This is a genomic window from Mixta hanseatica, assembly GCF_023517775.1.
Taxonomy (GTDB): domain Bacteria; phylum Pseudomonadota; class Gammaproteobacteria; order Enterobacterales; family Enterobacteriaceae; genus Mixta; species Mixta hanseatica.
The window spans coordinates 628,114-685,140 of record NZ_CP082904.1; the positions used below are offsets into that span (position 1 = coordinate 628,114).

54 protein-coding genes and 1 pseudogene (2 of these 55 cut by a window edge) are annotated in these 57,027 nt (G+C 56.3%); 31 read left to right on the forward strand and 24 right to left on the reverse strand.

Going from position 1 to position 57,027, the window contains the following annotated elements; translation table 11 throughout:
• The 4 genes from K6958_RS02955 to K6958_RS02970 all read right to left on the reverse strand — a co-directional run.
• Positions 1 to 1,867 carry the 5' portion of an AAA domain-containing protein gene (locus tag K6958_RS02955; RefSeq protein ID WP_249893260.1) on the reverse strand. 1,673 nt of this gene lie to the left of the window's left edge, so 1,867 of the gene's 3,540 nt are visible here — the first part of the coding sequence; its start codon is at positions 1,865 to 1,867; its stop codon lies off the left edge, out of view.
• 177 nt (positions 1,868 to 2,044) lie between these two features.
• A complete protein-coding gene (locus K6958_RS02960; RefSeq protein WP_249893261.1) occupies positions 2,045 to 2,686 on the reverse strand; it encodes a response regulator in 642 nt (213 codons plus the stop codon).
• Between the two features lie 7 nt (positions 2,687 to 2,693).
• Positions 2,694 to 4,193: a PAS domain-containing sensor histidine kinase gene (locus K6958_RS02965; protein ID WP_249893262.1), complete on the reverse strand. Its 1,500-nt coding sequence runs from the start codon at positions 4,191 to 4,193 to the stop codon at positions 2,694 to 2,696.
• Positions 4,194 to 4,293: 100 nt separating this feature from the next.
• Positions 4,294 to 4,833, reverse strand: coding sequence for an RNA polymerase sigma factor (locus tag K6958_RS02970; RefSeq protein ID WP_249893263.1), 540 nt, complete (start codon positions 4,831 to 4,833; stop codon positions 4,294 to 4,296).
• 286 nt (positions 4,834 to 5,119) lie between these two features.
• Between K6958_RS02970 and sctW the strand changes: the two genes are divergently transcribed.
• From sctW to K6958_RS03045, 15 genes are all read left to right on the forward strand, one after another.
• Entirely contained in the window at positions 5,120 to 6,241 is a 1,122-nt protein-coding gene (gene sctW / locus K6958_RS02975) for a type III secretion system gatekeeper subunit SctW (protein ID WP_249893264.1), read from the forward strand.
• A gap of 23 nt (positions 6,242 to 6,264) precedes the next feature.
• On the forward strand, positions 6,265 to 8,475 hold the full coding sequence (locus K6958_RS02980) for an FHIPEP family type III secretion protein (RefSeq protein ID WP_249893265.1): 2,211 nt from the start codon (positions 6,265 to 6,267) through the stop codon (positions 8,473 to 8,475).
• Positions 8,475 to 9,332 carry an FHA domain-containing protein gene (locus K6958_RS02985; RefSeq protein WP_249893266.1) on the forward strand — a complete coding sequence of 286 codons (858 nt, stop codon included), beginning with the start codon at positions 8,475 to 8,477 and terminating at the stop codon, positions 9,330 to 9,332. Before K6958_RS02980 ends, K6958_RS02985 begins: the two co-directional genes overlap by 1 nt.
• Positions 9,326 to 10,684, forward strand: a complete 1,359-nt coding sequence (gene sctN / locus K6958_RS02990; RefSeq protein WP_249893267.1) for a type III secretion system ATPase SctN — start codon at positions 9,326 to 9,328, stop codon at positions 10,682 to 10,684. Before K6958_RS02985 ends, sctN begins: the two co-directional genes overlap by 7 nt.
• Complete coding sequence (locus K6958_RS02995) at positions 10,668 to 11,129, forward strand: hypothetical protein (protein ID WP_249893268.1); 462 nt, start codon at positions 10,668 to 10,670, stop codon at positions 11,127 to 11,129. Before sctN ends, K6958_RS02995 begins: the two co-directional genes overlap by 17 nt.
• Positions 11,126 to 11,794, forward strand: a complete 669-nt coding sequence (locus tag K6958_RS03000; protein ID WP_249893269.1) for a type III secretion system HrpP C-terminal domain-containing protein — start codon at positions 11,126 to 11,128, stop codon at positions 11,792 to 11,794. Before K6958_RS02995 ends, K6958_RS03000 begins: the two co-directional genes overlap by 4 nt.
• Positions 11,791 to 12,819 (forward strand): FliM/FliN family flagellar motor switch protein, encoded by a 1,029-nt coding sequence (locus K6958_RS03005; RefSeq protein WP_249893270.1) that lies wholly within the window; start codon positions 11,791 to 11,793, stop codon positions 12,817 to 12,819. Before K6958_RS03000 ends, K6958_RS03005 begins: the two co-directional genes overlap by 4 nt.
• A gap of 7 nt (positions 12,820 to 12,826) precedes the next feature.
• Positions 12,827 to 13,480: a type III secretion system export apparatus subunit SctR gene (gene sctR, locus K6958_RS03010; protein WP_249894581.1), complete on the forward strand. Its 654-nt coding sequence runs from the start codon at positions 12,827 to 12,829 to the stop codon at positions 13,478 to 13,480.
• Between the two features lie 7 nt (positions 13,481 to 13,487).
• Positions 13,488 to 13,748, forward strand: a complete 261-nt coding sequence (gene sctS / locus K6958_RS03015; protein WP_249893271.1) for a type III secretion system export apparatus subunit SctS — start codon at positions 13,488 to 13,490, stop codon at positions 13,746 to 13,748.
• A complete protein-coding gene (gene sctT / locus K6958_RS03020) occupies positions 13,748 to 14,563 on the forward strand; it encodes a type III secretion system export apparatus subunit SctT (RefSeq protein ID WP_249893272.1) in 816 nt (271 codons plus the stop codon). The genes sctS and sctT overlap by 1 nt, the downstream gene beginning before the upstream one ends.
• Positions 14,556 to 15,641 carry a type III secretion system export apparatus subunit SctU gene (gene sctU / locus K6958_RS03025; protein ID WP_249893273.1) on the forward strand — a complete coding sequence of 362 codons (1,086 nt, stop codon included), beginning with the start codon at positions 14,556 to 14,558 and terminating at the stop codon, positions 15,639 to 15,641. Before sctT ends, sctU begins: the two co-directional genes overlap by 8 nt.
• A gap of 542 nt (positions 15,642 to 16,183) precedes the next feature.
• A complete protein-coding gene (locus K6958_RS03030; protein WP_249893274.1) occupies positions 16,184 to 16,438 on the forward strand; it encodes a hypothetical protein in 255 nt (84 codons plus the stop codon).
• Positions 16,438 to 16,971, forward strand: a complete 534-nt coding sequence (locus K6958_RS03035) for a hypothetical protein (RefSeq protein WP_249893275.1) — start codon at positions 16,438 to 16,440, stop codon at positions 16,969 to 16,971. The genes K6958_RS03030 and K6958_RS03035 overlap by 1 nt, the downstream gene beginning before the upstream one ends.
• A 523-nt stretch (positions 16,972 to 17,494) precedes the next feature.
• Positions 17,495 to 18,202 (forward strand): hypothetical protein, encoded by a 708-nt coding sequence (locus tag K6958_RS03040; RefSeq protein WP_249893276.1) that lies wholly within the window; start codon positions 17,495 to 17,497, stop codon positions 18,200 to 18,202.
• Entirely contained in the window at positions 18,202 to 18,735 is a 534-nt protein-coding gene (locus K6958_RS03045) for a hypothetical protein (protein ID WP_249893278.1), read from the forward strand. Before K6958_RS03040 ends, K6958_RS03045 begins: the two co-directional genes overlap by 1 nt.
• Positions 18,736 to 18,756: 21 nt before the next feature.
• Here K6958_RS03045 and K6958_RS03050 read toward each other — a convergent pair whose 3' ends face one another.
• From K6958_RS03050 to K6958_RS03100, 11 genes are all read right to left on the reverse strand, one after another.
• Positions 18,757 to 19,182, reverse strand: coding sequence for a type III secretion system chaperone (locus K6958_RS03050; protein WP_249893279.1), 426 nt, complete (start codon positions 19,180 to 19,182; stop codon positions 18,757 to 18,759).
• Positions 19,183 to 19,193: 11 nt separating this feature from the next.
• Entirely contained in the window at positions 19,194 to 24,611 is a 5,418-nt protein-coding gene (locus K6958_RS03055; protein ID WP_249893280.1) for an AvrE-family type 3 secretion system effector, read from the reverse strand.
• A 21-nt stretch (positions 24,612 to 24,632) separates the two neighbouring features.
• Entirely contained in the window at positions 24,633 to 24,830 is a 198-nt protein-coding gene (hrpT, locus tag K6958_RS03060; RefSeq protein WP_249894582.1) for an HrpT family type III secretion system protein, read from the reverse strand.
• Positions 24,831 to 24,859: 29 nt separating this feature from the next.
• Entirely contained in the window at positions 24,860 to 26,914 is a 2,055-nt protein-coding gene (gene sctC / locus K6958_RS03065; protein WP_249893281.1) for a type III secretion system outer membrane ring subunit SctC, read from the reverse strand.
• Positions 26,915 to 26,994: 80 nt separating this feature from the next.
• Positions 26,995 to 27,222 (reverse strand): type III secretion protein HrpF, encoded by a 228-nt coding sequence (locus K6958_RS03070; protein ID WP_249893282.1) that lies wholly within the window; start codon positions 27,220 to 27,222, stop codon positions 26,995 to 26,997.
• A gap of 74 nt (positions 27,223 to 27,296) precedes the next feature.
• Complete coding sequence (gene sctL, locus K6958_RS03075; RefSeq protein WP_249893283.1) at positions 27,297 to 27,899, reverse strand: type III secretion system stator protein SctL; 603 nt, start codon at positions 27,897 to 27,899, stop codon at positions 27,297 to 27,299.
• On the reverse strand, positions 27,883 to 28,425 hold the full coding sequence (locus tag K6958_RS03080; RefSeq protein WP_249893284.1) for a serine kinase: 543 nt from the start codon (positions 28,423 to 28,425) through the stop codon (positions 27,883 to 27,885). The genes sctL and K6958_RS03080 overlap by 17 nt, the downstream gene beginning before the upstream one ends.
• Entirely contained in the window at positions 28,422 to 29,198 is a 777-nt protein-coding gene (gene sctJ, locus K6958_RS03085) for a type III secretion system inner membrane ring lipoprotein SctJ (protein WP_249893285.1), read from the reverse strand. The genes K6958_RS03080 and sctJ overlap by 4 nt, the downstream gene beginning before the upstream one ends.
• 5 nt (positions 29,199 to 29,203) lie before the next feature.
• Positions 29,204 to 29,569 (reverse strand): EscI/YscI/HrpB family type III secretion system inner rod protein, encoded by a 366-nt coding sequence (locus K6958_RS03090; RefSeq protein ID WP_249893286.1) that lies wholly within the window; start codon positions 29,567 to 29,569, stop codon positions 29,204 to 29,206.
• Positions 29,570 to 29,636: 67 nt separating this feature from the next.
• Positions 29,637 to 29,876, reverse strand: coding sequence for a hypothetical protein (locus K6958_RS03095; RefSeq protein ID WP_249893287.1), 240 nt, complete (start codon positions 29,874 to 29,876; stop codon positions 29,637 to 29,639).
• A 138-nt stretch (positions 29,877 to 30,014) separates the two neighbouring features.
• Positions 30,015 to 31,007, reverse strand: coding sequence for a sigma 54-interacting transcriptional regulator (locus tag K6958_RS03100; protein WP_249893288.1), 993 nt, complete (start codon positions 31,005 to 31,007; stop codon positions 30,015 to 30,017).
• Positions 31,008 to 31,475: 468 nt separating this feature from the next.
• Between K6958_RS03100 and K6958_RS03105 the strand changes: the two genes are divergently transcribed.
• Complete coding sequence (locus K6958_RS03105) at positions 31,476 to 32,285, forward strand: hypothetical protein (protein ID WP_249893289.1); 810 nt, start codon at positions 31,476 to 31,478, stop codon at positions 32,283 to 32,285.
• Positions 32,286 to 32,407: 122 nt separating this feature from the next.
• Here K6958_RS03105 and K6958_RS03110 read toward each other — a convergent pair whose 3' ends face one another.
• Both K6958_RS03110 and K6958_RS03115 read right to left on the reverse strand, forming a co-directional pair.
• The gene (locus K6958_RS03110) at positions 32,408 to 33,424 is read right to left on the reverse strand and encodes a lytic transglycosylase domain-containing protein (RefSeq protein ID WP_249893291.1); all 1,017 of its coding nucleotides are present in this window, start codon (positions 33,422 to 33,424) and stop codon (positions 32,408 to 32,410) included.
• Positions 33,425 to 33,486: 62 nt separating this feature from the next.
• A complete protein-coding gene (locus tag K6958_RS03115; RefSeq protein ID WP_249893292.1) occupies positions 33,487 to 34,377 on the reverse strand; it encodes a LysR family transcriptional regulator in 891 nt (296 codons plus the stop codon).
• Positions 34,378 to 34,507: 130 nt separating this feature from the next.
• On the opposite strand from K6958_RS03115, the gene K6958_RS03120 reads away from it, so the two are divergent.
• The 14 genes and pseudogenes from K6958_RS03120 to K6958_RS21165 all read left to right on the forward strand — a co-directional run bounded on the left by K6958_RS03120 (position 34,508) and on the right by K6958_RS21165 (position 47,425).
• Positions 34,508 to 34,723, forward strand: a complete 216-nt coding sequence (locus K6958_RS03120) for a hypothetical protein (protein ID WP_249893293.1) — start codon at positions 34,508 to 34,510, stop codon at positions 34,721 to 34,723.
• Positions 34,717 to 36,420: a carbamoyltransferase C-terminal domain-containing protein gene (locus K6958_RS03125; RefSeq protein ID WP_249893294.1), complete on the forward strand. Its 1,704-nt coding sequence runs from the start codon at positions 34,717 to 34,719 to the stop codon at positions 36,418 to 36,420. The genes K6958_RS03120 and K6958_RS03125 overlap by 7 nt, the downstream gene beginning before the upstream one ends.
• A complete protein-coding gene (locus tag K6958_RS03130) occupies positions 36,398 to 37,087 on the forward strand; it encodes an HAD family hydrolase (protein ID WP_249893295.1) in 690 nt (229 codons plus the stop codon). The genes K6958_RS03125 and K6958_RS03130 overlap by 23 nt, the downstream gene beginning before the upstream one ends.
• Before the next feature lie 142 nt (positions 37,088 to 37,229).
• Positions 37,230 to 39,986 (forward strand): sigma-54-dependent transcriptional regulator, encoded by a 2,757-nt coding sequence (locus K6958_RS03135; RefSeq protein ID WP_249894583.1) that lies wholly within the window; start codon positions 37,230 to 37,232, stop codon positions 39,984 to 39,986.
• Positions 39,987 to 40,076: 90 nt separating this feature from the next.
• Positions 40,077 to 40,499 (forward strand): PTS sugar transporter subunit IIA, encoded by a 423-nt coding sequence (locus K6958_RS03140; RefSeq protein WP_249893296.1) that lies wholly within the window; start codon positions 40,077 to 40,079, stop codon positions 40,497 to 40,499.
• 15 nt (positions 40,500 to 40,514) lie between these two features.
• Positions 40,515 to 40,985 (forward strand): PTS sugar transporter subunit IIB, encoded by a 471-nt coding sequence (locus K6958_RS03145; RefSeq protein WP_249893297.1) that lies wholly within the window; start codon positions 40,515 to 40,517, stop codon positions 40,983 to 40,985.
• A gap of 14 nt (positions 40,986 to 40,999) precedes the next feature.
• Positions 41,000 to 41,776, forward strand: a complete 777-nt coding sequence (locus K6958_RS03150; protein ID WP_249894584.1) for a PTS mannose/fructose/sorbose/N-acetylgalactosamine transporter subunit IIC — start codon at positions 41,000 to 41,002, stop codon at positions 41,774 to 41,776.
• The gene (locus K6958_RS03155) at positions 41,766 to 42,593 is read left to right on the forward strand and encodes a PTS system mannose/fructose/sorbose family transporter subunit IID (protein ID WP_434085209.1); all 828 of its coding nucleotides are present in this window, start codon (positions 41,766 to 41,768) and stop codon (positions 42,591 to 42,593) included. Before K6958_RS03150 ends, K6958_RS03155 begins: the two co-directional genes overlap by 11 nt.
• Before the next feature lie 10 nt (positions 42,594 to 42,603).
• Positions 42,604 to 43,665 (forward strand): SIS domain-containing protein, encoded by a 1,062-nt coding sequence (locus tag K6958_RS03160; protein WP_249893299.1) that lies wholly within the window; start codon positions 42,604 to 42,606, stop codon positions 43,663 to 43,665.
• 18 nt (positions 43,666 to 43,683) lie between these two features.
• The gene (locus tag K6958_RS03165) at positions 43,684 to 44,694 is read left to right on the forward strand and encodes an SIS domain-containing protein (protein WP_249893300.1); all 1,011 of its coding nucleotides are present in this window, start codon (positions 43,684 to 43,686) and stop codon (positions 44,692 to 44,694) included.
• Between the two features lie 102 nt (positions 44,695 to 44,796).
• The gene (locus K6958_RS03170; RefSeq protein WP_249893301.1) at positions 44,797 to 45,564 is read left to right on the forward strand and encodes a class I SAM-dependent methyltransferase; all 768 of its coding nucleotides are present in this window, start codon (positions 44,797 to 44,799) and stop codon (positions 45,562 to 45,564) included.
• Positions 45,565 to 45,768: 204 nt separating this feature from the next.
• A pseudogene (locus tag K6958_RS21200) lies at positions 45,769 to 46,223 on the forward strand (STM2901 family protein).
• Complete coding sequence (locus K6958_RS03180; protein ID WP_249893303.1) at positions 46,217 to 46,537, forward strand: DUF1493 family protein; 321 nt, start codon at positions 46,217 to 46,219, stop codon at positions 46,535 to 46,537. The pseudogene K6958_RS21200 and the gene K6958_RS03180 overlap by 7 nt, the downstream one beginning before the upstream one ends.
• A gap of 366 nt (positions 46,538 to 46,903) precedes the next feature.
• On the forward strand, positions 46,904 to 47,425 hold the full coding sequence (locus K6958_RS21165; RefSeq protein ID WP_277614715.1) for an RcnB family protein: 522 nt from the start codon (positions 46,904 to 46,906) through the stop codon (positions 47,423 to 47,425).
• 95 nt (positions 47,426 to 47,520) lie between these two features.
• Here the strand turns inward: K6958_RS21165 and K6958_RS03190 are convergent, their stop codons facing one another.
• The 5 genes from K6958_RS03190 to K6958_RS03210 all read right to left on the reverse strand — a co-directional run bounded on the left by K6958_RS03190 (position 47,521) and on the right by K6958_RS03210 (position 52,250).
• The gene (locus K6958_RS03190) at positions 47,521 to 48,648 is read right to left on the reverse strand and encodes an NAD(P)/FAD-dependent oxidoreductase (RefSeq protein ID WP_249893304.1); all 1,128 of its coding nucleotides are present in this window, start codon (positions 48,646 to 48,648) and stop codon (positions 47,521 to 47,523) included.
• 41 nt (positions 48,649 to 48,689) lie between these two features.
• Positions 48,690 to 49,760, reverse strand: a complete 1,071-nt coding sequence (locus K6958_RS03195) for a Gfo/Idh/MocA family protein (protein WP_249893305.1) — start codon at positions 49,758 to 49,760, stop codon at positions 48,690 to 48,692.
• The gene (locus K6958_RS03200; protein ID WP_249893306.1) at positions 49,760 to 50,533 is read right to left on the reverse strand and encodes an amino acid ABC transporter ATP-binding protein; all 774 of its coding nucleotides are present in this window, start codon (positions 50,531 to 50,533) and stop codon (positions 49,760 to 49,762) included. Before K6958_RS03200 ends, K6958_RS03195 begins: the two co-directional genes overlap by 1 nt.
• Positions 50,523 to 51,353 (reverse strand): amino acid ABC transporter permease, encoded by an 831-nt coding sequence (locus tag K6958_RS03205; protein ID WP_249893307.1) that lies wholly within the window; start codon positions 51,351 to 51,353, stop codon positions 50,523 to 50,525. Before K6958_RS03205 ends, K6958_RS03200 begins: the two co-directional genes overlap by 11 nt.
• Positions 51,354 to 51,431: 78 nt before the next feature.
• Complete coding sequence (locus tag K6958_RS03210; protein WP_434085188.1) at positions 51,432 to 52,250, reverse strand: ABC transporter substrate-binding protein; 819 nt, start codon at positions 52,248 to 52,250, stop codon at positions 51,432 to 51,434.
• 201 nt (positions 52,251 to 52,451) lie between these two features.
• On the opposite strand from K6958_RS03210, the gene K6958_RS03215 reads away from it, so the two are divergent.
• Positions 52,452 to 53,519 carry a LacI family DNA-binding transcriptional regulator gene (locus tag K6958_RS03215; protein WP_249893308.1) on the forward strand — a complete coding sequence of 356 codons (1,068 nt, stop codon included), beginning with the start codon at positions 52,452 to 52,454 and terminating at the stop codon, positions 53,517 to 53,519.
• Here K6958_RS03215 and opgB read toward each other — a convergent pair.
• On the reverse strand, positions 53,497 to 55,785 hold the full coding sequence (opgB, locus tag K6958_RS03220) for a phosphatidylglycerol--membrane-oligosaccharide glycerophosphotransferase (protein WP_249893309.1): 2,289 nt from the start codon (positions 55,783 to 55,785) through the stop codon (positions 53,497 to 53,499). The genes K6958_RS03215 and opgB overlap by 23 nt on opposite strands.
• 147 nt (positions 55,786 to 55,932) lie before the next feature.
• Positions 55,933 to 57,027 carry the 3' portion of an FGGY-family carbohydrate kinase gene (locus K6958_RS03225; RefSeq protein ID WP_249893310.1) on the reverse strand. 405 nt of this gene lie beyond the right edge of the window, so only the last 1,095 of its 1,500 coding nucleotides appear in the window; its start codon lies off the right edge, out of view; its stop codon occupies positions 55,933 to 55,935.

Genomic DNA, 57,027 nt, shown 5'->3' on the forward strand with positions numbered 1-57,027 from the left:
AGCGCGCCTCCCAATAATGTACCGCCAGTTGAAACAGGCGAAAGCGTAAAGAAATATCCAGCGCGCGGTCAATTTCATCCAAAGAAGCCGTTGCTGTTTTCTTATTTCTAAAAGGCGCGCTTAGCTGTAGCCACTCCTCTTCCGCCAGCTGATACTGCTTCTGTAAAGTCGCTATTTGACCCAGCTGTTGCTCCAAATATTCGATATTCTTCCGTTGCTTTTTAAGCCAATCTTCCAGTCTGGATTCCAGCCTTTCAGCGGAGCAATCATCAGCCAGCGTACAGGCCAGAGAGGAAAAGTTATTTTTGATAAATTGCTTACGCTTAGCCCTGCGTTTGTTCGCTACGGCAGGGACGACATCCAGTAAGCTCAACAGCAGTGATTCATCTGCACAGAATTTCAGCCAGCCAGTAAGGCTATCTTCAACGCCGGTAAGATCTTGCTTAAGAGTTAATAGCTCAGCTTGTAAAGCGGCCCGCCTCTTTTCAGGTTCCATCTGCTGACGCTTGAGTTGCAGCGTATCAAAATTTTGCCAGCTCACTTCAAGCTCGGCCATCAATTGATAGCAGGCATTAATTTCCTTCCAAATCCGTTGTTTAACTTGTTTTACCGTTGTCAGGCCCGTGTCTTGCAAAACCGCTTGCGCACGGGTCAAAAAGGCACTTTCCGCGCGGTCTACGTAGTCTTCATTTTCCAGCAGCTTATAAAAGGAGGGAGTGTGATAATGCTTTGCTGCTTCGCCTTCCAGGCTGGGGGCAGGGAAATATCCCCCGTAGCTTTTCATTTCTGGCAGCCAACGGCCGCTTAACGGATCATTATTCTCTTCAAAGTCTTTGCCAAAGGCCTCGATAATATTGGTTACGGCCTGATTATTAGTTGAGGCGGCGATAATCAATGGCGGTTGGGTTTCTTTCCATGCGGCCTCTACCCATAGCGAGGCAACAACAGAGAGGACAAAGGTAGTTTTACCCGTGCCGGGTGGGCCGTTAACGGCCAGCAGCTCGCCGGGCTGCATGGTCATAACCTGGGCCAACGCATCGCGCTGGGCAGCGGCAAGAGGAAAACGTGAATTGGAATGCCCTGCGCGGGTCACCAGCTGCGTCAGCGCATTGACGCAAGGAGAATGCTGCGTGTTGTTTTCAAGCGCGTAGCTTTCCGCCAGCGGCAGCGACGCTTTGCACTCAGCCAGCCAGTCGTAAAGTTTTAAAATCTGGTAGCTTCCGCTGATAGCATCCTCGATTTTTTTAAGATAGCCACCGTTCTGGTTGGTATAGCGCGCTTTAAGCCGTTCTCTGTCGCAGAGCTTGAACAGCTCACGGGCCGAAGCAAGATAAAGACCCCAGGGAGACGTTTCTTTATCGAAGTCGGGTTGCTTGCTGAAGAGCGCACTGGCTTCCTGCTCGCTATAAATTTGTATCGTTTGCTGATCCAGAAAACGGTCAAGATCCTGAACGGAGGCCAACGTAAACTTATCGTCATACTGAGGAGAGAGAAGATCACGCGGGATTTGTGGCTTGCCGGCAGGCAGAAAATGTCCCTCGCGGCTAAGCCAGACAGGGCAGATGACTGGCGTTATTGTCTCAGGGAAACCGGAAGAACTACTTTTGCTGTGCTCATGTTCCTGCTTAACCCGATAAGCCGCAGGGCGCAGCGTGAGCTTGATAAATTGTTTCTCATCAGGAACGTCTTTAAACAGCAGGTTCAGGACGTCACTTTCTTTGTCCAGGTAGCCTTGCCCGATTATTTCTGCCGGTACTTTTTGGTATTCGCTCAGCGCCTTATGGGTCATTGCGCCACTGCCGCTTTCAGCGTCTGCCAGTGAATTGCGCCAGTAGCGTAGCCATTGTCCGGCTTTTGCTGCACTCATACTTTTCATCCTTGCCTTATGCTTTTCTGACCCTGGCAGGTCTTTAATCAGTTTCGCTTATCATAACGCTAAAGTTTTAGCCCGTCGCTGGCAAGGTGCTTTCTCTTTGCAACGGGTATACCACCAGCTATCAGTAGCATGGTGGGCGCGTACGCTCGTTGATATCTATGCCCCATGCTACTGCACCAGATGATGGCTAATCGCGTATTTCACGATATCGGCGTTGGTGGTGAATTTCATTTTTTTCATCAGCCGTGACTTATAGGTGCTGACGGTTTTATTACTGATCACCAGCGCGTCGGCAATGGCGTTTATCGATTCGCCGTGCGCCAGCATAATCATGATCTGCCGTTCGCGCATCGTCAGGTTTTCATGCGGCGGACGATCGCCGCTCTGATACTGGGAAAAAATAATCTCCTGCGCCAGCTCGTGATCGATATAGCGCGCGCCACGCGCCACCTGGCGAATCGCGCTCAGCAGCGCCTCCGGGTTTTTATCCTTGGTGATATAGCCCAGCGCGCCGCAGTAGAGCACCCGGCGGGCGATTTGCGGCTCGTTATACATGCTCAGCACCAGAATGCGCAGCGCCGGATATTGTAGGGTAATGCGGTTAATCAGATCCTCGCCGCTGATGCCGGGCATGGAAATATCCAGCAGCAGCAGATCGATGCCGCCTTCGCGCAGCCGTTCCAGCACCTGGCCGCCGTCTGCCGCCTCGCCGACCACGTTAATGCCGTCATCCAGCAGGAAAATCTGCTTCAGCCCCTCACGCATAATGGCGTGGTCGTCAGCAATCATCAGGCGTATGGCTTGCGTCATGGGTCGCTCACTTATCAATCTTGTTAAACAGGGCGCGGGAAAGGCCGCGCGCGCGGTGCGGAAAACTCAACTGTACGCGCGTGCCTTCGCCGGGACGGCTGTCGATACACACCTCGCCGTTCAGCATCGCCGCCCGTTCCACCATGCCCGGCAGCCCCCAGGCGTTAGGCCGCACATGCTGCATATCAAAGCCCTTGCCGTTATCCACTACATCAATCCGCAGTTTATCGCCATCCTGCTTCACAAAGATATAAACGCTGCTGGCTTTGGCATGGCGCTGCACGTTGGTCAGCGACTCCTGCACCACACGAAAGGCGGCGGTCACGCACTCATCGCTCAGGCGCAGCGCTTTCTGCTGTGGCGGGATAAAAATACAGCGGGTGGTGTTGTGCTTGTTAAACTCATCGCGCAGCCACTCCAGCGCCGGCACCAGGCCAAGGTTGAGCATATTCGGGCGTAGGCGGGTAGAGACATCGCGCACGACCTGGATGGTGCTGTCGACCAGCTGCATCAGGTTATCTACCTGCTGATGCACCGCTTCGCCCGCCTGCGGCGACTGCATGCGGATCAGCGACAGGCCGACGCGCAGCGAGGTCAAATGCTGCCCCAGTTCATCATGGATCTCATGGGCGAGGTGTTTGCGCTCCGCCTCGCGCTGCGCCTCCTGATTACGCGCCAGCAGGCGCAACTGCTGATGCGCTTCACGCAGCTCCTCTTCCGCCAGGCGGATGCCGGTAATATCGCGTCCAACCGTCAACACGCTTTCCAGCTCGCCGTGCAGATCAAATTCCGGCACGCTGCGTACGTGCAGAATACGTCGGCGGCTGCCCTGGGTCAGCGTTAGCTCGCCTTCCGCCTCGCTGCCGCTCGCCATGCTTTGCGATACCAGTCGCAGCAGCGCCATGCCGGTCTCGTTATGCGGCACCGCTTCGGTTAGCTGCCGACGATAGATCTCCTGCTCGTGCCCTTCAAACCATTTCAGCACCGGCGGATTGACGTAAACGCAGCGCAGTGTCAGATCGAAGCGGGCGATCATATCCGGCGAGTTTTCTACCAGCGCGCGGAACTGCTTCTCGCGCAGCAGCTGCACCGCCTCTTTCTGTTTTAGCTCGCGCACGTCGCGCACCACGCACAGCGCATGCGCTTCGCCGCCATGCAGATAATGGCTGGAGCTCACCTGAACGGAAATCGGTTCTCCCCGGCTCGGCGTATGCTGTGAGGTAAAGGTGATGCCCTCCGGGCGCATGGTCAATTTCCACCATAGCGCGGTGACGTCATCATCCTGCAATTCATGATCGATAACGGCGAAACTAAGCCGCATTAAGGCGTGCGGGGAATATCCCATTAATTTACACGCCTTCTCGTTGACATATTTTATGCGCAGATTGCGATCCACTAAATAAATCGCATCATGAATACGATCCAGCGCGATAGATGAAAGACTATCAGGCGGCGTCAGCGCGGGATTAAGGCAATGAGAATAATTCTGCAATAATGCGATCTCCATTTTCTGACATCATTTATCAGCGTTCTAAAATTATAGCGCCGTGCCAACAGAATAAACTTTCCCACCAGATTGACCTTATCCGCGCGATGTCAGAATAATCTCAGGCATAAACGCGGTTTTTTAACGCTTCTCTGGCGCGGGAAAGTCGCGAGCGTACGGTCCCTACCGGAATATTAAGCTGTTGCGCGACATCCTGATAGCTGCCGTCATGGCCGACCAGAATGGATAGCATCGTTTTCAGATCCTCCGGCAACGTTTCGATCGAGGCCAGCGTAGCGCCTAAAACGCGTTCATTTTCCGTGATATCGCTCGGATCGCTGTCGTAATGCATATCGGTAAGAATATCATCGTTCAGCGTATCAAATAAAAAGCGTCCCTGCTGGCTTTTATAATAATTACGAATCAGATTAATCGCGATACCAAACATCCAGGTTTCCGGCCGCGAAGCGCCGATAAATTTATGACCGTTGCGCAGTACCTCAAGGCAGGTCATCTGCGCAATATCTTCTACGTCTTCATGATTCGCCACGCGCTTACGGATGAAATTCAGTAATTTCTTATTATTTTTTTTAAAAACGTCCGTCCAGTCGATAGCAACGGCAGGAACGGTAATTGGCTGGTTAGCTGTGACCTTGATCATATTATTTTCTCCAGGGGAATTGGCTACGGGAACGCATTGGCTATAGCAAGCGCTGTGCCAGGAGAAATAAATCAACTAACAGCTTGTTTTTATTATTTGTGGATTAACCAACCAGGATATTTCTGAGAAAAAAACGGCAAAAAGGGTTTTATTTACTGTGCCATTTTTTACACAAGTTTCCTGACTTAATTATTTCGGCGCGGTGAGAATTTTTTATTTCCTTTTTCAGGGAACCCGACACGCAGAAGCGCCACATAACCGGGGTCAACCTGATGAGGAACGGGCGATGCTGAAGACCCCAACGCTGCCGCTGATGCCACACCCTTTTAAAGCCCTGATGAAAGCGGCCGACAGCGGCCCGGAGAAAAACGCCAGCCGGGCGGCGGAAAACACGGCTGCCGCCAGCGCCAACGATATGAAAGAAGAAGTGGGGCTGATGTTCTCCGAGCGTGCTGAAAGCCAGAAAAAGGCCGAGCAGCGCCGCACGCAGCAGCAGCATCTGCGCCACCGGCAAAACCTGGGCAAGGTCCAACTGCATAAACTTTACGCGATGCTTGATTCCGGTGACCAGGCGCGGCGGGATGCGCATCTCAGCCAGCTGCGCGATGCGCTCAAGCGTAAGCCGCCGGCGGATACCGATGAGCTGCTGGCACAGCTGGATAACGATCCGGCTCGTTGCGATCTGCTGCTGCGCGTAATGGAGCGCGAAGCGCGCGAGCAGGGCGACGATGAACTTTGCCACACTATCAACAACCATTTGCAGACGCTGCAAACTCAACACGGCGAGCGCCTGCGGGCCGGTCTGAACACCGCCGCCGCTTTCGCGGAATTTAGCGCGCATCCGCAGCAGCGCCAGACGCTGCGCAATCTCTATTACGACAGCATCGTTCATCAGCAGTCAGCAATCGCCATGGTTGATCTGCTGCTGGCGCATACCGAACCGCAGCAGTTTACCTCTGGCCTGCGCACCTTACAGCGGGCGTTGGCGGATGACATCGCCGCGCTGGCTTCCTCCATCAGCACCGGCGCGCTGCGCCATATTCAGATCGGCCTGGCGGAAGCGCGTCAGGTGAGGCATACGCTGGAAGAGAGCCAGAAACTGCTGAATCGCATGGCGGGCAAAATGACGCTGCATGCCGTCAGCGCGGTAGATCTGACGCGTCGCCTGCTGCATCTCAGCCAACACGGCGCCTGGCAACAGGATTTACAGCAGTTAGGCGACGAGATAGTGGCGCACGCCAACACCCGCCAGCTGTCGATGTTTTTTAATGCGCTACTGCCGCTGGTACGCAGCCTGCCGCTGGCGCTGTGGAAAGTCAAAGATGGACGCAAAACTACCCTGGCGCTGCTGGCAAGCCACAGTAGCACGCTGTTGAATAATGAACGTAAACAGGCGCGCGGCGCCTGAGCGCCAGGCCAGAGAGACGTAAGATGAACGGCTTATTTTTAATCCTGAATAAAATCGCCATCAGCGCCATGCAGCGCTCAGAGATTGTCGGCGCCGCCTTCGCCATGGCGCTGGTATTTATACTGATTATTCCGCTGCCGCTGGCGCTGATCGATACGCTGATTGCGCTGAATATCTGCCTTTCCTCGCTGCTGATCGTACTGGCGATGTATCTGCCGAAGCCGCTGGCGTTTTCCACCTTCCCGGCGGTGCTGCTGTTAACCACCATGTTTCGTCTGGCGCTGTCGATTTCCGTAACGCGCCAGATCCTGATCCAGCAGGATGCAGGCCATATCGTGGAGGCGTTCGGCAGCTTCGTGGTCGGCGGCAACCTGGCGGTGGGCATGGTGATGTTTTTGATCCTGACGGTAGTGAACTTTCTGGTGATCACCAAAGGATCGGAGCGCGTGGCGGAGGTGGCGGCGCGCTTTACCCTCGACGCGATGCCCGGCAAACAGATGTCGATCGACAGCGATCTACGCGCCGGGTTGATCGATGTGCATCAGGCCAAAGCGCGCCGTAGCGATCTGGCGAAAGAGAGCCAGCTGTTCGGGGCGATGGACGGCGCGATGAAATTCGTGAAGGGCGACGCCATCGCCGCGCTGGTGATCCTGTTTATCAATCTGATCGGTGGCATCAGCATTGGGGTGTTGCAGGTGGGGATGTCGGCGGGCGAGGCGATGCACGTTTTCTCGATCCTGACGATTGGCGACGGACTGATTGCTCAGATCCCGGCGCTGCTGATCTCGTTGACCGCCGGGATGATCATTACCCGCGTTTCCTCAGACAACGACAACATTGAGGCGCCCAATATCGGCCGCGAAATCGCCGAACAGCTTACCAGTCAGCCGAAAGCGTGGATCCTCGCCTCAATGGGAATGCTGGGCTTTGCGCTGGTGCCGGGGATGCCGGGCATGGTGTTTACCCTGTTGGCGCTGATTACCCTGAGCAGCGGCGGCTTTCAGGTGTGGCGCGCGCGACATACGCTGCGGCTGGCGCAGCCGCAGATCGAAAACGAAGTGATCCCGCCAGAGCTGAATGGCCGGGAGGATCTGCGCCAGTTCAACCCGACGCGGCCTTATTTAATCCAGTTCCCCACCGACTGTCGCGGCAAGGCGGAAACCCTCGATCTGGTACAGGAGATCCGTCGTCTGCGCAACCGCATCGTCTACAACTTTGGCTTTACCCTGCCAGCGTTTGATATTGAATTCAGCGACAAACTGAGCGCGGATGAGTTCCGCTTTTCAGTCTATGAGATCCCCAAAGTGGTGGGCACCTTTAATACCGCCTGCCTCGCCGTAGAGGCGCGCTGGCTGCAGAGCCTGAGCGAAGAAGAGCAGCGCCAGCTGGCGCAAAGCGATGAACCGCCGGCGCTGCCGGAAACGGCCGGGGATGAGGCCGCGCAGGCGGCAGCGCTGCCCGCGCCACAACCCGCGTTGGGCCAGGCTACGCGTCAGGAAAGCGATTATCTCTGGCTGCCGCCCGATCATCCGCTATTGGAAAATGAAGAGGTAACGCGCTGGAGCGCCGCCGAACTGCTGCTGAAACGGATGGAAAACGCCATTCACGCCAGCAGCCCGCACTTTATCGGCCTGCAGGAAACCCGCGCGCTGATGGGCTGGCTGGAGAGCGAACAGCCGGAGCTGGCACAGGAGCTACAGCGCGTGATGCCATTGGCGCGCTTCTCCAGCGTGCTGCAAAAGCTGGTGGCAGAGCGTATCCCGCTACGTTCAGTGCGCGCCATCGCCGAAGCGTTAATCGAGCATGGCCAGCATGAGCGCGATGTGTTTCTGCTAACCGAGCAGGTGCGCATTACGCTGAAAACCCACCTTTGCTATCAATACAGCCAGGCGGACGGCATCCACGCCTGGCTGCTGGCGCCGGAACTGGAAGAGGGACTGCGCGACAGCCTGCGTCAGACGCAAAACGATCTTTTCTTCGCTCTGAGCCAGGAACAGATCCAGGCAGTGCATCAGCAAATGCGGCACGCCTTCACCACCGGCAACGAACAACGGGCGGTGCTGCTGGCGGCGCAGGACCTGCGCGGCCCGCTGCGCGCGCTGATCGCCGAATCCTTCCATCAGGTTCCGGTGCTTTCGTTTGCTGAGCTGGAACCGGCGCTGGCGGTGCATGTGCTGGGGCGTCTGGAAGCGGATGCTCTCTTTTATTCACTCACCACCTGGGAGGGAGAATAATGTTTGAACTGCGCGTACTGTCGGGGCTGCACTGCGGAGCCGCGCTGCCGCTCAGCGGCGAATGCTGGCAGATTGGCGCATCGACGCAGGCCGATCTGCTGCTCAGTGATGAGAGCCTGGCCGGCAGCGAGCGCTGGCTGCATCGCCGCGAGGATAGCTGGTGGCTGGCGGAAACGGAGCAGGCCAGCGACGGCCAGCCGGTGACGCTGGAAGAACCCTTTGCGCTGGCGGGCGTTTGGCTGTGCGTGGCGCAGGCCAGCACGCCGTGGCATGAAGCGGCCGCGCTGCCTGCCAGCGCCTTTACGCCTGCCGCCGCCGTGGCGGAAGAGGCAGTGGCGAGCGGTACGCCGCGCTGGATGCGTGGCGTGATGTTCGCTCTACTGTTGCTGTTCAGCTTTACCGTGGTGAGCTGGATATTACAGCCGACGGTCGCCCAGCCGACCGCCGGCGAAAGCACGCGTCCCGCCTGGGGAACGGTGGAGGATCTGCGCGCGCCGCTGCAAATCATGCTGCGCGAGCGCGATCTCGCCAACAGCGTAAAAATCACCCGTCAGGGCGATCGTCTGCTGCTGAGCGGCACCCTGACCAAACCGCAAATCACCGTTTTTAACCGCATGATGACCCGCTTCTACGCACGCTACAGCGCCGCTGCGCCGGTAACCAGCGCGGTGCGGCCGCTGGAGAAAAAGCTGCCGTTTCGTATTGTGCAGATCGCCACCGGGTCACGCGCCAATATCGTGACCGATGAAGGCGATCGTTTATTTATTGGCGATCAGATTGGCGATCTGCGGCTGGTGTCGATCACTGACGATCGAATCGAATTTAGCGGGCACGATCCTATTACGGTGAAATGGTAATGAGTCAGGATCTTGATAGCTGGTTTAGCCAGCAGCAGCAGCGGCTGCGTCAGCCCAATGCGGTCAGCATATATGGTCGCATTACCGGCATCAGCGGCATTCTGCTGGAATGCAGCCTGCCGCGCGCGCGCATCGGCGATCTCTGCCGTATTGAGCGCGATGCGGAAGAGAGCGTAATGGCGGAAGTGGTGGGCTTTAACCCGCAGCATACGCTGCTGTCGGCGCTGGGCCCGCTGGACGGCATCGCCCAGGGCGCACGGGTAACGCCGCTCTATTTGCCGCACAGTATTTGCGTTTCCGATGCGCTGCTGGGCTGCGTGCTGGACGGCTTTGGCCGGCCGATAGACGGGCAGGGCGTTGGCGCGTTTGCGCTGCCGGGCGAAGCGGAACAGACCATTCCGGTGCTGGGCGACGCGCCGCCGCCCACCGCCCGCCCGCGCATCTCTGATCCCTTGCCGACCGGCGTGCGCGCTATCGACGGCATGCTGACCATCGGCGTCGGCCAGCGCGTGGGCGTGTTTGCCGGCGCGGGCTGCGGCAAAACCACGCTGCTGGCGGAGCTGGCGCGTAACGCCCCCTGCGATGCGATTGTTTTTGGGCTGATCGGCGAGCGTGGACGTGAGCTGCGAGAGTTCCTCGATCATGAGCTGGATGAGGAGTTGCGCAGCCGTACGGTGCTGATCTGCTCCACCTCAGATCGCAGCAGCATGGAGCGCGCCCGCGCTGCCTTTACCGCCACCGCCATTGCCGAAGCTTTTCGCGAGCAGGGTAAAAGCGTGCTGCTGATCCTCGATTCCCTGACCCGCTTTGCCCGCGCCCAGCGTGAAATCGGTCTGGCGCTGGGCGAGCCGCCGGGACGCGGCGGCCTGCCGCCGTCGGTCTATACCCTACTGCCAGGTCTGCTGGAGCGCGCCGGACAGACGGAGAAAGGGGCGATTACCGCGCTCTATTCGGTGCTGATAGAAGCTGACTCGATGAACGATCCGGTGGCCGACGAAGTGCGATCGCTGATCGACGGTCATATCGTGCTGTCGCGCCGCCTGGCGGAACGTGGCCATTATCCGGCGATCGATGTGCTGACCAGTCTCAGTCGCACCATGAGCAACGTGGTAACCCGCGAGCAGATGCGCGATGCGACGCAGCTGCGCCGCATGATGGCGGCCTGGCAGCAGGTGGAAATGTTGATCCGCCTTGGGGAATACCAGCCCGGCCACGACGCGATGACCGATGCGGCGGTAGAAGCGCAGCCGGTGATTAACGGCTATCTGCGTCAGGCCACGCGCGAGCCCAGCGGCTGGGAGACGACGCTGCACCATCTTTCAGAGGTAAGCCAACATGCGCCAGAGAATTAATCCCATTGAAGAACCGGCAACGGAAGATCCCGCCGCCGGCCTGCGCGACGCATTTGCTCTGCTGCTGCCGATTCGCCGTCAGCGCCTGCGCCGCAGCGAGCGCCAGCAGCGTCAGCATGAACAACAGCTGGAGCGTCTGCGGGCGGAGGAAAAGGCCGCCAGCCAGCAGCTGACGCAGCGGCAAAGCGATTATCAGACGCTGCGCGCCGGCTTCGACGCCGCTTATTTGGGACATCAGCCACTCTCGCAGCTGCAGCGCGGTCTGCAAAAAGAGGGTAAAGCCGCCGAGGCGGTGCAGCATCAACGCCTGGCGGTGCGTGACAGCGCCGCGCAGTGCGCCATGCAAAGCGAGCAGCTGGCGGCGGCGCGTATGGAAACTCAGCAGCGTCAGCGGGAACTGGAAAAGCTGGAGATGCTGATGCAGGAAAATGAGGTGCCATCATGAATCCTTTTGCCGATCGCGCCATGACCACCAGGCCGCGCCCTGAACCGAAGCCGCGCCCGGAGCCGCAACAGCGCGAGCCACGCCCGCAGGCGCGTGAAGCTGCGCGCAACGCGCCCGCCCGCCCGAAGCCGCAGCCGGAACAGACACCGCAGACGAAGCCGCTGTCGCGCGGCGCGGATAAATCTCGCAGCGAGCGCAGCCAGGGCCATACACAAAGCAGCGCGGCGAAACGCAGCGATGAGTCGCCATCCGCCAGCCCGGACAGCATGTTATTCAGCGCGCTGCTGGATAATGCTCCGACGACGCCTCTGTTTAGCAGCGGTGGCGTGGAGTTGCATACGCAGCCGCGTCATGCGCCGCCGCCTACGCACAGCGCGCCGGTCGCTACGCCGATGGCGCTCTGGCAGCCGCTGGAGGCAGAACTGGGACGCATAACCGATCGTCAGCCGGATGGGCCGGTGGCGATGACGCTACTGCTGCCGCGTCTTGGCGAAGTGGATGCGCGCTTGCAGCACCTGCCCGCAGGCGGTTGGGATATTGCGCTGCGCTTTTCCCCGGCGGCGCTGAACACGCTGGAAGCGCATCAGGAACGCTGTCGCCAGGCGCTGCGCCGTCGGCTGGCTAGCCGGGTGCGTCTGCGCTTTGAGCAGCGGGGGGCGGCATGAAACTCTCTCTGCCGCGTCGGGAAATGGATGAGGCGCAGCTGCGTCGGCGTATCGGGAGCGGGCTGCGCTTTCACTATCGTGTAGCGGGCGAGGCGGGCCAGCTGGCGCTTTTTCTCACGGCCGATCCGCAGCCGCAGGGAGAATGGCTGGCGCTGCGCTGTAGCAGCGGGATTTTGCAGTTAAGCGATGCGGAGGCGGCGCTGGCGCTGATCGCTGATTGCCCGGCGTTACCGCACGCCGAGGTGGCCGTCACGCCCTGGTACTGGCCGCTATTTAATCAGGGGCTGAGCGCGGAATTGCAGGCGCTATTGGGCGATCTGGCGCCGGCCGGTGAGGAAAACGATGCACCATTTACGCTGCGCCTGGAACTCAGGCTTGGCGAATTCCACTCAGAAAGCATGTTGATGGCATCGATTGCCACGCTGAACCGCCTGCTGGATAAGGTGGGCTGGCTGCCGCAGGCGGCGGCGCTGCCGCCTCAGCTGCCGCTGAGCTTTCCGCTGACCCTTGGCGCGCTGACGTTGAGCGCTGCGCAGCTGCGTCAGCTACAGCCGGAAGATGTGCTGCTGCCGACGCGCGCCGCATTTTCTCCGTATGGAGAAGGGGCGCTGCAACTGGCTGGCGTACGCCTGACCGGCGCGCTGAACGGCGAGGCGGATCGTGCCTTTTTTACTCTTTCTGATTTGGAGATCGCGCCTGTGACTTTTCCCTACGATAACGATGATATGGCCCCGGCTACGCCGCCCGACGAGGCGTGGCAGAGCGAGCCTGCGCCCGCGCTGGATGGATTGTCGCTGGCGTTAACGGTGCGCTGCGGCCAGCTGCGTTTGACGCTGGGAGAGCTACAGCACCTGAGCGCCGGCAGCACGGTGATGGTGGATAACGTGCAGCCGGGCGAAGCGCTGCTGTGTCACGGCGATTTTCCGCTGGCGAAGGGCGAGCTGGTGGATGTGGAGGGGCGGCTGGGCTTGCAGATCACCCATATGCTACCAGGCAGTATTAATCCCCTCGGTCACGGCGGATAACGCCGTGATGGAGATGCAGTCGCTTAACCCGATGATGCTGGCGCTGTTCCTTGGCGTGCTGTCGCTGGTGCCGATGTTGATGATCATCTGTACCTGTTTCCTGAAGATTTCCATGGTGCTGATGCTGACGCGTAACGCCATGGGCGTGCAGCAGGTGCCGCCCAATATGGCGCTGTACGGTATCGCGCTGGCCGCCACGCTGTTTGTTATGGCCCCGGTATTTAATGATTCCAGTCAGCGTATCAAGGCGATGCCGCTCGACTTCAGCAGTATGGAGCGGCTGGAGTATACCTTCGGCAACGGCGCCGAGCCGCTAAGAACCTTTATGTCACGCAATACCGATCCGGACATTTTGGTGCATCTGCAGGAGAACGGCGCGCGCATGTGGCCGAAAGAGATGGCGCAGAGCATTACGCCGCAAAGTCCGCTGCTGATTATCCCCGCCTTTGTGCTGTCAGAGCTGCAAAACGGCTTCAAAATCGGCTTTTTGATATTTATCCCTTTTCTGGTAGTGGACCTGATCGTCTCGAACGTATTGCTGGCGTTAGGAATGCAGATGGTATCGCCGATGACGGTCTCGCTGCCGCTAAAAATCCTGTTGTTTGTGCTGGTCAGCGGCTGGACGCGGCTGCTGGACGGCCTGTTCTACAGCTATCTGTGAGGCGGCGATGGAGATACTGACTTTTTTCCGCCAGGCGATGCTGTTGGTGGTCCTGCTTTCCGCGCCGCCGCTGATTGTGGCGGTACTGGTGGGCATGGTGATTTCGCTAGTGCAGGCGGCGATGCAACTGCAGGACCAGACGCTGCCGTTTTGCCTGAAGCTGGTGGCGGTGGGCATTACGCTGGCGATGACCGGGCGCTGGGTGGGCGTTGAGCTGATCCAGCTAACGCAGAATGCCTTCGCCATGATGTCACGGGTGGGCAGCTGATGCTGTGGAGCGATGCGCTGGATCAGCTGTTTAACGCGCTGCTGGCGCTGTTGCTGGGCATGACGCGCATTTTTCCCTGTCTGTTGCTGACGCCGATTTTCTCTTTTTCCGTGATTAAAGGCACGCTGCGTACCGCCATTGTGGTGGCGCTGGCGCTGTTTATCGCGCCGGTGCTGTACCAGGATATGCTCAGCGCCTCCCTGTCGCTGCCGGCTCTGGCGGCCATCGCCATCAAAGAACTGATCCTCGGCACGCTGATTGGCCTGATTCTGGGGCTGCCGTTCTGGATGTATGAATCGGTCGGCGCGCTGTTCGATAACCAGCGCGGCGCGCTGATGGGCGGACAGATCAACCCGCAGCTGGGGCCGGATGCCACGCCGTTAGGCTATCTGATGAAGCAGACCATTATTTTGCTGCTGATGGTCGGGCCAGGGCTGGGCGCGATTACGCAGCTGCTGTGGGACAGTTACCGCATCTGGCCGCCGCTGACGTGGCTGCCGCCGCTAAGCGCGCAGGGCTGGGAAGTCTGGCTGGGCCTGTTAAAAGAGACCTTTGTCACGATGGTACTGTATGCCGGGCCGCTGGTGGGACTGTTGCTGTTGCTGGATTTCGCGGTGGGCATTATCAGTATTTACAGCCCGCAGATTCAGGCCACGGTGCTGGCGATCCCGCTGAAATGTTTGCTGGGGCTGCTGTTTTTTGTTTTATACCTGCCGCTGCTTAATCATCTGGCCGGCGAGCGCCTGTTTGAGCTGCGCGATCTGAGCGCGGTTTTCCCCCATCTGTTTGCTGCTAAGGGAGCGGGGCATGAGTGAAAAAACCGAAGATGCTACCCCGCAAAAACTTCAGGAGTCGCGCAAGAAAGGGCAGGTTAGCCAGAGCCAGGATATTCCCAAATTGCTGATTTCGATTGGTATCCTCGAGGCGATTTTCGCGCTGGTGGAGAGCGGCATGCAGCGGATGGAGGCGATGATTATGCTGCCGCTGACGCGTATCGGCCAGCCCTTTGGTCATGCGATGGAAGAAGTGGTAACTGACTCGCTGCTGGTGCTGCTGCTGTTTTCCGCCATTATCGGCGCGATTGCGATCGTGCTGCGTATCGTGGGCGGCTGGCTACAGTTCGGCCCGCTGTTTGCCGTTGAGGCGATGATGCCCAAGCTGGACAGCCTTAACCCGGTTAATCACTTCAAAAATATGTTTTCTGCGCGTCAGTTTACTCAGCTACTGACCAGCATTATCAAAGCGGGCGTTATCGGCGTAGTGCTGTGGCTGGCGCTGGAACCGGAAATCGGCAATCTGGCGCGGCTGGCGCAGACCGATCTCAACACCTTCTGGCACGGCGTGCTAATGCTATTTATCAAGGCGGCGCGCCAGGTACTGTTGGTCCTGCTGGCGCTGAGCGCGCTGGACTTTGGCCTGCAGAAGTATTTTTACCTGAAGCAGCAGCGCATGAGCCATGAAGATATCCGCAACGAATTTAAGCAGAGCGAAGGCGATCCGCATATGAAAGGGCATCGCCGCCAGGTGGCGCATGAGATCCTGAACGAAGAACCGAAAGCGCCGCGTCAGATAGCGGTGGAAGAGGCGGACGTGCTGTTGGTTAACCCGACCCACTTCGCCGTAGGGCTTTACTATCGACCCGGTGAAACCCCGCTGCCGCGCCTGCTGTTTAAGGCCAGCGATGACGATGCCCACCATTTAATCGAGCAGGCGCAGCGCGCGAAAATTCCGGTGATCCGTTACATCTGGCTGGCGCGCACGCTTTATCGCACCACGGCGGAAGGCGAATGGATCCCACGCGAAACTTTAAAAGCGGTCGCGCAGGTTTATCGTCTGCTGCGCGAGCTGGAGGATCATTATCTGGATGAAGTGATTGAACTAGAAGAAGAGTAACGGCTTACTTTTTGTCACTATTATGAAATAACCAGAAATATCCAAAATCCCTTGGGTTGCACCTGTAGATTATCCTGATGTTAAAAACAGGCTCGAAATTTCCCGCCAGAAACTCCGCCGAAGAGCGCAAAGGCCAAGAGCGCTAATCCACGATCAATTGGTATTGGTTACGTCGCCTCAGGGACAGGATGCTCTGAGGCACGGCCTGGCGAAATAGATAGAGCATAATTTAAATAATTCTATTTCTGTGTTTGACAGTTATTTAAATAGACAGCTATTAATCTTATTTTTTACTTTATTGTGTAATAAATAAAGCTTATTCGTAATCTTTCAACTCATCTCTATTTGTTGATGAAATTTAATCCATGTCAAAATAAGGCTAATTTCTGTCGAAGAATTGCACTCCTTACTTTTTTTTGCAATGCCGCCCTGCTAGCGTAGATGCGTCATGGAGGGAAAACAGCGCGGAAGATCTGGTTTCCGACCTGTTGGGGTTTTATCGCGTCGTCAGGCCGATGAACTATTTTCCCTGGCTACAGCTGGTGAGCAAACAGGAAGCGCTAAGGCGTTGGGATCATTATGGGCCGGGCGGACAGTATAAAAACAAACTGTTTAAGCCGCTGCTGTTTCCTGACCCGGCAAAAAATCCGCATGCAATGCCGGTTTATGGGGCGCTGCCTAAGTTTATGATGGAAATAGAACCTTTTTCCGATTTTCACAATGGTATTGTGAAAGTTATTACGAATAACGGTGCGCATGCTAACATTATTATTAAACAAAGCCCTGAATTTGAATAATGGATAATAAACTTAAAAATATCGGGTGTGTGGTGGGGTTGCTGCTGCTTTTATTACCGGGTTTGTTCTGTTTTATAACAATAAAACTCATGGCGCTCGAAACCTGCTACACAGAAAATGAATGGTTTAAGTATCAATTTCTGACGCCCGATGAACTTAAGCAGGCACCAAGAGTCACTAACGATTATAGAATTACAATTACTGCGCGGGATGGCAGTGCGGCAAGGGTAGAAACGATTGAGTTTTATGGCTCGCAGGATACGCAAATGCTGGAGCGCTATCTTGTTTCTCTTGGCTACTATCCAGCAAGGGATCATTTCTCCAGGAAAACCTGGTACTCCCCGGATAATGAGCGTTCCGCACGGGTTATCGCCAGAGAAGATAATAGTGTAATCCTGATGATATTTGATGAGGGTGCGCCTTTATTTGTCCGGGAAGAGCGGGAAAAAGCGCTGGGACAGTCGGTGGAGCAACGTCAAAAGGAGAAAAGCAGCCCGGTGGGACCAGAACCGGGCAGCGTAAGACATAGGTGAGGCTGGCTTCTGGTATCGTACTTAAACTTCCGCCGTTTCGGCCAGTCGTGCCAGCAGCGAACGCCACAGCGCGGGATCGTCGCTCATTTCTGCGGTGGCATAATCTGGCAGTGCAGCAGCAGATTTTCGCCCGGCGGCGATTCAAGGGTGACCAGCTCCTGCTGTTGCGCATCAAGCAAGACATACACGCCGTTATCCAGCGTCAGTTCACTATTCGTTACGGCGCCTCAGGGACAGGATGCTCTGAGGCACGGCCTGGCGAAATAGATAGAGCATAATTTAAATAATTCTATTTCTGTGTTTGACAGTTATTTAAATAGACAGCTATTAATCTTATTTTTTACTTTATTGTGTAATAAATAAAGCTTATTCGTAATCTTTCAATTCCTCTCTATTTGTTGATGAAATTTAATCCATGTCAAAATAATGCTAATTTCTGTCGGAGAATTGCACTCCTCACTTTTTTTTGCAATGCCGCCCTGCTAGCGTAGACGCGTCTTTATTATTTTCATGGAGGAAAAATATGAGCGATCGCTGGAGTATTCTTGATGGGAAAGAGGCTTTCTATTCCGACAGAGGGCTGGTTTACTCAGAAGTCTTGGGCTGGATAGATCTGGGGCATGCACAGGGAACAGATATTAAAAATCTACTTAATAATATGCATAAAGGGGAATGTAGTTCAAAAGGAAATTATACGCTAACCTACGCTCAAAGTATGTATTTAGATAGCCAAAAACGCCTTGGCGCAGGGATGCATGTCCGCTGGCAGATAAAAAGAGGCAGAACCCTGGAGCAGCAGCATAGTATTGCTCTGGCAATGATAATGACAACCGCCGTTAAGTTTGAGGATATGCAAGCTTCACCGCCGTTTGGCTGGTTTATCGACAGCGGCTTCAGCGCGGAAGATCTGGTTTCCGACCTGTTGGGGTTTTATCGCGTCGTCAGGCCGATGAACTATTTTCCCTGGCTACAGCTGGTGAGCAAACAGGAAGCGCTAAGGCGTTGGGATCATTATGGGCCGGTCGGACAGTATAAAAACAAACTGTTTAAGCCGCTGCTGTTTCCTGACCCGGCAAAAAATCCGCATGCAATGCCGGTTTATGGGGCGCTGCCTAAGTTTATGATGGAAATAGAACCTTTTTCCGATTTTCACAATGGTATTGTGAAAGTTATTACGAATAACGGTGCGCATGCTAACATTATTATTAAACAAAGCCCTGAATTTGAATAATGGATAATAAACTTAAAAATATCGGGTGTGTGGTGGGGTTGCTGCTGCTTTTATTACCGGTGGTCTTCTTTTTTATAGCGATAAAGCTAATGACGCTGGAGACTAATTATAAGGAAAAAGAGTGGCTTAAATATCAGTTTCTGACGCCCAATGAAATTAAGCAGGCGCCAAGACTTACTAACGATTATATAATTGGAATTCGTGCGCATGATGGTAGCTCACCCGGCGTCGCCACCATTGAGTTTTATGGCTCGCAGGATACGCAAATGCTGGAGCGCTATCTTGTTTCTCTTGGCTACTATCCAGCAAGGGATCATTTCTCCAGGAAAATCTGGTACTCCCCGGATAATGAGCGTTCCGCACGGGTTATCGCCAGAGAAGATAATAGTGTAATCCTGATGATATTTGATGAGGGTGCGCCTTTATTTATCCGGGAGGAGCGGGAAAAAATGCTGGGACAGTCGGTGGAGCAACGTCAAAAGGAGAAAAGCAGCCCGGTGGGACCAGAACCGGGCAGCGTAAGACATAGGTGAGGATGGCTTCTGGTATCGTACTTAAACTTCCGCCGTTTCGGCCAGTCGTGCCAGCAGCCCAGGCATAAACTCGCGCACCTGACGTCCCTGATCGATAAAGTTATTAACCAGCTGAGTGAAATGCGGCGCATCCAGATGCTTCAACGGGTGCTGGCTGCACAGCCGCAGCGCGACCTCGGTATCCAGCGCCAACCAGCAGCCGCGCATCGCATCCATTTCAAAATTCATGGCCAGCAGCGAACGCCACAGCGCGGGATCGTCGCTCATTTCCTGCGGTGGCATAATCTGACAGTGCAGCAGCAGATTTTCACCCGGCGGCGATTCAAGGGTGACCAGCTCCTGCTGTTGCGCATCAAGCAAGACACACACGCCGTTATCCAGCGTCAGTTCGGTATTCAACGTACGGCCATACTGTTCCAGCAGGCGCTGTAAATAGAGGCTATCCATTATCGACTCCGTTAACTTTTCACTACCCGACCGTCCTGCTGCGCGGCCTGTAGCGACGGCGCCAGCTGTTCGGTACTGCGTTTAGCCAGCTCGCCTTCCAGCGTCCAGGCCAGCGGACTTTGCTGATCGCGTCCATAGCTGAAGCTGATTTTGCCGAGATTGCGGCTTTTCGCGACGGAGACGTTGCTGCCGCCGCCCAGCAAAAACTGCGGCGTGGAAACGCCATCGCTCTTGCTCTTGCTTTCGGTAAAGGCGACCGATTTGATGCGCATATTGCTGCGCGTTTTCAGGCGCGCCTCAAGCTCGCCACGGCTGATACGCCCGGCAAGCCAGTCCGTATTCAGCTGCTCTTTCACCTCATCTTTCGGCTCCAGCGTCACCACCGCCTGCGTATCAGGAGAAAGCTGCATCTGTTGAATCAGCCCGCTCAGATGCGCATCCTGTTGCATCATGCTGCGAATACGGTTGGCGTTGCTAAGTTCATGGTTTGATTCGGTCTCATGGTTCAGCATGTCGCCAATCCAGTGCAGCAGCCCGTTGCTGTCTATTTTGGCGAGATTGTTATAGGTGGATTGTGTTTCCGCGCCGCCCGGCAGCGGAACGTGAAGGTTTAGCGCTTCCCGCTGCTGGCGCAGTTTCACCAGTTCGCGGATGGCGCCGTACTGAGCATTGTTGATCACCTTGCCCTGCGCCTCATGCTGTGCAAAATGATTCAGCAGCGCATCAAGCTTCTCATCATGGGTTTTCGCCGTTTTTCCGCTGTCGGCGGCGGGATCTTTAAGCGAGTCGATTAACTGCGCCGTAGCGCGATCGGTAAAGGCTTTGTTCAGGCTTTCCGTCAGTTTATCAAGATGCGTTCCGGCCAGGCGGTGCGGCTGCGTCAGCTCCAGGCTTAACGCCTGTTTGGTGCGGTTATCAAAGCTGAAGCGCACGCCCGCGCCAGTGACTGCCATAATCGGCTGTCGCGCCTGGTCAGTGCGGTTCACCACTCCGCTCGGCGACATAAAGCGTGCTTCCGCCGCGCCCTGGTTAAAGAAACGTACGCGGTTGGTACTGCTGGTCTGTTTGTTGCTGCTGGCGTTACCGTTATTGTTGCGCTCGCGCGAGGCGGACGCCACGTTAAGGTTAGCCGCCACGCCGCCGCCAAAGCGCGCCGAAGTTGGGTGATTTTTTTCATTATTATTGGTCATCGGCAGCCCGATGCTGGCCTGCGCGACGGCGCTGGTATCCAGGCTGACGGTCCAGGTGGAACCGTTTTTTACTTTGTGTTCATTGCCTTTATCCAGCAGTTCCAGCGGATCGAGCTGGTCGCTGGCCAGGCGGTTGAGAAAGGCGTTCAGTTCGTTGTCGGCCAGGCTAAAGGTGACGCTGTTTTGCGACTGGCGCTGCAGATTCAGCGAGGCGGCTGCGCCCAGCCTGACGACGGGTGAGGCGGTATGACTGCCGTCTTTACCGAATTTCACATCATTAGGATCTACATGGCCGGTAAGCATATTATGGCCGACGGCCGTAAAGGGCGTAATGCCGCCAGCGCCGTTACGTCCGACGGTAACCGTTAGTCCCTCTTCGCCGCGGTTAAACGCCAGGCTGTAGCCGCGATCGGTATTAGCGCGTCCGCCCGCTACGTGCATAATCTGAGAACCCGGCAGAACGACGCTGGAGGCAAAGGCGCCGTAGTTGCTGTTAAAGGTCAGGCTCTCGCCGTTATTCAATGATTTCAGCTCTTTCTCCAGGCTCTCTATCAGCTGTGTTTGGCTCTGGGCGTTAAATACCGTGCGCGCGGTTAAGTTAAGGCCATGATGCGGTTTGGCAAACGCATTGGTCATTTTCTTGATGGCGTCATAGTTCGCCTCTACCTGATGAATACTGGCAAAGCCCTGGTCAGTCAGTTTTTTCACCGGATCGCCGGCCCACTCTTGATCGCGCAGTTTGCGGATGCGCGTCTGCAGGGCCGCGCGCGCCGTGGCCGGATCGTCGCGCATGTGCAGGCTACGCTGGTAAATATTCAGCGCGCTGTGTAAATGCTGCTGGGTCATCGCATCCAGAAACAGACGCGATTTCACCAGGCCCAGCTCGTCGCTGCTATCGCGTACCGGCTTGTCGCTATTGTGTTTTAAATGATCGAGGGTTAGGCGGTTGGCGCGCATGCCGTTAATCACCTGCAGCGCTGGTGTCGTGTGCGCGGAAGGGTTGTTATTAATCAACTGATGCAGCGTATTGACCATTTGAGGATCGCGGTGGCGCGCTGTATTAAAATGGCCGTTATGGGTGTTCTTTAACTTTTTCGGATTGGTATTCAACTGGTTTTTATCATCCAGCACGCCGTAGTGTTGTCCTACCGCCCGGCTTTGCAGCATCAGGCTGTGGCCCAGCTCTTCCGCAAAATCAGTAATCTCCTGGTAGAGTTCGGGATCGCTGCTTTTCATATTCATCCGGGCCAGGCGCTGCTCCAGCGGTGCTTCAGGCTGAGTGCGCGCGTTGTGCTGAGCAGTGATCTTCATCGCGATATCATTTTGCGCCTGATATAGCGGGCTAAGCCCTTCGCGCCCGTGCAGGCCGTGCTTAATTTCATTGCCGAGGTTTTTCAACGGACGCGGCCAGCCGCCGCCGGAGGTGCGCAGTACAAAGGCCTCCATACGTTTTTTAAACGGGCTGTTTACCTTAAAGGTATCGTTGCCGCTGCTGCCGAACAGGTCGATTTCGCGTTTATAAGTGACGTTAGTGCCAGGAATACGGCCCGATTTACCCGCGTTGTCCAGGCGGCCAAAGGTTTCGGCAGAGCGATTATTTTGCTGTTCGCTTAGCGCCTGCTGACGATCCATCGGCTGCCAGGCGCCAGCCTCCAGCCGCGCGGCGTTGCCTTGCGCGTCCGCCGCCATCAGACGTCCCTGACCATCGGTATGCAGGCTGGTCAGCGTGCCGAGGTTTGCGGGCAGGTGCGTCACCGGCTGCCATCCGCCACCGTTATTGCCCTGCCAGTCTTTGATATCCAGCATAAACAGCGCGCCGCCGCCGGTCAGGCCAAACAGCTTATTGTGTTCGTTCACCGCCATATCTTTGAGCTGCGCCTGTTTGGCTGCCTCGCCCGTTAACCCCTGGGTAGGAGGCAGGCCCGCTTTAGTGATGCTTTGCGGCGGCTGACGATCGCGTCGTAAACCGGAGGTAATTTGGTGCAGGCGCATCTCGCCGCTTTCATCCAGCGCCAGCAGCCGACCATTCCCCAGCGAGGCGATGGTTTGCGTTTTGCTCTCTTTACCGAGACCGTGCAGCGCCAGATCCGCTTTGATACTGTTTTTCACCTGAGTGAGCTGAAACAGGTTGTTATGATAAGAAGTTTTGTTGCCTGCCTGGTTGATTTTCAGCGGCTTGACCTCACCGTTTTCCACTTTTAACGGCAGACCCTCGTTACCGCGGATAAGACGATCGGCCTTTTCAGAGGTGGGTTCCCAACGGCGTGAAACCGCATCGTAAAAATGGACTTTGCCATCTATCAGCGCCAGCTTGCCCAGGCGCCCGGCATCGACAATAGCGTGCGGCAGCGGTTCGCTGCGGCGCAGCCCCTTTTGATAATCCATCACCATGCTTTCACTGAGGTTCCAGCCCGGCGTGACGCCGCCGTGGCTATCCAACTGACAGCTGTGTTCATTATCCAGACGGTCTTTTACCACCGCCTGTAGCTGCCCCTGGCCGTTGCTGTGCAGCGCGGTGATCTGCGCGCCTTCGCCAAAGGCATCCACCATCGCCTGGTGACGATTATCCTGCGTAAAATTTACTTCGCTGGCGCCTTTGGCGGGACGAGGGGCGCTGAACAGCTTACCGTTGGTATCGATAGCCAGGATCTGATTGTTGTGTAGCGCGATGCTGCTGAGCTGAAAGTCGCTCGGCTGGCCGTTCACGCTCTGCTTCATCTTCAGCGTCGGGCTTTGCCAGTCGGGCGCGTTGATACCCCGCATCAGTTGCAGCTGTTGCTCATGCGTCTCTTTATCTTTCAGCACGACCGCCAGCGCGCCCTGCGCGTCAGCGCTAAAGGCGGCGATCTTATCGTTAAACATCAGGCTTTTTTGCTGCTGGCTCAGGTTATGCAGGCGCTTGTCGCCCTGAATGGCATACAGCTGATTGTTGCCCTGGCGGCTGAGCTTATCGAAGGTTTTTTCATCAACGCCATGCATCGGTTCCCAGCGTTGACGGGCTTCATCAAAGCGATGCAGGCGATTTTCATGCAGCCGCAAATGCTCGCTTTGCGCGCCGTCGGCGCCTTGATGGCTGTAAATACCGGTAAGCATTGAATGTACGGCCCGATCGGGCAAAGGACGGCTCTGAGCGGCGCCATTACGATGCAGAACAATGCGCTGACCGGCGTTATCCAGCCGCGGCTGTTGCCCGGGCTCTGCGGGCTTGCTGTGCGCCACGGCGGTAAAGGCCAGCGGCGAATCCTGCAGGTTAAGCAGGCGGCCGCGCTGATCGAGCAGCACATGATGATGTTCGCCGCCGCTGGCGTGCCAGCGATAACGCTGATCGGCTTTCCCCAGCGTTTGCTCCAGTAGCGGCTGTAGCGCTTCTGAGGCGTTAATATTCAGGCGGCCAGCGTTTAACGAGAGGCTGTTTAGCTGCGTTCCCGGCGCGGCGGGCAGCGGAGCGGATGCGCTGGCAGACGGTGCTCCCGACCCGCCTGGCGGCGGAGATGGTGGCGAAGCTGAGGCGGGCTGGCGGACTTCGGCCGAATCCTGTTCCAGGCGTTGGCGCTGGGCCTGTTTCGTCTCCAGTTTGGTTTTTTCACCTGCGCTGAGCGCATTGGCATGGCGCTCCGCCACCAGATCGATCAGCTGCAGCATATTGCTGCTCCAGTCGGTCAACGAGTCTGACGAGATAGCGTTATGGCGTGGCGGTTTGACCGCTGACTGCGGCGTAGCGTCAAGCGAATGGCGGCGGGCAGGCGCGGCAGATTTATCAGCAGCGGTGGGTGCGCCATCGACAGAATGTCGGCGTTCAGGAAGGGTTGGTTTTTGCGTACCGGCGTCCGCGCCGTCAAGGGTATGGCGGCGGGCCGGCGCGGCGGGGCGCGGCGTTGCCGTCGGTACGCCATGAGTGGAATGGCGACGCGCAGGCGGTTTGTTCAGCGGCCAGTTATCGACCGGCAGTGCCTCTTTCTCGCCGGTAGAATGACGACGACGCAGCGCCGGGTTATTTTCTGCATTCTGACCGGCGCGCCTCGTCTCGGGCTGCGAATGGCGGCGCCGCAGAGAGACTGCGCCCGCCTGCTGTTGAACGGAGGTGGGCGCACGGGCGCTACCCTGTAACAGGTTACCGCTGCTACGCTGGGTGGCGCGCGCCGCACCCTGGGTGACGGCGGGCTGGGCGGCGCGCGCTCCGACATGACTGGCCGCGCGCGCGACGGTCGCGACACCGGCAATAACGGGAGGGAAAGCCATGCATTACTCCTGTTAGCGTTTTCAGGGATGAACCTGTACCTGGGTGTAATCGTAAGGGCCGTTGCGCAGTTCCGGCTGCCACCAGATGGTCAGGTGTTGCAGATCCGACTGCGGACGGCAGCTCATCTCCTGACAGCCGGGCGGCGCTTTCGGTGCGCAGGCGTTCAGCAGCAGGCCAAACAGGCCGGTAACAAACAGTTTGCGCAGAGCGATAATCATGACTTTCACTTTCGGTAACATAGCGATCCTTAAGGTAGCAGGCGGCTGCCGGTGGCGGTGGTAGAGAGCAATGAAACACGGCTTGGGCGGGTAACGGCGCCCGGTTCAAACGCCACATAGACTTCGGCCGATTCGCCAGGACGCAACTGCGATCGCGGCCAGACGGCTACCGCCAGCGTGCGATCGTTGCGGCATGCCGCTTCGTCAAAGCGCTGGGTTACGTTGCTGTTATTGGTGATCACGCCCACGGTGAGCTGCACCGAGCTGCTGCGATACCACTGATGACGGCGGTAATCATTAAACAGGCCGGTCGGCAGACGACAGAGCGCGCTCAGCGTCTGGCCGCTGCCGCCGGTCGAAAAGCCGGTGGGCAGGCGGTTTTCAGCCAGATCGCGCAGCGCCGTTTCCACCAGATTTTTCATATCGGTATATTTGTGGCGGCGGTTCACGTCGCCCATCGCATCATTCAACTGGCTACGGTTTTCCTCGGCGATATAGCGGGAAGGATCTACCTGATCGCCTACCAGATGGGGAGTGATAATAAATAGCCGTTCGCGCTGCGAAGTTTCATGTTGGGTTGAGGTGAACAGCTTGCCGATCAGCGGGATGCTGCCAAGGATCGGAATGCGCCGTTCGCGATCGCCGCTCTGCTTGGTATGAAAGCCGCCCATTACCAATGAACGCCGCTCCTGTACCAGCGCCTGGGTGCTGATCACGCCGTTGCTGGTGCCTTCGGCTTCGCCATCATCGTTTTTATCCAGCTTGCCATCCTCTACGTCCACAATCAGCTGCACCGACGATTTAGCGCTACCGATGGCGCGCGGCGTTACGCGCAGGCTGGTGCCGGCGGTTACCGCCTGAATATCCGCCACCCGCTCGCCAATGGCGCGGATAAAGGCGGTATCGCTGAAATCGATCACCGCCGGCTGGTTTTCCAGCGTCATGATGGAAGGATTGGCGATAATCGAGGCGGTACCTTCGCCTTCCAGCGCCTGAATATCGGCGAAGAAGCGCCGGAAGTCAGTGACAAACAGCGTGCTGGGACCGGAAAGCAGCGTGGAACCGCCGCTGACGTTGCCGAACTGGCCGGCCCAGCTGGTAGAAAGACGCGCCAGCTCGTTGCGGTCGATATCCACAATCAGCGCATCGATCTCGATCAGCTTTTGCGGCACGTCGATGGTAGCGATCAGCGACTGATAGGCGCTGCGATATTTCGGATCGTCGCGCACCAGCAGGGCGTTGTTGCGCACGTCGGCGGAAACGCGTCCGGCCATCACGCTCGCCGGGCCGCCGCTGGAATCGTGATCCTGATGCGTACTGCGCCCTACCAGCTGGCTAAGAATGTTCTGCGATTGCATGCGCATCTCTTCTATGCTGTTATCGCCGCCCTGACCGCTGCTCATGCCTTTAGCGCTGTCGCCGCCGCTTTGGCCCAGCAGCTCGTTGAGCATAGTCGCCACGCCGGGTACCAACAGCGTCTGGTCGCGATAGCGAATATTACGATCGGCGACGGAGGCATATTTCAGCGGAAACGCCATCATCTCTTTGGGTTCTTTATCTTCTTTCGGCGTATCGGACTTTTTCGCGAAGTCGGCGATCAGATTGACATATTCCGGCGGGCCGGTGACCAGTACCACACCCTCGTCGGGCAGCTCGCCCCAGCCAAAACGCGGCTCCAGCAGGCCGACGCCTTTCAGCGCCTGCTTGATATCGGGCGCGGCATCAGGCGAAATTTCCAGACGACGCGAGGTCTGCGCCGCCAGCGGGCTAACGTAAAGGGTATTGTTGTAAACAAACCACTGAAAGCGGTATTCCAGCGCCAGCCGGTTAAGAAAGGCCTCCGGGCTGACGGCACGCAGGCGGCCGGTAACATTGCTGTCAGGCAGCGAACCAAGATTGATATCTACGCCGAAGCTGTTGGTGAAGTCTTCAAGGATAATGCTGAGCGGCGTGTTATCGGCGGAATAGGCGTAGGCGCCATTTTTCCAGGCTTCCGGGGTGCTGGCGTGCAGGGCGCCGGTGCATAGCAATAGCAGGGCGGCTGTCCAGCGCAGCAGCGGTTTAACAGCGGGCAGGGTGATCACACCTTACTCCTTTATTCTGACAATCATTCAAACGGAAAAGCCTGTTAGCGGCAGCCGCAGCTGCCGTCAGTTAACGCGCATCAGTTAATGGCATCGATAATCGCTTTACGGATGCCGAACTTAAACTGGGTATATTGCGAGCTGGCCCAGCTGGCATTGGACATATCCAACAGCTGGTTTTGAAAGGCGTACATATCGCTGAGATTGAATGGTTGACCAGACATCTCTTTGGCAAACTGAAAGGTCTCGTTATGGGTACGACTGGACTGGGTGGATAAGCGGCGCTGCAGCAAATCTCCGGAAGGCATGGTCAGACTCCTCTGGTTTAAGGTTCCCTCTTGAGTGGCGCCAGTTTCCGTTGGGTTCCGTACGTCATAAAAAATTATCCGCCGCTCAGCGACTCACAGAGCGCCTGCCAGCTGATATGCAGCTCGCCCTGCGCGGTCACCAGCCGCAGCGCGTCCCTCTCCAACTGCTCATCGGGCGTAAGCTGCCAGCGCAGCGCGGGGCGCGCGCTTAGCCAGGCGGCCAGCGGCGATTGCTGGCAAGGGGCGCAGTAAAGCGTCGCCTGCGTCTCTGACGGCGAGCGGTTCATTAACTGGGTCAGCAGCGCCTGCAGACGTTCCGTCGGCGGCACCTCCGCCAGACAGTGCGCCAGCGCCTGCGCCAGTAGCTGGCTGGCCAACGTCACCACCTGCTGCTGCTGCGTTTCACGCTGTTGGTGCCAGTCATCGAACAGCGTTTGCGCCTGCTGCCAGAACTGCGTCTGTTCTTGCTCTAATAATGCAGCGGATTCCGCCTGCGCCTGCTGAAGGATCTGCTGCGCCTGCTGATGGGCGTCGTCCAGCAGCATTTGCGCCTGCTGCTCTGCTGCCATGATGATCTGCTGCGCCTGCTGCTGCTGCGCTAGCGCCTCACGGCTAAGCAGCGCCTGCTGCGGCTCCGGCGGCGTGAAACAGGTAAGCTGTCTAAGCTGCCACATCATCTTTCTCCCCGCACTGGCAACGCCACAGCGCGGCCTCCCAGAGCGGCTGCAATCGGCGGGGGGGCAAATCGAGCGGCACGGTCGGACAGGCAAGTGCGGCATCGCGTGGAAATGTCATACGCAGGCGCGTCCAGCATGCTGGCCAGAGCGCCTGCAATAGCGCCAGCGAGTGTGCATGGAATGCTTCCGGCAGCCAGCTTTCCGGGCGAATGCCTTTGGCCAGCCGCCGACACCAGATCTTCTCTTCGCCGGATAGCCCGGTCTCTGCGCCGCAAATCGCGCCGGTTAGCGCCAGCAGCCGCATTTTTTGTGATGGGGAGAGCGCTAACAGGTTCAGTAATAGCGGCTGGGGCGGCGCAAGTGGCGAGGGTTCTACACCCCACTGGCGACCGATGGCGGCCGCGCGCATACGCGCCAGCGCCAGACGCTGCGCTTCCGGCAGCGCAAACCAGCTATCCTGACGCCAGCTCTCATGCGCTGTTTGCCAGTAGCCGCTGTGCCACCATGCCAGCCATTGCTCATTCATGACGGTTTCCCTGGGTTGGCGACCGCCGTACGCGCGCCTTTTTTACCGGAGCGCAGCACCATCACACCCACAATCAGCAGCAGCAGGATCCCCGCCACGCTCAGCACGCCTTTTACCAGTGAAAACTGGCCGGGGGAGAGGGTAAACGGCCCCATTTTCACCGTCTCAACCCGATCCTCATACACTTTGGCTGGGACAAACACGATCGCCAGATCGCGGTCGTCGCGCCCGACCAGGCCGGGGATACTGGTGGCAACCAGGCGGCGAATACGTGGCTCAATACTGTCAGGATCGAGGGAGTCATGATATTTGATAAACACCGAGGCGGAGGCGGGCTGGACCGGCTCGCCGGGGGCAATACGCTCCGGTAACACCACATGAACGCGCGCCACCACCACCCCGTCGATCTGCGCCAGCGTGGACTCCACCTCTTGCGACAGCGCATAGATATAGCGTGCCCGCTCCTCCATCGGGCTGGAGATGACGCCGCTTTTCTGGAATACCTCGCCCAGATTGGTACGCGCCTTGCGCGGCAGCCCGGCGGCCTCAAGGATATTGACCGAGCGCTCAATATTTTCCGGCGCCACCAGCACCGAGACGCCGGCCTTATCCACACGCTTGCTGGCGGGAATATGGTAGCGGTTGAGTTCGGCAACAATATCGTTGGCATCGTTTTCAGCCAGATTGCTGTTTAGCACGGTGTCGTCGCCGCAGCCGCTCAGCAGCAGGGCCAGACAGCCGACCAGCAGGGCTTTTACCAGAAAAGGTCGCATAGGGTTTACTGTAGGTTGGTTAATTTATCCAGGCTCTGCACGCCCTTGGCGATGATTTTGGCGTTCATCAGGCTCTGCACATAATAGTCCGACAGCGCGGCGTTGGCGGCGCTAAAGTCCAGTGAGTTGGTGGAACGCGAAGCCACTTCCAGATCGCGAAACGCGCTCTGCTGCGCCTGCTGATTGCGGCTGATGGCGCCGGTCAGGCTGCTGATAATATCGGGCGTGCCGCCCGCCTCCGTGGAAGACTCCGGCGCATTCAGCGCCGCGCTGAACCATTGCGCATCCGACTTATTCACCTCTGGAGAGGCGTCGTCCGCTTCTAACGTCACGGAGGTGGTCAGGGAAGGGGAGGTATTATTGACTTTCATCGGTTCGGCTCTTCTGCTAAAGGAAAGAGAGGGAGGAGCGTGACGTTCTCCTCCCCGCCCGCGCTGCTTAGTAGGAGATCTTCACCTGAGCGGCGGCTGACCCGGCCTGGGCCTGGCTGTCAGCGATACCGTTGATGCGCTGGTACTCTGCATCCATCTTGGCCTTTGCAACCTGGTTTTGCTGCATCTCATTTTTCACGCCCTGCATTTCCATCATAAAATCAGCACCGCCCATCGCGCCTGAAAGCTGGCTCAGTGAACCTGCGCCGCCGGTGATCATGTTAGACAGACCTGATGTTACGCCCATGATTATTTCCTCATTAAGGTTGAAGGTGTACTGCAATGGTTTCGCTCATTAAGTGGCGAGCGCGTCGGGCGGGTTCCATAAAAAGCAGAATTTTTTTTGCCAGGAAGAAAACCGCCGTCAGCTGACGGCGGGCAGGGATCAGGCGCTGAGCTTCAGCTGTTTCAGTCGGTGGTAAAGGGTGCGGCGCGGGATGCCCAACTCATGAACCACATCATCAATGCGGTTGCCGTGGCGATGCAAACACTCATCAATCAGGCTGCGCTCAATGCGGCGCAGGCGCTCTTTTAACATGATCGATTCCGCCTGCGGGATCGTCTGCTGGCACAGCACCGGCAGCCCCAGCACAAAACGCTCCGCCGCCGCTTTTAACTCGCGGATATTACCCGGCCAGCTGTGCAGCAGCAGCGCTTCGTCCAGGCCTGGCTGGCGCGGCGGCAGCGGCTGATTCAGGCGCTGCGCAGCATCCTGAATGAACTGACGAAACAGCGGGATAATCAGTTCAGGGCGCGAACGCACGGTGGGCGTAGAGAGCGTAATGGTATTTAAACGGAAATAGAGGTCGCGGCGAAAACGTCCCTCGGCCACCAGCTGTTCCAGCGGCGTCTGGGCGGCAGCGATCACGCGCAGCGTCAGCGGGATGCAGCGGGTGCTGCCGAGCCGCTCAATGGCGCGCGACTCCAGCATACGCAGCAGCTTGGCCTGTACGGTAAGCGGCATGCTGTCGATCTCATCCAAAAACAGGATGCCGTTGTTGGCGGCCTCAATATAGCCGGGGCGTGAATGGCTGGCGCCGGTATAGGCGCCGGAGACCACGCCAAACAGCTCGCTTTCCGCCAGGGTTTCCGGAATTGCGCCACAGTTGACCGGCACCAGCGGGCCGCGGCAGCCGGAGCGCTCATAAATCCGCCGCGCCAGCGTATCTTTGCCGGTACCGGTTTCGCCTTCCAGCAGCACATCCACATGCAGCGGAGCAATGGTCTCAATCAGTTTGTGCAAATGAGCATGGATATCCGCTGCCGGAAAGCTGCAGGACGTTAGCGTTGCGGGATGCAGAGAGGAGATCTCAGCATGGCCGGTGCGCCGGCTCTCATGCGCGGTGCAGCGCGTGCTGGTAGTAATTGCTTTAACCATAATGTCTCCAGTGACTCGACATAAAATGTTGCTGCGTGTAGTGGTACGTCGATAACCTACCGTAAATTGTGAAGTTTTTTTTATGGCATTCGGTTCATAAAAAATTACAAAAGCATTCGGTTTCCTTACTTTCCGCTATAACGATCGCCGACAGCTATCAGTCTGCGCTGATAAACACGTAGGGATTTACAACAGCGCTGTAGGGATTTCCTGACAGCGCGCCGGCTCATCCCTTTAGCCGTGCCGCTTGCAGCTATCCCTTTTCCATCAAGGCTGTCAGATGAAATTTTTATGTCTGTGGTCTGGTGCACATCTCTTATGGCATTCGATGGAACTCCTTTCCCTGCCTTGCCACTTACAAAGCGAGCCAGAGCCTGCCATGCCGTTACAAATGTCAGCAGTATGTAAGTACAGGGCGGCCTGGGATGCTCAATTCATTCATAAACGTAACGTTTAAGCGGAGGATGTATGGGATTCAAATTAGGCGGACTGGGCGGCGGCGCGGGCAGAACAACCATGCCACCGCCAGATTTGACGGGGAAAGGGCGTCAGGACATCGGGCCAAACGGCCCGCGTACTAATACCACGGCTAACAGCACCAACGGCACCGGTAACGGCCCGAACGGCACCAACGGCCCGAATCTTAGTGGCCAGGGCGTTGATGGCAAAAACGGCAAAGGCGGCAAGCTCGGCGGCAATATGCTCGACTTCGGCCTGAATGCTGGCTCGGGCGCGCTGAGCCTGTTGGGGCCAGGCGCACTGGGCGGCCCCGGCGCTACGGGCGGTGCCGGCGGCGCGGCAGGCGGGCAAAACTTGCTTGCGCAGCAGCCGGGCGGACAGAACGGCGGGCTGCTCTCTTCTGCTGGTAAAGGCGGCGGTATTGCGCAGATGCTCCAGCAGCTGCTGATGCTGTTGGGCCTGCAGCAGATGCTGAAAGGCGGCGAAAGTAGCCAGGCACCACAGCAGCAGGCGGGCGCGCCGTCCGGCGGCAGCCAGGCGGCGCAGGGTAATCAGGGCGGCGTCAACGGCATGATCCAGCAGCTGCAACAAATGATGCAGCAGATGATGCAGATGATGCAGCAGCTGACCGGCATGCAGCAGGGCGGCGGTAACAGCGCAGGCGGTCAATCCGGTGGTCAATCTGCTGGCGGCCAGGCCAATGCCCAGTCCGGTGGTGGCAACATGCTGAGCAACTTACTGAACTCGGCGCTGCAAATGACCGGACTGAACGCGTTAATGTCACTGTTGGGCGGCGGTTCCAATAACGGAGTGAAATAATTTCGCTGTACGTTAACGAAGGGGGAGCCATCCCCCTTTTATCCGATCTGCGCGCCATCGCCTTTTTTATAAGCGACGAGCTCTGGTTTAAGTCCCTGCACTCAGGTGCAGGGACTTTTTTATCAGGCTGGCAGTTGGCCCTGGCCGCTGCTGATAATTGAAGCGAAGTTCATTACCTTATCGACGTAGGTGGCATCGCCGGTGCCAGTTTTGGAGATATCATTTAAGTTATTCACGTTAACGTTAAGCGGGCCGGAATTATAGGCGCGCAGCGCCGCACCCATATTGCCGCCAAAATCATTGAGCTGCTCTTTCATATAGAGCGCGCCGGCCATGATGTTATCCTGTGGATTATTAGCGTTGGCGTTCGGTCCTAACAGATCGGGATTTTTACGTTGCAGATCGGCAAAGGTGTTGCTGTTTACCTGCATCAGGCCGCTGTCCTGTAGCCCGTTGCCGCCGTTAACCGTACTGGCGCCAAGGCTGCCGCGCGACTCTTGCCAGATTTGCGCCGCCAGCACTTCGCCCGGCACGCCGGTTTTCGCTGCCGCATTTTGAATAGCGCCTTCATATGGCTTCAATGCTTCCGGCAGATGCAGCCCGCTGCCGCCCGATTGCGTCACGCTCTGACCGCTGCCGCCGGTGGCTGCCGTACCCGCTGGGGCGCCGCTTTGACCGCTGGTGTTGGCCATCTCTCCGACCGGTGCGCTGGCAGGCGCCGGCGCGCTTTGTCCGGCGCCGCTACCGCCGCTCAGCTGCGTCGGGTCGCCGCCCGCAGCCAGGTTCTGTGGTATTCCGCCACCGCCGCCAGAGGTCGGTTGTCCGCTCTGCTGCTGATTTTGCTGACCGGTAAGCTGTTGCAGCAGCGGCATCAGCGAGGTGAGCAGCGCGCTGATGAGCTGGGCCAGCGTCTGGGCGATTTCATTATTTAACGTCTCCTGCGCGGCATCGCCATTCTGCCCAAACAGCGCATTGAGATCGGTACCGCTACTGCCGTTTTGACCAAAATCAATCGAGGTCATGCCGCCGGAAGGCGAGAACGCGCCATTATTCCCTAACGGCAGTTTGTCAGAGAGGCCGCTCAGATCAGGCGGTGTCAGGGGTTGGGAAGGGCTTAGCGCCCCAGGTAATGTAATCATCGGGTCATCCTTATCGCTTAGGGGGTCAGTCTGTTAAGTGGTGCAAAGATGACAAGGGTTCCTTATAAGCGCCTGTTACTTTTTACCACTTCAATAAACCGCTCCCTCACGGGATCTTCCCAGGCTGGGTTCCACACCAGCCCCACCTCCCATGATGCGTAGGGGCCGGACAGAGGAATAAATTCGATGTCATGCGGGGCGATATGGGTAGCGCTTTCAGGAACCAGGGCAATGCCGATGCCAGTAGCTACCAGCGCCAGCAGCGTTTGTATATCGCGTGAGTGCTGGATGACATTGGTATTCACATGATTAAACGCCAGGAAACGCGATATTTGCTGGTTAAGCCCGGGGCCGCGTTCCGGCGTCAGCTGGAGCATCGGGAGTTCGGCCAGCAGGTGGTAATCACTCTCTTGCTGTAGTTTACCGACTAACCCATCTTTTTCTCTGCCCGACACCGCAATGGTCAGCTTTTCTGTACTAAGGCTTATACAGGCTAACGGCGGCTCGACCGGGAGCCGCATAAAAGCCAGCTGTAAGTGGCCCGCAAGCAACCCTTCGGCCTGCTGTGTTGAAGAAATATCCTCCAGGTTGACATTAATCTGTGGGTAGCGGCGACGAAAATGCGCCACCAGCTCCGGGGCAATGCGAATACTGGAGATGCCAAACCCAATCGCTAAGCTTCCCGCTTTGCCGATACTTATGTCATGTGCCTGTTGGCGAAGCTCTTCAACCTGTTTAATCACTGCCTGAATATGCGGCATGAGCTGTTTTCCCGCAGGCGTAAGCTGGCTGCCATGACGACCGCGCATAAAAAGGGGAAGATTCAGCTGATACTCAAGCGCCTGAATCTGTTTCGTCAGAGCAGGCTGGGTAATAAAGAGTCGTTTCGCCGCTTCATGATAATTGCCGGTTTCAATCAGCATTAAAAAAGCGCGTAGTAATTGCGTATCCATTCCAGCAACTTATCACAAGCAAAAAAAATATCATTATATTTTTTGAGGTGTTGCGATTTTAATAGGTTAATGCAGGTAACAAGTAATCGATGCAACTGATATATGACCAGCCCAACTTACCGGAGGCCTCATGAATAAGTTATTCATTTTTTTAATTCATAAAGACGTCGTAGTGCCACAATCGCTGGAAGAATTTGAAGCCGGTGAAATAATTCGTAAGCTTCTGCAGCAGGACTTTTATATTCCTCCTGTTCATATCTACGCGGAGGACAGTACAAAAGCACTCCGGAAGTTTCAGCAATCGCTGAAGGGTAAATCACTTGATCAGAGGATTATACTATGTTGATTTTAGGTATCACCAATAATGATACAGCTGGAGCCTGTATAATACGGGGGTCAGAAATAATAGCTGCAGTACATGAGGAGAGATTTACCCGTATTAAAGCGCATAAAACGTGGCCCACCCAGTCGATAGGTTTCGTTCTTTCTGCAGCGAATAAAACTATAAATGATGTTGATATCATTGCTTATGGTTGGAAGGCAGGTTTTAATGAAAACCACTGCCTTAATTTGTATGTTGAAAGGGTGATTAATGAATGTATATATAACTTTGATAATATTGATATTTTGCAAAAAAGAATTGCTGATGAAATTAATAATGACAAAGAGAAACGAGAAGAGTTTGACAGATTTATTTGGGATAATCATTTACAAAACAAGGTTCGTTATATAGATCATCATGATACGCATGCCTGGGGTGCCTGGCTTTGCTCGCCTTTTGAACAGGCATTAGTCGTAACCTGTGATGGTCGTGGTGATTTTATTTCTCTGTCTATTCGTTATATTAACGAAGGAAAAGAAACTGTATTGCACAGAGAAAAAACGATTGATAGCCTGGGCTATTTTTACGGCAGGATAACGCATCTACTCGGATTTAAAGCTAACCGGCATGAAGGGAAAATAACGGGGTTGTCTGCGTATGGTAACCCAGAGCATGCGCTGCCTTTAATGAAAAAAATGATAGATATTAAATATCATCGTCTGGTAGCTAACTGTGGTGATTATTATTCACCTTCTTATCATGGCTATTCGCCAACGCTGGTTAATGAAATTAATAAATATTCTCCTCAGGATATCGCAGCGGCAGCCCAAAAGCATATGGAAACAATCCTGACAGAACTGATACAACCCTATGTAAAATATCATAAGGTAAAAAATATATGCCTCGCAGGTGGCGTTTTCGGTAACGTGCGTTTAAATCAAAAACTAAAAGAAAATTTAGGTATTGCAAATTTATTTATTCTGCCCTGTATGGGCGATGAAGGTCTGCCACTGGCGGCTGCCGTAACGGCTCAATGGAGAGAAAACCGCCTGCGTATCCGGATGGATACTATGGCGCTGGGAACGGAATATACAAATGATGAGATAGCCTCGATCTTGCAGCAACAGCAGGATCTCATTATCAAAACTCCTGATAATATGCAGCAAGCGGTAATTGATTGCCTTAAAAATAACAACGTAATGGCTTTTTTCCGTGGAAAGATGGAGTTCGGTTCCAGAGCATTATGCAACCGCAGCATTATTTATCATGCAAATAAAAAAGATGTTAATTTATGGTTAAATCAAAAGCTAAAAAGAACCGAATTTATGCCTTTTGCCCCGGTGATTGCTAAAAATCTGGCTGATATCTCTCTGATAAATTGGTCGCCTGCTGATAAAGCGGCTGAATTTATGACGATTACCTATAACTGTAAACCAGTAATGTTATTGCAATGCCCTGCGGTAGTCCATATTGATGGTTCAGCAAGGCCGCAGATAGTAGATACAGAGCAAGATCCTTTTATGTATCAATTATTAAACAGGTGGTATTCCTTAACTGGTCAGCCTTGTTTGGTTAACACCTCTTTTAATCGTCATGAAGAGCCGATAATCAATACGCCTCATGAGGCGTTGAGCGTACTTCGCAACGGAATTATTAATGCTATTAATTTTAATGACACATTTTTAGTGACAAGGAAAGATGATGCCTCAATGGGAAATTAAAGAAATTAAAGCTGTCCTGTTCGATTTAGATGGCGTTATTATTGATTCCAACCAGACGATTATCGATGCATGGACGAAGACCGCTGAAGAGTACGGCTATAAGCTTTCGCAGCGTGATATTGATAACTATATCATTGGCGCCTCTCATACTTTTACACTAGAGCATATTTTACCTGACCAGCCGGAAGCAGTACGTAAGGCTTTTCATCGGAAAGTTGACCGGCGTGAAGAAGCGGCCAGCTATGCTTTAATCAAAGGTGTGCGCCGGTTTATTTCGCAGCTGGAAAAGAGTGAGGTTAGATTAGGACTGGTAACCAGCAGCTGGCCTGGAAAAGTGAACACAGTATTGCAACAGCATCAGCTAAATGTTTTTGACTGCATTATTACAAGGAATGAAGTCAGCCGGGGGAAACCCGATCCTTTGCCTTATCGAACAGCTATTGAAAGGCTTAATATCGAACCGGCTTTTTCTCTGGTGTTTGAGGATTCAAATAACGGGATTACCTCAGCATTAGCTGCGGGAATGAACTGTATTGCAGTAAATAATAGAACAGATAAAAGCCTCGCGTGCATTACTGACTTTACTGAAATTACGGTGGGGCAGGATAATCTACTCTGTCGTTTTTATGGCGAAAACCACGGGATAGGCTGGCGCAGTAAAGTATGAGTGCGGCTCACCGACAGGCAAAAGCGTGCAGAAAAACAATCTGTGCGGCATGCCACAAAACAACAATTCCCTGGCGCGGTTGCGGTTGCATCAGCTGAGTTCACGGCATCATAGCCCTGAGTTGTAAACCAGGGATATGATGATGCGTAAAGATAAATTACTGAACTTCTTAATTAATCAGACCGATTTTTTTGATCCGCAACATGTCAGTGAAGTGTTTACCGCCGCCTGGCTGGCACAGCGATTCGCGATGCAGCGCAACACCGCCAGCCACTATCTCAATCAGCTGGTAGCGCAGGGCGAGCTGATAAAAATCAACGGCCGCCCGGTCTGCTTTCTGCATAAGGCCAGCTTTGAGCAACAGTTCTTTCCGCTGTCGCGTAGCGAATACGCCAGCATCGCCGAACTGCTGGCGGAAGAGGGCGAGCCTGCGCCAGAGGCCGATCACTTCGCCCTGTTGATCGGTCATGACGGCAGCCTGAAAAAACCTATTGAACAACTTAAAACCGCGCTGTTTTATCCCGACGGCGGGCTACCGCTGCTGATTACCGGCGACAGCGGCACCGGCAAAAGCTATATGGCGCAGTTGCTGCATGAATATGCTATCGCTCAGCAGGTGATCGCGCCCGATGCGCCCTTTATCAACGTTAACTGCGCCCAGTACGCCAGCAACCCGGAGCTGCTAACCGCCAACCTGTTCGGCTATGTCAAAGGCGCCTTTACCGGCGCAGCGCATGACAGGCCCGGCGCGTTTGAGGCGGCGCACGGCGGCGTTCTGTTTCTGGATGAGGTTCATCGCCTGCCTCCGGAAGGGCAGGAGAAGCTGTTTACCTGGCTCGATCGCGGTGAAATCTACCGGCTGGGCGAAACCGCGCAGGGACAGCGGGTAGAGACTCGGCTGATTTTCGCCACCACCGAAGAGGTGCACAGCACTTTTCTGACCACCTTTATCCGTCGCATTCCAATCCAGGTGATGCTGCCCGATCTGGCGAGCCGCAGCCCGCAAGAAAAGCAGGCGCTGATGATGCAGTTTTTCTGGCGTGAGGCGCAAAAGGTCGGTGGACGTTTACGCCTTAGTCCGCGGCTGATCGGCGCGCTGGGCAACCATATCTGGCGCGGCAACGTAGGTGAAATGAAAAACGCGGTGAAATACAGCGTCGCCACCGCCTGGGCGCGGCAAATGAGCCGCGAGACGATAGAGGTTACCCTGCACGATCTGCCGGAAACGGTGATGGCGCAGTTGCCGGCTATCGAAGAGACGCAGGCGGAACCGCTGGTGATCGACCAGTCCGTAGCCCTGCCCTGGCTGCTGCGTCAGCAGGATAGCGCGCGGCTGCTGATTCAGGATGCGCAGCTTGGCGTGCTGGCGCTGTTTGAAAACTGGCGCAGCGGAGAGCTGGCATGGGAAGAGATGGAAAAGCGCATGGGCAATGAGATTGAACGCCTGTTCGACCAGCTTATCTTTACCCATCGCAACCAGCAGGAATCCTCGATGCTGCTGCTGACCAGCAGCCAGGTGCGGGAAGAGTTCTACCGGCTGGAAAAGCGTTTCAGCCTGCAGTTTAACGGCAACTGCATTTACGCCCTGAGCCATTATCTGCTGCATCGCGCCAGCGAAACGCCCGCGCGCCTGAATGCGGAATTGATCCGCCAGCTTTCACAGTGCCTGGAGCAGCGCTATCCGCTGCTCTGTCGCTTTTGTCATGAGGTGCTGGCAGCGGTAACCCACAAGCTTGATCTGCATCCACAGCGTATCGATGCGCTGCTGTTGATCCTCTGGCTACAGAAAAGCGGCGTACTGAGCCAAAAACAGGTCACGCGGGCGGTGATTCTGGCGCACGGCTACGCTACCGCCAGCAGCATCGCCAACGTGGCGAACCGTCTGCTGAAAAACAATCTGTTTGAATCTTTCGATATGCCGCTGGACGTCACGCCGGACGTCATCGCCAGCGAGGTAATGCGCTATATCGAGCGCAACGCGCTGGCTTCCGGGCTGGTCATTCTGGTGGATATGGGATCGCTTAACGCCATCTATCAACATTTTAATCGCCATATCACCACGCCGGTGGCAATTATTAATAACGTCTCGACGCGCATGGCGCTGTATGTCGGCGAGCGCATTCTACGCGGTGATTTGCCCGAAGCGATTGTCAGCGAAGTGGCGGACGATCTGCCGGTTGAGCATCAACTGATCTGGCCGGTACAGGATAAGCCGCGCGCAATCATTACCACCTGCGCCACCGGTCTGGGCGCGGCCAATAACCTGAGCGCACTGCTAAAGGCCAGTATCCCAGAGACGCTGGCGATAGAGATGGTCGCCTGCGATTACGACAGCCTGATCGATCCGCTGAAGCGTGAACCGCTGCTGGCGCGCTATGAGGTGATGGCGGTGGTCGGCACTCTCGATCCGCATCTGCCGGTGCCGTGGATTTCGCTGGAATCGCTGATCGCCGGCGCGGGCAGCGCCACGCTGAGGGCGTTATTCGGCACGCTGACCAGCGCCGATCAGGTCGAAGAGATCAATAACCAGCTGGTGAAAAACTTCTCGCTGCGCCGGGTGATTGAGTCGGTGACTATTCTGGATACCGGCAAAGTGATCAATCAGGTCGAGCAATTTTTACTGCGTTATGAGCATCTTGCCGGGCTGGCGCTGACCAACGATCGCAAGGTAGCGCTCTATATTCATATCAGCTGTTTGATTGAGCGGCTTATCCGCCAGGCGGCGATTCAGCGCTACAGCGGGCCGCAGCGTCCGTCGCAGGCGCTTAACGCGCTGCGCGAGGCGTTTAGTGTCATTGAGGCCAGCTACAGTGTCAAAATCCCCGATGCCGAGCTGCATTACATCCACGATATTCTGCATCGAGAAACCGAATTTATCCCGTCAGATCAAGAGTTTTAGTCTTGTTTAACCCTGTGCCGCGCGGCGCGCCACTATATCTGGCACGCCGCTTGCTCTTATTAACGCGTGGAACCGCTTGATGAGGTCAGGATGAAACGTCACTACATTTTTGCCAGCCACGGCTCGTTTGCCGCCGGCATTCGTCAATCCGTTGAGTTAATTCTGGGTGAGCAGCCGCATTTGCACGCGCTGTGCGCCTATGTGGATGAAAACGACGATTTAACCCGCCAGGTCGATAGCCTGATGGCCGCCTTTACGCCGCAGGATGAGCTGATCGTCATCACCGATATTTTCGCTGGCAGCGTGAATAACGAATTTATTCGCTATCTGCATCGGCCCGATTTTCACCTGCTGGCGGGATTAAATCTGCCGCTGGTGATTGAGATGCTGATCGCGCCGCCCAACGAGCCGGCGATCCAGCTGATAAACGAGGCACTGACTAACGCTCGCGAGGGCATGCAGTACTGCAATCAGACCATCAGCAGCGCCAGCTGCGCGGATAAAGATTTCTGAGCGAGGAGGATAACAATGATAAAGCTCTTACGGGTCGATCATCGACTGTTACACGGCCAGGTCGCTTTTTCCTGGACGCAGTACATCGGCGCCGACTGCATTCTGATCGCCAATGACGATGTGCCCAACGATGAGTTGCGTAAAACCACCATCAAGCTCGCCAAACCGCCAGCGGTAAAGCTGGTAATCAAAAACATCGACGACGCCATCGAAGCGATCAAAAGCGGTGTCACCGATAAATATAAGCTGTTTATCGTGGTGGAGTCGGTGACCGACGCCTGGCGGCTGGCGACGGCGGTGCCGGACATCACCAGCATTAACCTCGGCGGCATTAAAGCCAAAGAGGGCAGCCGTAATATTTCTAAGGCGATCAACGTGCTGCCGGAAGAGATCTCGCTGCTGGAGGAATTGACGCAGGCGGGCAAAGAGATCGAGATCCGTCAGGTGCCGGGCGATCGCAAACAGCTGTTTAGCGAAGCGCTGTAGCGCGGGGAGCGATGATGACAGAAGCATTATTGCTGGGGCTGGTGGCGTTTATCGCTCAGTCTGAATATGCCTTAGGCACCTCGCTGCTCTCCAGGCCGATCGTCACCGGCCTGCTGACCGGGCTGGTGCTGGGCGATGTGCAAACCGGCGTGATGATGGGCGCGACGCTGGAGCTGGCGTTTATCGGCTCTTTCTCGGTGGGCGCCTCGATTCCGCCCGATGTGGTGACCGGCGGCATTCTTGGCGTCGCTTTCGCCATTACCTCCGGCGCGGGCACTGAAACGGCGCTGCTGCTCGGCCTGCCGATCGCCACGCTGACGCTGGTATTGAAAAACATTTATCTCGGACTGTTTATTCCCACGCTCAGCCATAAGGCAGATGCCTATGCGGAGCAGGGCAATACCGGCGGCATTGAGCGTATGCACCTGCTGGCGGGCTTTGGCCTGTCGCTGATGCTGGCGACCATTGTCACCGTCTCCTTCCTGGTGGGCAGCGGCGCGGTAAAAAGCCTGCTCGACGCCATTCCGGAGTTTATTAAGCACGGGCTGAGCGTCGCCACCGGCATGATCCCGGCGCTCGGTTTCGCCATGCTGGCGCGGCTGCTGATTAATAAAAAGGTGGCGCCTTACTTTTTCCTCGGCTTTGTGCTGATGGCCTATCTCAAGATTCCGGTAACCGGCATCGCCATTCTCGGGGCGATTGTCGCGGTGGTAATGGTCAATATGACGCAGCAGCCGGTCCAGCGCGCCTCAACGGCAGAAGGAGTGAACGATGACGAAGATGATTTCTGATAACCCGCAGCAGCCGCAGCCGCAGATTACGCCGCGCGACCTGCGCCGTGTCTTCTGGCGCTCGTTCCAGATGGAGTTCTCCTGGAACTATGAACGGCAGATGAACCTGGCCTTCGTCTACGCGATGATGCCGGTGCTGAAAAAGCTCTATACGCGCCATGAGGATCTGGTGAGCGCGCTAAAGCGCCATCTGGTGTTCTTTAATACCACGCCGCATATCGTCACGCTGATCCTCGGCATCACCGCCGCGATGGAAGAGAAGAACCGCAACGACGGCGGCCTGGATAGCGCCTCGATCGATAACGTTAAAGCGTCGCTGATGGGGCCGCTGGCCGGGCTGGGCGACTCCTTTTTCTGGGGCACGCTGCGGCTGATCGCCACCGGCATCGGCACCAGTCTGGCGCTGAAGGGCAATATCCTCGGGCCGATCCTGTTTGTGCTGATCTTTAACGTACCGCATATCCTGGTGCGCTGGCTGTTTACCCGCTGGGGCTACGTGTTGGGCACCGGCGTACTACAGCGCATCCAGCAAAGTGGAATGATGGAAAGCGTGACCTACGGCGCCTCGATTATCGGCCTGATGGTGGTAGGCGCGATGACCGCCTCGATGATTGATATCACTATTCCCATCACTTTTGGCGCGGGCGAAGCGAAAACGCAGGTGCAGGAGATTATTAACGACATCATGCCCTGCCTGCTGCCGCTGGTGAGTTTCGGCATTGTCTACTGGCTGCTGGGCAAAAAGGTACAGCCGCTGGCGATTATTGGCGGGATGGCGGTAGTCGGCATCCTGGGTTCATGGATTGGTCTGTTCTGAGGAGATAACGATGTCGGTCACGATGATGAACTGTATCGAACGCGAACCGGAGGTGCTGGCGCGTATTCTGCAGGAATATCCGCACAAGCTGGCTCCGGTAGCGCAGCTGCTGGCGCAAAAACCGCTGCGACGCCTGCTGATTCTGGCTACCGGATCGTCGCTGAATGCTGCCCAGTGCGCCGCTTTCGCCTTCAGCCAGTGGGCGAATATTCAGGTCGAGATCAAGGAACCGTATCCCTTTACCCATTATGAGCGGTTTGATGAGGCTACCGACTGGGTGATCGCGCTGTCGCAGAGCGGCAAAAGCCACTCCACGCTGGTGGCGCAGCGCAAGGCGCAGGCGGCGGGGCGCAAGGTCTACTGCCTGACCGCTGACAGCAACAGTCCGCTGGCGCGTGAGGCCGATGCGGTGCTGGATATTAACTGCGGCATTGAGCCGGTCGGCTTTGTGACCCTGGGCTTTAGCGCCACGGTATTGAACTTGCTGCTGATCGCCATGCTGGCCGGTGAAGCGCAGGGAAGGCTGGATGCCAGCGATCGCGACAACACGCTAAGCGCACTGCGCGATCTGACGCAGCGGCTGCCGGAGGTAATACGCCGCACCGATGCGTTTATTAGCCAACATCAGGCGGTGCTCGCCGCCGCGCCGCGCTATGTCGCTGTCGGCTACGGTGGGCTGGTAGGCGTGGCGCAAGAGTTCGAGACCAAGTTCACTGAGACGGTGCGCTGTCCGTCGAGCGGCTTTGAGCTGGAAGCCTATATGCACGGCCCTTATCTGGAGGCAAATAACGCGCATGTGATGCTGTTTATTGAGGATGCGCCGCATCCGCGCCTTGCCGCGCTGCGCGACTATATGCGACCGCATGTTAAAGCGGCCTTTACCCTCAGCGCGCAGGGCGAAAGCAGCGATAACCAGCTGGGGCTGAATGCCGCGATCGATCCGCTACTGGCACCGCTGTTATTAATCGTGCCGGTACAAATCATGGCTTATCGGGTAGCTACGCTAAAAGGCATTAATTTAAGCGTGCGGATATTTGACGATTTCGACCAGGTGCTGAAAAGCAAAATTTAATTCCTCAGGAGAAAAAATATGTTGGGTTTTAATCAGGACGAGTACCTGACCAGTGCTCGTGAGATCATCGCTGCGCGTAAAATCGCCGAACAGGTAGCGGAAAATATTCATCAGGCCGGTTACAGCAATCTATTTTTTGCCTCGGTAGGCGGCTCGCTGGCACCTATGATGGCAATAAATGAGTTCGCGAAAGAGTGTACTTCGCTGCCGGTTTATACCGAACAGGCCGCAGAATTAATTAATAAGGGCAACAAAAAATTAAATAAAGATTCGGTGGTGATTACGCTTTCTAAATCGGGCGATACCAAAGAATCGGTGGCGATTGCGCAATGGTGTAAGGCGCAGGGTATTCGCGTTGTCGCCATTACTAAAAATGAAGATTCGCCGCTGGCCAGCAATGCCAGCTGGCATATTCCGATGCGCCATAAAAATGGTGTGGAATATGAATATATGCTGCTGTACTGGCTGTTCTTCCGTCTGGTGGCGTTGAATGGCGAATTTGCCGATTATGACCGTTTCGCCAGCCAGCTGGAGCTGTTACCGGAGAATCTGCTGCAGGCCAAGCGTGATTTCGATCCGCGTGCCGATGAGATTGCCCGTCACTATCATGACCGTGACTATATGATGTGGATCGGCGGCGCGGAGATGTGGGGCGAAGTCTATCTTTTCTCGATGTGTATCCTGGAAGAGATGCAGTGGAAGCGCACCAAATCGGTCAGTTCGGCGGAGTTTTTCCACGGCACGCTGGAACTGCTGGAGAAAGAGGTGCCGCTGTTCCTGGTGAAAGGCGAGGGCAAATGTCGAACGCTGGACGATCGGGTTGAGGCGTTTGCCCGTAAGATCAGCGACCATGTGGTGGTGATCGATCCGCGTGATTATCGCCTGACCGGGATAGATGATGCCTTCCGCTGGATTGTCGCCCCCTGCGTAGCCTCAACGCTGCTGGTGGATCGTCTGGCGGCGCATTTCGAGCACTATACCGGCCACGATCTCAACATCCGCCGCTATTACCGCCAGTTTGATTATTAATGCCCGCTGCCCTCTCCTGTACCGGAGAGGGCGGCTTCTGGTTTAACTTCGCCCGGTAAAAGGTGCATAATAGATGCATCTTTTTTTATGGGTGAAATAACCATGTCTGACAGTAATAAAGCAGGGCACACTTTTCTGGCCAGCCTGGGCAAAACCCGGCTGCGTCCCGGCGGCGCTGAGGCGACCGAATGGCTGATTGCGCAGGCGGGGCTGAATGAACAAAGCCGGGTGCTGGAGATTGCCTGTAATATGGGCACGACGGCGATCGAGCTGGTTTCCCGTTTCGGCTGCCATGTTCACGCTGTCGATATGGATAAGCAGGCGCTGAGCAAGGCGCGTGACAATGTCGCTGGCGCCGGACTTAGCGAGCGTATTCAGCTTAGCGAAGCCAATGCGCACCATCTTCCTTTTCCTGATAACAGCTTTGACGTAGTGATTAATGAAGCCATGCTCACCATGTATGCGGATAAAGCGAAACAGCGTCTGGTACAGGAATATTATCGCGTATTAAAACCCGGCGGCTGCCTGTTAACGCACGATATTATGTTAACGCACGGGCCGCTGCCGGTTAGTGCGGATAGCCAGCTGCAGCAGGTAATAAAATCTAACGTTAGTCCAATGAGTAAAGCGCACTGGCAGCAGCTGTTTCGGCAGAGTGGCTTTAGCCAGGTACAAACCCATAACGGTAAAATGACGCTGATGTCGCCACGCGGCATGATTAAAGACGAAGGCCTGTTAAGAACCGGGAAGATTATTTTTAACGGAATGAAAAATCGGGAAAATCGGCAGCGTTTTCTAAGTATGCTGCGCTATTTCCACGCTCAGCGAAAACATATGAATTATATTGTTTGCTGCTCACGTAAAAGTTGAGAAGCGGCGGGTGAGGCGCTCGCCCGCCGCAATTAAATAAGTGATTAATGCGGAAGGGTTATTAGCGGTCCTTGCCAGAGGGACTTGTTTGCTATAAATAAATTTTGGTATGTATCAAAAATATAAAACTTCAATTCATAATTAGGGGTCGGGAACGTTATATTAAGCGTCTGGATTGTTGCGGGATTACAGGGGTAGCGTGAAATGGATACCACAGAAGAACTTAACGGAACGTATTTTTATAACGGGTTACCTAATCTAACTAACTATGAATTGATTTTCTGGATTTTGCTTGAGGAAACAGAAAACAGCTGGGTGTTAGTGATGTTTTTGGTGTTGCGGGCATAATCCCTGGTGACAATAGTATTGAAATACCTGGGAAACCGATCACGGCAACGCGTGGAACATCTCCTGCATCACTATTTTTTCGCAAACATCTAAGCTATCAATTCAAAAGAAATGTCTTACCTACATTAACAAAGAAATCATTTACTATGCGAGGCTTGAAGATCAAATGGACTAATAATTTGGGCGCATTTGTTGGACGTTCTGTCCCTGTCCTTGGCTGGGTTTTTTTAGTCACTGATATTACAATGATCACTCACAGAACCCTTCATTGTTACAACTTGTTAGCAAGGCCAGAGGATAAAGTATGGTGAACAACACGTTGGAAAAAGATGTCCGCCAGTTTATTGAAAAAAAATTGCCGGTGGTAACAACGTTGCTTTTGAAAAAGGTTGTTATCGATGAAGATGAGCCATTACAGAGCCTGCATGAATGGGACGATGTTGTCGATATGACAGAGGCTTATTTTCAACATTTTAATGTAAGCCCAGAAAATTTTTCACTGCGAAACTACTATCCTTGGGAAATCTCGTTTTTTAAGCGCAAAAATCAAAATTTGGATAAATCCGCCCTCACCATACGTATGTTTATTGAATCAGCCAAAGCGGGCCGCTGGTTGTACGATTAGCTGAGCACGCAAGCGGAGCCTGTGCCTGTACGTCACGTTTTCTGATTTGATGCTCGCCGATAGCCTGCCGCTGAGTAAACCGCCGCCCGGCATTGTTTTCCCGCCGGTTCCTGCCGCTGAGTAAACCGCCATCCGACATGATATCCCGCCCGCTCCTGCCGCTGAGTAACCAGCCGTGCAGGCCAGTCAGATCCTCTGGGTGCAAACGTTGTTCCGAACAGGCAACGCCGCCTGAAGCCGGAGCCTGGTCGACCTTTGACAACAAAGTTCACAATAAAAGTTGTGCCTGCTGGCGTAACCAGGGTTAATTTGTTGTCACTAAGAATAAGCGCCCGCAACAGCAGGGCAGGGAAATCAGGAGAAACTATGCGTAACACCACTAAAATTTTATTTTCGGGCGCATTGATCGGCGCGCTGGCATTCACTTCTGTTGCCCAGGCGGAAGGCGAGCAGCAGGCTGCGCCGGCGGAAACCGTGCCGCAAACGCCAGCCCAGCAGAACCCAGCGCAGGGCGTGCCACAGACGCCGGCTCAGCAGGACCCAACGCAGATGCAAACTCAGGGCGCGCCAGAATCAGCGGTGCCGCAGGACCCGACGCAAACCCGCCCGCAGGTTGACCCGGCGGCGCCAGATGCGGCTCAGCAGCAACCGAAAGAGCCGTATGAAGTGACCGAATTCTTTAGCGATGCGCAGCGCTACACGGTGGGCTCTCAGGTGCCGGAAAAATATCGGGCGAAGAGCTATGAAATTACCGAATGGCAAAAACGTCACCTGCCTGCGCCGGATGCCGGCAGTCACTGGACCTATATGGGCGGCAACTATGTGCTGATTTCCAATGCCGACGGCAAAATCATTAAAGCCAAATCAGGCGATATTTTCTTCCATTAATCGATTACCGGCCAGCAGCAATGCTGGCCAGTAATCTCTCCTGTTTTAACCTTTAACAGAGAGCATCTTGTGTCGGGTCAGCTTTAACCGGTGATTTAAGCCTGGCTAAAGCGTTCGGCGCGGAAGGTAGCGAGCATGGGGTGCGGCTCGCCACTGACGATCTCTTCCGCCAGCAGCTCACCGGCAATCAGCGCCAGCGTCGCGCCGGAGTGGGTAAAGGCGACAAAGCAGCCCGGTACCTTTTGCAGCTCGCCAAATACCGGATTGCCATCGCCCGGGATCGGCTTCAAACCTATTTTCCAGCCGCTGGCTCGCAGCGCCGGCTGACCGGCGATCAGTTTGCTGGCCTCATCCAGCAGCTCCTGTACCACCGGCTCCGGTATACGGTATTCGCCATCGCCAACAACAGAAATATGTTCTTCATACCAGTCATGATCCACCGCCAGCGTATTGCCCGGGTTAGGCCGCACGGCGGCGCGTGGCGTATTCATCACTACATCAATTGGCGTATCGACAGGGTCGGTGAGCACCAGCATCGAGACCGGCGAGCCGTTGGGGATAGTGACACCAAGCGGTGCAACCACATCCGGCGTTTGCGGCCCGCAGGCGACCAGCACGTTATCCGCCGCCAGCTCACCGGCGCGCGCGGTGCTGACGCCGCTGGCGCGTCCGTCGGCATCGGTTTTCACCGCGACCTTACCGGCATGCTCAATCAGCTTGCCGCCGCGCTGATGAAACTCTTCCATCAGCCAGCCGATCAGATGCGGCAGGCTAACCCAGCCTTCGCCGGCATTGTAAATAGCACTGTCGGCCAGCGCCTGCGGCGCGATATTCAGCGTAAAATCCGCGATGTTTTTCGGGCTGACCAGCGCGGAATCATAGCCGTGCGCTTTTTCATAAGCGTGACGCGCCTGTGTGCCGCGATCGTCATCCGCCGCCCAGTACAGACCGCCGTCAAAGCGCAGCCAGGGCAGATCGGGATGGCGGGCAAACAGCGTACGGTAGCGATCGATACCCGTCATTCGCAGCATATGATATTCATGGGCGCGTTCGCCGGCGGAATTGAGCCAGGAGAGCGAGCGTCCTGAGGCGCCGGAACCCAGCGCCGCTTCGGTAACCAGCGTCACCTGCGCGCCCTGGCGCAGCAAATGCACCGCGCTGGAGACGCCAATCGCGCCGCCGCCGATCACCACAACAGATTTCTGATTATTTTCCAGTGACATAGCGTTAATCCTTATTCAGGTAAGAAAACAGGCTGTCCGTTTCAGGCGTTGCGGACGGCGTAACGGTTATGGAGATCTTCAATCAGGCGCAGCGTCGCCAGCGCATCAGCGGCTTCTACTGGCGATGGCGCGCCTTCCAGCAGCGCATTCGCCAGCAGACGATAAAAGGCGGGATAGTCGCCGCGCTCGGTCTTAATGATGCGATCCTGATGATCCTGAGTCAGCGTGCCCCAGCGGCTCGATTCTTCCTCTCCCCAGGCGGCATCAAGTGGCGTTATGCCCGCGGCCAGCGCCGGTTCCTGATTATCCAGGCCCCATTTGCTGAAGCCCGCCCGGCTGCCCAGCAGGTGAAAACGCGGCCCCTGACGCGCCGCCAGCCCGTTCATCCACAGGTGCGTGCGCACGCCGCTAACGTGCAGCAGCGAAACAAAACTATCTTCGTCGGCATCGGAAAGCGCAGGTTGCGTATGGCGCGTCAGTTCAGCGTAGCTGTCGGCGACCGGGCCAAAAAGCTGAAGCGCCTGATCGATCAGGTGACTGCCCAGATCCAGCAGCAGGCCGCCACCTTGCGCGATAGCGGCGTGGTCGCGCCAGTTGCCGAAGCCCTGCGGCCGCCACCATTCAAAACGTGATTCAAAGCTGCGAATATCGCCCAGCGCGCCCTGGCTCAGCAGTTTTTTTATCGTCAGGAAATCGCCATCCCAGCGGCGGTTTTGAAACACCGTCAGCAGCGTACCAGCAGCCTGAGCGGCGGCGATCAGCGCCTCGCCGTCCCGGCTGTGCGCAACAAAAGGCTTATCAATGACCAGATGCAGTCCGCGCGCGATGGCGGCCTCCGCCTGGGCGCGATGCCCCTGCGGCGGCGTGCCCAGCACCAGCAGATCCAGCTCGATATCACCCGCGTCTATCTGCTGTAACAGCTGATCCCAGCTCTCTACCAGGCGCGCCTGGGGGTAGCGTTGCCGGGCCTGCGCCTGGCGTTCAGCATCACCGGTAACGATCGCGTTCAGCGTAAAATGCGCATCGGCGGCGATCAGCGGCGCATGAAAGACCTGGCCGGAAATGCCGAACCCCACCACCGCCGTGCGGATTTTTCCTTGCAGCAGCGCCATTACAGCACCTCCGATAAAAAGCGACGCAGACGCGCCGACTGCGGACGTTCGAAGATCGCTTCCGGCGTGCCGGTTTCTACGATCTCTCCTTCATCCATAAACACCACCTGATCGGCTACTTTGCGCGCAAAGCCCATTTCATGGGTGACCACCACCATGGTCATGCCGCGCTGGCACAGGTCTGCCATCAGGTTGAGCACCCCTTTCACCAGTTCTGGATCGAGCGCCGAAGTCGCCTCGTCAAACAACATCACTTCCGGGTCCATCGCCAGCGCACGGGCAATGGCGACGCGCTGCTGCTGACCGCCGGAAAGATCGCGCGGACGGTGATCGGCGCGCTGCGTTAATCCCACCTCATCCAGCCGCAGGCGGGCGATCGCCATCGCCTGCTGTTTCGGCAGCTTTTTGATTTTCCACGGTGCCAGCGCCACGTTTTGCAGCGCGGAGTGGTCGGGGAACAGGTTGAAATGCTGGAATACCATTCCGATGCGCAGGCGCAGCGCGTCCGGCTTATCCTTCAGTACCGAGCGGCCGGAGAGCAGTACATCGCCCGCTTTCGGCTCATGTAGCCGGTTGATGCCGCGCAGCAGCGTCGATTTACCGGAGCCGGACGGGCCGATAATGCAGGTGGTGGTGCCCGCCGGGATCTGTAGCGAGACATTGCGCAGCACCTCAATATCGCCATAGGCCAATGTCAAATTACGCAGCTCAAGGCTGGCGCCGTGAAAGGCCGCTTCCTGTTGGTGGTCGGCGGCTAAGGCATTATTCAGCATACTGTTGCTCCCGATGGCGGGTGAGAGGGGCAGGGCGTTCAGCCGCCAGCGCTTTTCCGCTCTGCTGCTGCACTTCATCAACTTCTTTCAGGCCACTTTGCGGCGCACTGGCGCGGCGGCGGCCGTTGCGGTAGCGATCATCGATGACATTGACCAGGTGGGTCATCGGCACGGTGATCACCAGATAGAACAGACCCGCCAGCATTAGCGGCGACAGGTTACCGGTGAGGACGGCGGCATCCTGACCCACGCGGAACAGCTCGCGCTGCCCCACCATCAGGCCCAGCAGGTAGACCAGCGAAGAGTCTTTAATAATGGAGATAAACTGGTTCACCACCGCAGGCAGCACGCGGCGGATGCCCTGCGGAATAATGATCAGCGCCATCGCCCGCGCGTAGCTCATGCCCAGCGCGCGGCACGCTTCCAGCTGGCCTTTTTCCACACTCTGAATGCCGGAGCGGAAAATCTCACCCATATAGGCACTGGCGATCAGGCTGAGGGCAAAAATACCAAGCGGATAGGGTGTAGGGCCAAACAGCTGATAGCTGAAGCGCGCCAGGCCCTGGCCGATCAGCAGGATGGTTAAGATCGACGGCAGGCCGCGAAACAGATCGGTATAGATACGCGACGGCAAGCGCAACCAGCGCGAAGGGGAGATCGCCATCAGCGCCAGCATCAGGCCGAAGGTGGTGCCCAACAGAGTGGCGGCAAGGGAGATGATCAACGTATTGATTAAACCCGTGCCCAGCAGCTGGGGAAAAACCGCCAGCATTGAGGGAAAATCAAAGAAGGTACGCGACAGAATCTCGAACAGGTCCATAGTAAGCACTCGCTTTTTTAGGGGCGGGGACGCAAGCGCCCCGCCCGGTGGATCGGGCTATTCTCTGAGCAGGCGGTATTACTGCGCGGCTGGCAGGTACTGTTTCGGCATCGGCGAACCCGGGAACCACTTCTCATAGAGGCGTTTCCAGGTGCCGTCCTGCATGGCCTCTTTGATGGCTTTATCCAGCGCGGCTTTTAGCTGCGGTTTCTGTTTAGCGATTGCGATGCCGGCAGGCGCATCAAAGGAGGGAATATCTGCCGCGTGAACCAGTTTAAAGCGGTCGGCATAGCTTTTAGCCGCCTCGTAGTCGAGGAAGACAGCATCCAGTGTGCCGTTATTCAGTGAGGAGATGGCGGCATTGTTATCAGGGAAGCGCACCAGATCGGTTTGTAGAAAATGCTTAGCCGCATAGCTTTCCTGCAGCGTGCCCTGCACCACGCCCATGCGCCGTTTCGCCAGCGTCTCGACGCCTTTTATGCCGGTATCGCTGCGCGTCAGCACCGACAGATAGCCGGCCAGGTAACCAGTGGTAAAATCTACGGTTTTGGCGCGTTCCGGCGTAATGCCGATCGCCGCCACGCCGGCGTCATACTGACCGTTAGCCACCGCCGGCAAAATGCCGGAGAAATCCTGACCGATAAAGTCGACCTGTTTCACGCCCAGGCGGTGGGCGACATTCGTAAAAAACTCAATATCGAAGCCGGTAAAATTGCCTGCGGCGTCGGTAAAGGTGTAGGGTTTTGCATCGCCCAGGCTGGCAACGCGCATATGACCCGGTTCGATCAGTCCATAGGGATTGTTGTCCGCCGCGCTGGCCGGGACAGAGAGAGTGACGATTGAAGCCGAGGCGATGAGCGCAACGGCCATTCTGAACAGGATGTTGTGCGATTTCATAAGCAGTCCGTTTTTGTTGTCTAAACATCAACGACTATTGAAACCGGGGACGATTAATTAGTATGAGTCCGGTCTCAATGCAGGTGCTGATAAGGGATAAGTCCGCTTGTGAGACCGGTCTCAAATCAGTTACAGTGATATTAAGCACAGCCTTTCAGAGCCGTCAATGATCGATCCTTCAACCTGTGATTCGAATTAATTATGACAAGCACAAATTTGCGGAGAGCGCCAACCGCTGCTGATGTAGCGCGTGAGGCGAAGGTATCAAAGGCGCAGGCGGCCAGGGCGCTGGGCGGCTACGGCTCCGTCAGCGATGAGGTGATGACGCGGGTGCTGGCGGCGGCGGAACGGCTCGGCTACCGCCCCAATGAGTTGGCGCGCAGCATGAATACCGGCCGCTCGAACACGCTGGGAGTGATTGTCGGGGATATTGAAAACCCGCATTTCGGCCTGGCGTTACGCGGGATCTCGGACGTGGCGCGTCAGGCCGGCTATCATGTGATCCTTAGCAACAGCGATGAGCAGCTAAGCATTGAGCAGGAGGCGGTGCGCGTGATGCTGGAAAAGCGGGTGGATGGGATTATCGTCGCGCCCAGCAGTTCTGCGGCCGACGATAACGCCCATTTAACTCAGGTGTTGACGGAAGGGCGGGCGCTGACGCTGTTTGACCGCGCGGTTTATCATCTGGCGGTTGAGGTGATCGGCGTCGATTTTACCCGCTCGGCGCAGCAGGCGACGCAGGAGCTGCTGGAAGCAGGACACCGGCGCATCGCCTACGTGACCAGCATGAACTCCAGCGAACCCTATCGCCGCCCGGAGGATATGGGCCTGACGCCGGTTGCCCAGCGTATCGGCGGAATGGAGCGCGCCTTCAGCGTGGCGGGTGTGCCTTTCGACCCGGCGCTGATTAAGCCCAACGCGCTGGATGATGCGGCGGTGGCGCGTATCGTTGGCGAGCTATTTGACGACGCCGCGCCGCCTACGGCGGTGATCGCCTCCGATAGTCTGATTGCCCAGGCGCTGCTGCGTGAGTTCCATCTGCGCAACCTGCGCATTCCGCAGGATCTTTCGTTTGTGATGTACGATAACTTTCCGTGGACGGAGATCGTTTCGCCGCCGCTGTCGGTGATTGCGCAGCCGGTCTATGAAATGGGCTGCGAGGCGGCGCGCCGTATTATCGCTCAGATTCGCGGCGAAGACCCCGGCGCGATGCCGGAGTTCGCCACACGCTATATTCGGCGCGGATCTACTGGCCCGGCACCACGTTAATTTCCACCAGACCGATCCCCAGCTTGCGTGGATCCTGGCCGATAATATTCCCTTCGTTGGAGAGCTGCGGCTCCGGCGGGGTAAACACCAGCTGGCGGCTGCCTTCAGGATTAGTGAAATGCAGCGTTACCGTGCTGACTTCGTGGCTCAGGGTAAGCATTTGCTGTTGGCTGCCCACGCGCACCGGGATCGGGCGCTGGGCATTCGGGCCGAACGCTTTCGCCCGGATCACTATGTCAAAACGCGGCGGCAGCGGCTGGGCATACTCAATCGTCACCGCTGGCGCCAGGTTGGCGTTAGACCAGCGCCCCCACGCTTCAGGCCGGGAAATGCCGCTGAAATCTTTTACCGCCAGCGGCGCGCCCGGCACGTCAAATTTAAAGCTGTCGGCCTGATAGCGAATGTCATGGTCGGCGACTTTCAATGCGGCGACGTTTTGCCGCCAGCGCTGCTGATCCAGCGGCTGTTGCGGGATGGTGACCGCGCTTTCCCAGTTCGCCTTATCGATATGCTGAACCTGCGGCTGCGCGCCCAGCTGCCCCTGCGCCACACAGAGATCGGTGGAAATCGCCAGCGCAGGCTGCCACAGACGCGCCATCTTAAAGCAGCGATCCACCCAGACAAATTTATCCCCGGCGGCGAAATCGGCCAGCTGATAGCGCAGCGGCGCGGCATATTCGCCTTCCGGCAGCGGTTCGACTTTATCCTTGCCGATTTTCAGCAACAGCGGCAGGCTAAAGTGCGCACCAGAGAAGCTGATGCTGTTTTTCTGCTGATCGACGCTAAAGCGCTCGATATGCTTTGGGAAGCCCCATAGCTGGATCACATCCGCCTTCCATTCCAGCACCTTTTTCTTCATCTCGAACTGCTCCGACAGCGAGCGATCCGACAGCGAACTGCGGCCAAGGCCAATGGCTTTATCGCCGCCCAGCAGATCCAGCACCGTTGCGCCGTTATCCAGCGAACTGCGCTTCATGGTCAGCAGCTGCGGCTGCGCGCGGTCGCCGCGAATAATCATAAACAGATTATCGCGCTGATGGGCGTTGAGATATTTCCATGCGGTGTTATTCATCGCCAGATGATCGGAAGAGACCACGATCAGGGTATTTTTCGCCCACGGCGACGCCAGAATACGATCGATCAGACGGGCGACATGCTCCTGACTACAGGCGACGGCGCTGAAAGACTGGTTGGGTTTGCCTTCATAGCTGTAGCTTTTATGCTGACAGCTGCGTGATATGAATCCGTCAGGATGATGGGTATCTACCGTCAGGGTAAACAACGCAAACGGCTGTTTCTGCTGCGACAGCTGTTCAAACTTCTGCCATACCTCATCCATTACCGTATCGTCATAAAAGCCCCAGTTGTTGCGATAGGCGGGGTCGGCCACCTGATCTTTTAACTCCTGCAGGCCGTAAAGATGCTCGATGCCGTGCGATTTCAGGAAGGTATCTTTACCGGCAAAGCGCAGGTCTGCGCCCTGCATAAACCAGGTTTGATAGCCGGAATTTTTCAGGATATCGCCAAGGCAGGTATTTTGTGGGAAAAAGCTGGAAAGCGAGGCCGAGGCGTTGCCCTCAAAAGGCGCGAACAGCGGAATACCGCACTGCGAAGCAACCATACCGGCAATGGTATATTCAGTGCCGGGCAGCTGCTCGGTCTGCGCGAAATCGAGTGCCTGCTGCCGTTTCAGGCGGCTTAGCTCCGGCGCCAGTTTCGGAAAAGCCTGTTCATCAAAGTAAGTGCGTTCCAGACTTTCGCCATAGATATAGACCAGGTTAAGCGTGGGCTTCGCGATCTGCTTTTGCGGCTCGTGATACCACTGCGCAAAGTCAGATTCGCCGCTGCGCGTCTGAGAGACGATTAAATCGCTAACCTGCTGAAAGGCTGGAGTAGTTTTAATCGAGGCGAGCGCCAGCAGCAACGCCAGCAGACTATAGCCGAAGTGGTGCGGCCGGTCACCGCGTCGCCGCAACAGCCAGGAGAGCAGACAGAAGACCAGAAACAGCGCCAGCACCAGCCCGATGCCGGGCAGCACATATTTACTGACGCCCGCGCCGGTCAGGCTGTTGGTAAGCGTATAGATCACCGCATCGTTAATGCCTTCCCCGGTAAAATAGTTGCTGGCGTAAAGCGTGGCGTTGAGGATGATAAACAGACCTAAAACCAGCAACAAAGAAAGATACCAAAAGGTGTTTCGCCCGGCCTTGTAAGCGTAAATGACAATCGATGCCACAAACAGAATGACTGAAAAAAGTTCAGACAACGGAATTTCCTCATGCGGAAACGGGCGGCAGGAAAGCGCCAGACTCGCGTTAAGTTAGCTGGGATGTTACAGAATTTTTTCAATCTATCCTGACTGTCACATCGCTGCAATACACGACGTCACAACAACCGTGCCTGGTGCGAAAATTCAGATATCGGGCGCCACCTCATGCCAGAGGTCATCCATCGCCAATTCCAGCTTTTTAAACATCTGATAACGCTTTGAGTGGAAAGCGTGACGTGCCTCATCCGGCAGCAGCACACCAGGATTAAGCTGCACCGCCTGGGTCACGCCCGCGGCCAGGTTTGGCCAGAGCCCAACGCCGACGCCGGCACATATCGCCGCGCCCAGCGCGCCGGTTTCCATACAGGTGGCGACACGAATGGGAATGCCCAACACATCGGCGAACATCTGTGGCCAGACGGCGCTACGCGCTGCGCCGCCGGAAAGCGTAGCCTGGCTGAACGGGATACCGGCAGCGTGCAGCCGATCGATATGCGCGCGATGCGCAAAGGTAACGCCTTCGAACAGCGCAAACAGCATATCAGCACGGGTGTGCCAGCCGCCAAGCCCGTAAAAACCAGCTCTGGCCGGGCCCGCTTTGCGTCCGGAATAGAGATAGGGATGATACAGCGGCAGCTGCATATCGGGCTGCACCTGCGCCACCAGATCGCTGCTGCGCACCGCGCCCTGGCCGCCGCGCCCATCATCAAACTCGCGCACAAACCAGTCCAGATTGGCGGCAGAAGTGGCACTGGCTTCAATCGCCATAAAGCGATCGCGCTCAATAATCGAATTCATAAATACCGGGCGCGGATAGTCCGGCTTATCTACCACCACCTGATTAATGCTCCAGGTGCCGGCGACAATTGAGGCTTCGCCGCAGTTGACCACGCCTGAACCGACTGCGCTCGCCACCACGTCAAAAATGCCCGCTACTACCGGAATGCCGACCGGCAGCCCGGTTAAGCGGGCGGCCTGCGGCGTAACCAGGCCGACCACCGCGCAGGATTCGTGCAGCGGCGGCAGCAACGGCAGCGCCTCTTCCAGGCCATATAGCGCCATGAGCGACGCGCTGTAGCCGCGCTGCGCATAGTCGATCAGCCCGGCGCCAGCGGCGTCTGAATAGTCGGCGCTGATGGCGCCGCACAGGAAATGATTAATAGCGTCTTTGGCGCACAGCACGTGACCGAGGCGGGCGTAACGCGCCGGGTCGTGCTGTTTCAGCCAGCGCAGCAGCAC

Excerpts from the sequence above, each read along its gene's own strand:
- K6958_RS03070 (WP_249893282.1), bottom strand. The coding sequence starts at position 27,222 with ATGCCTTCCGGAGATTTGCTGCAGCGCCGCTTATCCACCCAGTCCAGT.
- K6958_RS03155 (WP_434085209.1), top strand. The coding sequence starts at position 41,766 with ATGATTTCTGATAACCCGCAGCAGCCGCAGCCGCAGATTACGCCGCGC.
- K6958_RS03180 (WP_249893303.1), top strand. The coding sequence starts at position 46,217 with ATGGTGAACAACACGTTGGAAAAAGATGTCCGCCAGTTTATTGAAAAA.
- K6958_RS03200 (WP_249893306.1), bottom strand. The coding sequence starts at position 50,533 with ATGCTGAATAATGCCTTAGCCGCCGACCACCAACAGGAAGCGGCCTTT.
- K6958_RS03120 (WP_249893293.1), top strand. The coding sequence starts at position 34,508 with ATGAATAAGTTATTCATTTTTTTAATTCATAAAGACGTCGTAGTGCCA.
- K6958_RS03135 (WP_249894583.1), top strand. The coding sequence starts at position 37,230 with ATGCGTAAAGATAAATTACTGAACTTCTTAATTAATCAGACCGATTTT.
- sctT (WP_249893272.1), top strand. The coding sequence starts at position 13,748 with ATGCTGTGGAGCGATGCGCTGGATCAGCTGTTTAACGCGCTGCTGGCG.
- K6958_RS03215 (WP_249893308.1), top strand. The coding sequence starts at position 52,452 with ATGACAAGCACAAATTTGCGGAGAGCGCCAACCGCTGCTGATGTAGCG.
- K6958_RS03080 (WP_249893284.1), bottom strand. The coding sequence starts at position 28,425 with ATGAATGAGCAATGGCTGGCATGGTGGCACAGCGGCTACTGGCAAACA.
- K6958_RS03035 (WP_249893275.1), top strand. The coding sequence starts at position 16,438 with ATGGATAATAAACTTAAAAATATCGGGTGTGTGGTGGGGTTGCTGCTG.
- K6958_RS03000 (WP_249893269.1), top strand. The coding sequence starts at position 11,126 with ATGAATCCTTTTGCCGATCGCGCCATGACCACCAGGCCGCGCCCTGAA.
- sctR (WP_249894581.1), top strand. The coding sequence starts at position 12,827 with ATGGAGATGCAGTCGCTTAACCCGATGATGCTGGCGCTGTTCCTTGGC.
- K6958_RS03110 (WP_249893291.1), bottom strand. The coding sequence starts at position 33,424 with ATGATTACATTACCTGGGGCGCTAAGCCCTTCCCAACCCCTGACACCG.
- sctN (WP_249893267.1), top strand. The coding sequence starts at position 9,326 with ATGGTAATGAGTCAGGATCTTGATAGCTGGTTTAGCCAGCAGCAGCAG.
- K6958_RS02960 (WP_249893261.1), bottom strand. The coding sequence starts at position 2,686 with ATGACGCAAGCCATACGCCTGATGATTGCTGACGACCACGCCATTATG.
- K6958_RS03160 (WP_249893299.1), top strand. The coding sequence starts at position 42,604 with ATGTCGGTCACGATGATGAACTGTATCGAACGCGAACCGGAGGTGCTG.
- sctU (WP_249893273.1), top strand. The coding sequence starts at position 14,556 with ATGAGTGAAAAAACCGAAGATGCTACCCCGCAAAAACTTCAGGAGTCG.
- hrpT (WP_249894582.1), bottom strand. The coding sequence starts at position 24,830 with ATGATTATCGCTCTGCGCAAACTGTTTGTTACCGGCCTGTTTGGCCTG.
- K6958_RS03190 (WP_249893304.1), bottom strand. The coding sequence starts at position 48,648 with ATGTCACTGGAAAATAATCAGAAATCTGTTGTGGTGATCGGCGGCGGC.
- K6958_RS03100 (WP_249893288.1), bottom strand. The coding sequence starts at position 31,007 with ATGGTTAAAGCAATTACTACCAGCACGCGCTGCACCGCGCATGAGAGC.
- K6958_RS03205 (WP_249893307.1), bottom strand. The coding sequence starts at position 51,353 with ATGGACCTGTTCGAGATTCTGTCGCGTACCTTCTTTGATTTTCCCTCA.
- K6958_RS03170 (WP_249893301.1), top strand. The coding sequence starts at position 44,797 with ATGTCTGACAGTAATAAAGCAGGGCACACTTTTCTGGCCAGCCTGGGC.
- sctW (WP_249893264.1), top strand. The coding sequence starts at position 5,120 with ATGCTGAAGACCCCAACGCTGCCGCTGATGCCACACCCTTTTAAAGCC.
- sctL (WP_249893283.1), bottom strand. The coding sequence starts at position 27,899 with ATGATGTGGCAGCTTAGACAGCTTACCTGTTTCACGCCGCCGGAGCCG.
- K6958_RS02995 (WP_249893268.1), top strand. The coding sequence starts at position 10,668 with ATGCGCCAGAGAATTAATCCCATTGAAGAACCGGCAACGGAAGATCCC.
- K6958_RS03125 (WP_249893294.1), top strand. The coding sequence starts at position 34,717 with ATGTTGATTTTAGGTATCACCAATAATGATACAGCTGGAGCCTGTATA.
- K6958_RS03210 (WP_434085188.1), bottom strand. The coding sequence starts at position 52,250 with ATGAAATCGCACAACATCCTGTTCAGAATGGCCGTTGCGCTCATCGCC.
- K6958_RS03055 (WP_249893280.1), bottom strand. The coding sequence starts at position 24,611 with ATGGCTTTCCCTCCCGTTATTGCCGGTGTCGCGACCGTCGCGCGCGCG.
- K6958_RS02980 (WP_249893265.1), top strand. The coding sequence starts at position 6,265 with ATGAACGGCTTATTTTTAATCCTGAATAAAATCGCCATCAGCGCCATG.
- K6958_RS03050 (WP_249893279.1), bottom strand. The coding sequence starts at position 19,182 with ATGGATAGCCTCTATTTACAGCGCCTGCTGGAACAGTATGGCCGTACG.
- K6958_RS03040 (WP_249893276.1), top strand. The coding sequence starts at position 17,495 with ATGAGCGATCGCTGGAGTATTCTTGATGGGAAAGAGGCTTTCTATTCC.
- K6958_RS02970 (WP_249893263.1), bottom strand. The coding sequence starts at position 4,833 with ATGATCAAGGTCACAGCTAACCAGCCAATTACCGTTCCTGCCGTTGCT.
- K6958_RS03140 (WP_249893296.1), top strand. The coding sequence starts at position 40,077 with ATGAAACGTCACTACATTTTTGCCAGCCACGGCTCGTTTGCCGCCGGC.
- K6958_RS03005 (WP_249893270.1), top strand. The coding sequence starts at position 11,791 with ATGAAACTCTCTCTGCCGCGTCGGGAAATGGATGAGGCGCAGCTGCGT.
- K6958_RS02965 (WP_249893262.1), bottom strand. The coding sequence starts at position 4,193 with ATGGAGATCGCATTATTGCAGAATTATTCTCATTGCCTTAATCCCGCG.
- K6958_RS03150 (WP_249894584.1), top strand. The coding sequence starts at position 41,000 with ATGACAGAAGCATTATTGCTGGGGCTGGTGGCGTTTATCGCTCAGTCT.
- K6958_RS03195 (WP_249893305.1), bottom strand. The coding sequence starts at position 49,760 with ATGGCGCTGCTGCAAGGAAAAATCCGCACGGCGGTGGTGGGGTTCGGC.
- K6958_RS03165 (WP_249893300.1), top strand. The coding sequence starts at position 43,684 with ATGTTGGGTTTTAATCAGGACGAGTACCTGACCAGTGCTCGTGAGATC.
- K6958_RS21165 (WP_277614715.1), top strand. The coding sequence starts at position 46,904 with ATGCGTAACACCACTAAAATTTTATTTTCGGGCGCATTGATCGGCGCG.
- sctS (WP_249893271.1), top strand. The coding sequence starts at position 13,488 with ATGGAGATACTGACTTTTTTCCGCCAGGCGATGCTGTTGGTGGTCCTG.
- K6958_RS03115 (WP_249893292.1), bottom strand. The coding sequence starts at position 34,377 with ATGGATACGCAATTACTACGCGCTTTTTTAATGCTGATTGAAACCGGC.
- K6958_RS03130 (WP_249893295.1), top strand. The coding sequence starts at position 36,398 with ATGATGCCTCAATGGGAAATTAAAGAAATTAAAGCTGTCCTGTTCGAT.
- K6958_RS03095 (WP_249893287.1), bottom strand. The coding sequence starts at position 29,876 with ATGGGCGTAACATCAGGTCTGTCTAACATGATCACCGGCGGCGCAGGT.
- K6958_RS03045 (WP_249893278.1), top strand. The coding sequence starts at position 18,202 with ATGGATAATAAACTTAAAAATATCGGGTGTGTGGTGGGGTTGCTGCTG.
- K6958_RS02985 (WP_249893266.1), top strand. The coding sequence starts at position 8,475 with ATGTTTGAACTGCGCGTACTGTCGGGGCTGCACTGCGGAGCCGCGCTG.
- K6958_RS03090 (WP_249893286.1), bottom strand. The coding sequence starts at position 29,569 with ATGAAAGTCAATAATACCTCCCCTTCCCTGACCACCTCCGTGACGTTA.
- K6958_RS03145 (WP_249893297.1), top strand. The coding sequence starts at position 40,515 with ATGATAAAGCTCTTACGGGTCGATCATCGACTGTTACACGGCCAGGTC.
- sctJ (WP_249893285.1), bottom strand. The coding sequence starts at position 29,198 with ATGCGACCTTTTCTGGTAAAAGCCCTGCTGGTCGGCTGTCTGGCCCTG.
- K6958_RS03105 (WP_249893289.1), top strand. The coding sequence starts at position 31,476 with ATGGGATTCAAATTAGGCGGACTGGGCGGCGGCGCGGGCAGAACAACC.